At 47.1% G+C, this 56,453-nt stretch carries 61 protein-coding genes and 1 tRNA gene (1 of these 62 running past the window's edge); 41 read left to right on the top strand and 21 right to left on the bottom strand.

The genetic code is table 11. The annotated features are described in order from the left end of the window. The 4 genes in view from ACYUBO_RS09115 to cobT are tightly spaced (at most 37 nt apart) and all read right to left on the bottom strand, a layout consistent with a single transcriptional unit that may run on beyond the window. Positions 1-458 carry the beginning of a TraB/GumN family protein gene (locus ACYUBO_RS09115; RefSeq protein ID WP_460373789.1) on the bottom strand. Its footprint begins 748 nt before the window's first position, so only the first 458 of its 1,206 coding nucleotides appear in the window; it begins with the start codon at positions 456-458; its stop codon lies beyond the left edge, outside the window. Then, positions 451-993 (bottom strand): YkgJ family cysteine cluster protein, encoded by a 543-nt coding sequence (locus tag ACYUBO_RS09110; protein WP_460373787.1) that lies wholly within the window; start codon positions 991-993, stop codon positions 451-453. The genes ACYUBO_RS09115 and ACYUBO_RS09110 overlap by 8 nt, the downstream gene beginning before the upstream one ends. Beyond that, positions 981-1,535: a GMP synthase subunit A gene (locus tag ACYUBO_RS09105; protein WP_460373785.1), complete on the bottom strand. Its 555-nt coding sequence runs from the start codon at positions 1,533-1,535 to the stop codon at positions 981-983. The genes ACYUBO_RS09110 and ACYUBO_RS09105 overlap by 13 nt, the downstream gene beginning before the upstream one ends. Positions 1,536-1,572: 37 nt before the next feature. Further along, complete coding sequence (cobT, locus tag ACYUBO_RS09100; protein ID WP_300331944.1) at positions 1,573-2,583, bottom strand: nicotinate mononucleotide-dependent phosphoribosyltransferase CobT; 1,011 nt, start codon at positions 2,581-2,583, stop codon at positions 1,573-1,575. Between the two features lie 39 nt (positions 2,584-2,622). On the opposite strand from cobT, the gene ACYUBO_RS09095 reads away from it, so the two are divergent. Then, a complete protein-coding gene (locus ACYUBO_RS09095) occupies positions 2,623-3,057 on the top strand; it encodes a phosphatidylglycerophosphatase A (RefSeq protein ID WP_460374777.1) in 435 nt (144 codons plus the stop codon). After that, positions 3,054-3,776 carry an adenosylcobinamide-GDP ribazoletransferase gene (cobS, locus tag ACYUBO_RS09090; protein ID WP_460373783.1) on the top strand — a complete coding sequence of 241 codons (723 nt, stop codon included), beginning with the start codon at positions 3,054-3,056 and terminating at the stop codon, positions 3,774-3,776. The genes ACYUBO_RS09095 and cobS overlap by 4 nt, the downstream gene beginning before the upstream one ends. Positions 3,777-3,792: 16 nt before the next feature. Here cobS and ACYUBO_RS09085 read toward each other — a convergent pair whose 3' ends face one another. Beyond that, a complete protein-coding gene (locus ACYUBO_RS09085) occupies positions 3,793-4,098 on the bottom strand; it encodes a hypothetical protein (protein WP_460373781.1) in 306 nt (101 codons plus the stop codon). A gap of 159 nt (positions 4,099-4,257) precedes the next feature. Between ACYUBO_RS09085 and tuf the strand changes: the two genes are divergently transcribed. The 3 genes from tuf to ACYUBO_RS09070 are packed head-to-tail and all read left to right on the top strand — an operon-like array spanning position 4,258 to position 7,509. Then, complete coding sequence (gene tuf, locus ACYUBO_RS09080) at positions 4,258-5,535, top strand: translation elongation factor EF-1 subunit alpha (protein ID WP_300331935.1); 1,278 nt, start codon at positions 4,258-4,260, stop codon at positions 5,533-5,535. A gap of 27 nt (positions 5,536-5,562) precedes the next feature. After that, a complete protein-coding gene (gene rpsJ / locus ACYUBO_RS09075) occupies positions 5,563-5,871 on the top strand; it encodes a 30S ribosomal protein S10 (protein WP_255333248.1) in 309 nt (102 codons plus the stop codon). Between the two features lie 18 nt (positions 5,872-5,889). Continuing rightward, positions 5,890-7,509, top strand: coding sequence for a flippase activity-associated protein Agl23 (locus tag ACYUBO_RS09070; RefSeq protein WP_460373779.1), 1,620 nt, complete (start codon positions 5,890-5,892; stop codon positions 7,507-7,509). Positions 7,510-7,614: 105 nt separating this feature from the next. Here ACYUBO_RS09070 and ACYUBO_RS09065 read toward each other — a convergent pair whose 3' ends face one another. Next, positions 7,615-8,397, bottom strand: a complete 783-nt coding sequence (locus ACYUBO_RS09065; RefSeq protein WP_460373777.1) for a hypothetical protein — start codon at positions 8,395-8,397, stop codon at positions 7,615-7,617. 344 nt (positions 8,398-8,741) lie between these two features. Beyond that, positions 8,742-9,902 (bottom strand): tubulin/FtsZ family protein, encoded by a 1,161-nt coding sequence (locus ACYUBO_RS09060; protein WP_300331370.1) that lies wholly within the window; start codon positions 9,900-9,902, stop codon positions 8,742-8,744. A 122-nt stretch (positions 9,903-10,024) separates the two neighbouring features. On the opposite strand from ACYUBO_RS09060, the gene ACYUBO_RS09055 reads away from it, so the two are divergent. The 13 genes from ACYUBO_RS09055 to ACYUBO_RS08995 all read left to right on the top strand — a co-directional run bounded on the left by ACYUBO_RS09055 (position 10,025) and on the right by ACYUBO_RS08995 (position 19,771). Continuing rightward, the gene (locus ACYUBO_RS09055) at positions 10,025-11,254 is read left to right on the top strand and encodes an FAD-dependent oxidoreductase (RefSeq protein WP_460373775.1); all 1,230 of its coding nucleotides are present in this window, start codon (positions 10,025-10,027) and stop codon (positions 11,252-11,254) included. Continuing rightward, complete coding sequence (locus ACYUBO_RS09050) at positions 11,251-11,967, top strand: dolichyl-phosphate beta-glucosyltransferase (RefSeq protein WP_300331376.1); 717 nt, start codon at positions 11,251-11,253, stop codon at positions 11,965-11,967. Before ACYUBO_RS09055 ends, ACYUBO_RS09050 begins: the two co-directional genes overlap by 4 nt. Further along, positions 11,951-12,922, top strand: a complete 972-nt coding sequence (locus tag ACYUBO_RS09045; RefSeq protein ID WP_460373771.1) for a lysylphosphatidylglycerol synthase transmembrane domain-containing protein — start codon at positions 11,951-11,953, stop codon at positions 12,920-12,922. Before ACYUBO_RS09050 ends, ACYUBO_RS09045 begins: the two co-directional genes overlap by 17 nt. Continuing rightward, entirely contained in the window at positions 12,909-14,903 is a 1,995-nt protein-coding gene (locus tag ACYUBO_RS09040; protein WP_460373769.1) for a Chlor_Arch_YYY domain putative glycosylation protein, read from the top strand. The genes ACYUBO_RS09045 and ACYUBO_RS09040 overlap by 14 nt, the downstream gene beginning before the upstream one ends. Before the next feature lie 124 nt (positions 14,904-15,027). Then, positions 15,028-15,396, top strand: coding sequence for a 50S ribosomal protein L7Ae (gene rpl7ae, locus ACYUBO_RS09035; protein ID WP_292736721.1), 369 nt, complete (start codon positions 15,028-15,030; stop codon positions 15,394-15,396). A 7-nt stretch (positions 15,397-15,403) separates the two neighbouring features. Further along, the gene (locus tag ACYUBO_RS09030) at positions 15,404-15,613 is read left to right on the top strand and encodes a 30S ribosomal protein S28e (RefSeq protein WP_211530851.1); all 210 of its coding nucleotides are present in this window, start codon (positions 15,404-15,406) and stop codon (positions 15,611-15,613) included. Positions 15,614-15,618: 5 nt separating this feature from the next. Beyond that, positions 15,619-15,810 carry a 50S ribosomal protein L24e gene (locus ACYUBO_RS09025; RefSeq protein WP_300332154.1) on the top strand — a complete coding sequence of 64 codons (192 nt, stop codon included), beginning with the start codon at positions 15,619-15,621 and terminating at the stop codon, positions 15,808-15,810. A 7-nt stretch (positions 15,811-15,817) separates the two neighbouring features. Then, on the top strand, positions 15,818-16,267 hold the full coding sequence (ndk, locus tag ACYUBO_RS09020; RefSeq protein WP_300332156.1) for a nucleoside-diphosphate kinase: 450 nt from the start codon (positions 15,818-15,820) through the stop codon (positions 16,265-16,267). A gap of 72 nt (positions 16,268-16,339) precedes the next feature. Beyond that, the gene (locus ACYUBO_RS09015; protein WP_300332158.1) at positions 16,340-16,990 is read left to right on the top strand and encodes a MarC family protein; all 651 of its coding nucleotides are present in this window, start codon (positions 16,340-16,342) and stop codon (positions 16,988-16,990) included. Continuing rightward, on the top strand, positions 16,991-17,197 hold the full coding sequence (locus tag ACYUBO_RS09010) for a hypothetical protein (protein ID WP_460373764.1): 207 nt from the start codon (positions 16,991-16,993) through the stop codon (positions 17,195-17,197). A 1-nt stretch (position 17,198) separates the two neighbouring features. After that, positions 17,199-17,972 carry a nitrilase-related carbon-nitrogen hydrolase gene (locus ACYUBO_RS09005; protein WP_300334740.1) on the top strand — a complete coding sequence of 258 codons (774 nt, stop codon included), beginning with the start codon at positions 17,199-17,201 and terminating at the stop codon, positions 17,970-17,972. Between the two features lie 39 nt (positions 17,973-18,011). Continuing rightward, positions 18,012-19,217, top strand: a complete 1,206-nt coding sequence (thrC, locus tag ACYUBO_RS09000) for a threonine synthase (RefSeq protein ID WP_460373762.1) — start codon at positions 18,012-18,014, stop codon at positions 19,215-19,217. Next, complete coding sequence (locus tag ACYUBO_RS08995) at positions 19,154-19,771, top strand: DUF5803 family protein (protein WP_460373760.1); 618 nt, start codon at positions 19,154-19,156, stop codon at positions 19,769-19,771. Before thrC ends, ACYUBO_RS08995 begins: the two co-directional genes overlap by 64 nt. Positions 19,772-20,405: 634 nt before the next feature. On the opposite strand, the gene ACYUBO_RS08990 is transcribed toward ACYUBO_RS08995, so the two are convergent. The 5 genes from ACYUBO_RS08990 to ACYUBO_RS08970 form a co-directional block, all read right to left on the bottom strand. After that, positions 20,406-21,287, bottom strand: a complete 882-nt coding sequence (locus ACYUBO_RS08990; protein ID WP_460373758.1) for a thiamine pyrophosphate-dependent enzyme — start codon at positions 21,285-21,287, stop codon at positions 20,406-20,408. After that, the gene (gene porA / locus ACYUBO_RS08985) at positions 21,288-22,442 is read right to left on the bottom strand and encodes a pyruvate synthase subunit PorA (RefSeq protein ID WP_460373756.1); all 1,155 of its coding nucleotides are present in this window, start codon (positions 22,440-22,442) and stop codon (positions 21,288-21,290) included. Continuing rightward, positions 22,442-22,702 (bottom strand): 4Fe-4S binding protein, encoded by a 261-nt coding sequence (locus ACYUBO_RS08980; protein WP_460373754.1) that lies wholly within the window; start codon positions 22,700-22,702, stop codon positions 22,442-22,444. The genes porA and ACYUBO_RS08980 overlap by 1 nt, the downstream gene beginning before the upstream one ends. After that, on the bottom strand, positions 22,702-23,247 hold the full coding sequence (locus ACYUBO_RS08975; protein ID WP_460373752.1) for a pyruvate ferredoxin oxidoreductase subunit gamma: 546 nt from the start codon (positions 23,245-23,247) through the stop codon (positions 22,702-22,704). The genes ACYUBO_RS08980 and ACYUBO_RS08975 overlap by 1 nt, the downstream gene beginning before the upstream one ends. Positions 23,248-23,324: 77 nt before the next feature. Continuing rightward, the gene (locus ACYUBO_RS08970; RefSeq protein ID WP_460373750.1) at positions 23,325-24,206 is read right to left on the bottom strand and encodes a methanogenesis marker 12 protein; all 882 of its coding nucleotides are present in this window, start codon (positions 24,204-24,206) and stop codon (positions 23,325-23,327) included. A gap of 38 nt (positions 24,207-24,244) precedes the next feature. On the opposite strand from ACYUBO_RS08970, the gene ACYUBO_RS08965 reads away from it, so the two are divergent. The 4 genes from ACYUBO_RS08965 (at position 24,245) to ACYUBO_RS08950 (ending at position 26,161) form a co-directional block, all read left to right on the top strand. Next, positions 24,245-25,180, top strand: a complete 936-nt coding sequence (locus ACYUBO_RS08965; RefSeq protein WP_460373748.1) for an NAD-dependent epimerase/dehydratase family protein — start codon at positions 24,245-24,247, stop codon at positions 25,178-25,180. A gap of 64 nt (positions 25,181-25,244) precedes the next feature. Continuing rightward, a complete protein-coding gene (locus ACYUBO_RS08960; RefSeq protein WP_460373746.1) occupies positions 25,245-25,556 on the top strand; it encodes a DUF4258 domain-containing protein in 312 nt (103 codons plus the stop codon). Further along, a complete protein-coding gene (locus ACYUBO_RS08955) occupies positions 25,553-25,798 on the top strand; it encodes a type II toxin-antitoxin system MqsA family antitoxin (protein ID WP_460373744.1) in 246 nt (81 codons plus the stop codon). Before ACYUBO_RS08960 ends, ACYUBO_RS08955 begins: the two co-directional genes overlap by 4 nt. Before the next feature lie 111 nt (positions 25,799-25,909). Next, positions 25,910-26,161 (top strand): type II toxin-antitoxin system HicB family antitoxin, encoded by a 252-nt coding sequence (locus tag ACYUBO_RS08950; RefSeq protein WP_460373742.1) that lies wholly within the window; start codon positions 25,910-25,912, stop codon positions 26,159-26,161. Here ACYUBO_RS08950 and ACYUBO_RS08945 read toward each other — a convergent pair. Continuing rightward, a complete protein-coding gene (locus ACYUBO_RS08945; RefSeq protein WP_460373740.1) occupies positions 26,149-27,030 on the bottom strand; it encodes a DUF368 domain-containing protein in 882 nt (293 codons plus the stop codon). The genes ACYUBO_RS08950 and ACYUBO_RS08945 overlap by 13 nt on opposite strands. 83 nt (positions 27,031-27,113) lie before the next feature. On the opposite strand from ACYUBO_RS08945, the gene ACYUBO_RS08940 reads away from it, so the two are divergent. The 5 genes from ACYUBO_RS08940 (at position 27,114) to ACYUBO_RS08920 (ending at position 31,428) form a co-directional block, all read left to right on the top strand. After that, positions 27,114-28,274 (top strand): cofactor-independent phosphoglycerate mutase, encoded by a 1,161-nt coding sequence (locus ACYUBO_RS08940; protein ID WP_460373738.1) that lies wholly within the window; start codon positions 27,114-27,116, stop codon positions 28,272-28,274. A gap of 134 nt (positions 28,275-28,408) precedes the next feature. Further along, entirely contained in the window at positions 28,409-29,062 is a 654-nt protein-coding gene (locus ACYUBO_RS08935) for a hypothetical protein (protein ID WP_460373737.1), read from the top strand. 15 nt (positions 29,063-29,077) lie between these two features. After that, complete coding sequence (locus ACYUBO_RS08930) at positions 29,078-30,202, top strand: ORC1-type DNA replication protein (protein ID WP_460373735.1); 1,125 nt, start codon at positions 29,078-29,080, stop codon at positions 30,200-30,202. 65 nt (positions 30,203-30,267) lie between these two features. Further along, positions 30,268-31,212, top strand: coding sequence for a methenyltetrahydromethanopterin cyclohydrolase (gene mch, locus ACYUBO_RS08925; protein WP_300331073.1), 945 nt, complete (start codon positions 30,268-30,270; stop codon positions 31,210-31,212). A 142-nt stretch (positions 31,213-31,354) separates the two neighbouring features. Then, a tRNA-Val gene (locus ACYUBO_RS08920) sits at positions 31,355-31,428 on the top strand. A gap of 543 nt (positions 31,429-31,971) precedes the next feature. On the opposite strand, the gene ACYUBO_RS08915 is transcribed toward ACYUBO_RS08920, so the two are convergent. The 7 genes from ACYUBO_RS08915 to ACYUBO_RS08885 form a co-directional block, all read right to left on the bottom strand. Next, positions 31,972-33,069 carry a transposase gene (locus tag ACYUBO_RS08915; RefSeq protein ID WP_460371484.1) on the bottom strand — a complete coding sequence of 366 codons (1,098 nt, stop codon included), beginning with the start codon at positions 33,067-33,069 and terminating at the stop codon, positions 31,972-31,974. A 362-nt stretch (positions 33,070-33,431) separates the two neighbouring features. Beyond that, the gene (locus ACYUBO_RS08910; protein ID WP_460373733.1) at positions 33,432-34,361 is read right to left on the bottom strand and encodes an SDR family oxidoreductase; all 930 of its coding nucleotides are present in this window, start codon (positions 34,359-34,361) and stop codon (positions 33,432-33,434) included. A 92-nt stretch (positions 34,362-34,453) separates the two neighbouring features. Beyond that, complete coding sequence (locus ACYUBO_RS08905; RefSeq protein ID WP_460373730.1) at positions 34,454-34,744, bottom strand: type II toxin-antitoxin system RelE family toxin; 291 nt, start codon at positions 34,742-34,744, stop codon at positions 34,454-34,456. Then, the gene (locus ACYUBO_RS08900) at positions 34,741-34,926 is read right to left on the bottom strand and encodes a hypothetical protein (RefSeq protein WP_460373728.1); all 186 of its coding nucleotides are present in this window, start codon (positions 34,924-34,926) and stop codon (positions 34,741-34,743) included. The genes ACYUBO_RS08905 and ACYUBO_RS08900 overlap by 4 nt, the downstream gene beginning before the upstream one ends. A 305-nt stretch (positions 34,927-35,231) precedes the next feature. Then, entirely contained in the window at positions 35,232-36,329 is a 1,098-nt protein-coding gene (locus ACYUBO_RS08895; RefSeq protein ID WP_460371484.1) for a transposase, read from the bottom strand. 324 nt (positions 36,330-36,653) lie between these two features. Further along, positions 36,654-36,944, bottom strand: coding sequence for an asparagine synthase-related protein (locus ACYUBO_RS08890; RefSeq protein WP_460372418.1), 291 nt, complete (start codon positions 36,942-36,944; stop codon positions 36,654-36,656). A 136-nt stretch (positions 36,945-37,080) separates the two neighbouring features. Further along, positions 37,081-38,508 (bottom strand): IS1634 family transposase, encoded by a 1,428-nt coding sequence (locus ACYUBO_RS08885; protein ID WP_460373726.1) that lies wholly within the window; start codon positions 38,506-38,508, stop codon positions 37,081-37,083. A gap of 279 nt (positions 38,509-38,787) precedes the next feature. On the opposite strand from ACYUBO_RS08885, the gene ACYUBO_RS08880 reads away from it, so the two are divergent. The 12 genes from ACYUBO_RS08880 to ACYUBO_RS08825 all read left to right on the top strand — a co-directional run bounded on the left by ACYUBO_RS08880 (position 38,788) and on the right by ACYUBO_RS08825 (position 52,382). Next, complete coding sequence (locus ACYUBO_RS08880; RefSeq protein WP_460373724.1) at positions 38,788-39,489, top strand: cytidylyltransferase domain-containing protein; 702 nt, start codon at positions 38,788-38,790, stop codon at positions 39,487-39,489. A gap of 1 nt (position 39,490) precedes the next feature. Beyond that, positions 39,491-40,498 carry a Gfo/Idh/MocA family protein gene (locus ACYUBO_RS08875; RefSeq protein WP_460373723.1) on the top strand — a complete coding sequence of 336 codons (1,008 nt, stop codon included), beginning with the start codon at positions 39,491-39,493 and terminating at the stop codon, positions 40,496-40,498. After that, the gene (locus ACYUBO_RS08870) at positions 40,495-41,658 is read left to right on the top strand and encodes a DegT/DnrJ/EryC1/StrS family aminotransferase (RefSeq protein ID WP_460373721.1); all 1,164 of its coding nucleotides are present in this window, start codon (positions 40,495-40,497) and stop codon (positions 41,656-41,658) included. The genes ACYUBO_RS08875 and ACYUBO_RS08870 overlap by 4 nt, the downstream gene beginning before the upstream one ends. Beyond that, positions 41,655-42,710: an NAD-dependent epimerase/dehydratase family protein gene (locus ACYUBO_RS08865; RefSeq protein WP_460373719.1), complete on the top strand. Its 1,056-nt coding sequence runs from the start codon at positions 41,655-41,657 to the stop codon at positions 42,708-42,710. Before ACYUBO_RS08870 ends, ACYUBO_RS08865 begins: the two co-directional genes overlap by 4 nt. Continuing rightward, entirely contained in the window at positions 42,710-43,453 is a 744-nt protein-coding gene (locus ACYUBO_RS08860; RefSeq protein WP_460373717.1) for a GNAT family N-acetyltransferase, read from the top strand. The genes ACYUBO_RS08865 and ACYUBO_RS08860 overlap by 1 nt, the downstream gene beginning before the upstream one ends. Continuing rightward, positions 43,450-44,463, top strand: coding sequence for an N-acetylneuraminate synthase family protein (locus ACYUBO_RS08855; RefSeq protein WP_460373715.1), 1,014 nt, complete (start codon positions 43,450-43,452; stop codon positions 44,461-44,463). Before ACYUBO_RS08860 ends, ACYUBO_RS08855 begins: the two co-directional genes overlap by 4 nt. 111 nt (positions 44,464-44,574) lie before the next feature. Further along, positions 44,575-46,407 carry an asparagine synthase (glutamine-hydrolyzing) gene (gene asnB / locus ACYUBO_RS08850; RefSeq protein WP_460373712.1) on the top strand — a complete coding sequence of 611 codons (1,833 nt, stop codon included), beginning with the start codon at positions 44,575-44,577 and terminating at the stop codon, positions 46,405-46,407. Next, the gene (locus ACYUBO_RS08845) at positions 46,404-47,522 is read left to right on the top strand and encodes an N-acetyl sugar amidotransferase (RefSeq protein WP_460373710.1); all 1,119 of its coding nucleotides are present in this window, start codon (positions 46,404-46,406) and stop codon (positions 47,520-47,522) included. Before asnB ends, ACYUBO_RS08845 begins: the two co-directional genes overlap by 4 nt. Beyond that, positions 47,519-48,736, top strand: coding sequence for a class I SAM-dependent methyltransferase (locus ACYUBO_RS08840; protein WP_460373707.1), 1,218 nt, complete (start codon positions 47,519-47,521; stop codon positions 48,734-48,736). Before ACYUBO_RS08845 ends, ACYUBO_RS08840 begins: the two co-directional genes overlap by 4 nt. Positions 48,737-48,945: 209 nt before the next feature. Next, a complete protein-coding gene (locus ACYUBO_RS08835) occupies positions 48,946-49,857 on the top strand; it encodes a class I SAM-dependent methyltransferase (protein ID WP_460373704.1) in 912 nt (303 codons plus the stop codon). Then, complete coding sequence (locus ACYUBO_RS08830; protein ID WP_460373703.1) at positions 49,850-50,527, top strand: class I SAM-dependent methyltransferase; 678 nt, start codon at positions 49,850-49,852, stop codon at positions 50,525-50,527. Before ACYUBO_RS08835 ends, ACYUBO_RS08830 begins: the two co-directional genes overlap by 8 nt. Before the next feature lie 7 nt (positions 50,528-50,534). Beyond that, positions 50,535-52,382 carry an asparagine synthetase B family protein gene (locus ACYUBO_RS08825; protein WP_460373701.1) on the top strand — a complete coding sequence of 616 codons (1,848 nt, stop codon included), beginning with the start codon at positions 50,535-50,537 and terminating at the stop codon, positions 52,380-52,382. A gap of 11 nt (positions 52,383-52,393) precedes the next feature. On the opposite strand, the gene ACYUBO_RS08820 is transcribed toward ACYUBO_RS08825, so the two are convergent. After that, the gene (locus ACYUBO_RS08820; protein ID WP_460373699.1) at positions 52,394-53,785 is read right to left on the bottom strand and encodes a capsular polysaccharide export protein, LipB/KpsS family; all 1,392 of its coding nucleotides are present in this window, start codon (positions 53,783-53,785) and stop codon (positions 52,394-52,396) included. 280 nt (positions 53,786-54,065) lie between these two features. On the opposite strand from ACYUBO_RS08820, the gene ACYUBO_RS08815 reads away from it, so the two are divergent. After that, complete coding sequence (locus ACYUBO_RS08815) at positions 54,066-54,632, top strand: transposase (protein WP_460373697.1); 567 nt, start codon at positions 54,066-54,068, stop codon at positions 54,630-54,632. 193 nt (positions 54,633-54,825) lie between these two features. Beyond that, on the top strand, positions 54,826-56,436 hold the full coding sequence (locus tag ACYUBO_RS08810; protein WP_460373695.1) for an IS1634 family transposase: 1,611 nt from the start codon (positions 54,826-54,828) through the stop codon (positions 56,434-56,436). Positions 56,437-56,453 lie beyond the last annotated feature (17 nt).

Raw genomic sequence — 56,453 nt, 5'->3', positions numbered from 1 at the left:
GCATCGATATCCAGTTCTTCCCCGGACACTCCAGTGACAGAGATCGCGAGTGCATAGATCATCCTGAACTTCTCGCGGAGGGTCATCCCGCTCCAGAACCGGGAGAGGGTGATCCTGATGTCCCGATCGATGAGGGCGACCCTGATTTGCTTCTCCTCAGCAAGGCGGATCGCCTCTTTCATCTCCGCACCCGGTTCGATGCCGACATTCATCCCAATCTTTCTCTGGACATAGGCGAGCACCCACTGGATGAGCATCTGGGTCATATTCCCCGATGAGAGGATCTCTGAGACTTTTGGTTCCTGAATCTCAGTTTCCTGCTGTTTTAATGCTGCATAGCGTGGGGCATCCAGCTCCACTGCGATGATATCTGGTTCAAACTCAGCGATGGCTGCAGTTACCTCATCGATACTCTTCTGTGAAACATGCGCAGTTCCAACAATCCTCAGCTCACCCATGAATACTCCACATTCCTCTGCTGTCAAAGACAACAGTCTTTCCCATGGGGATTGTATGGGAGGAGAAGATCTTCAGAACGGCGTTCTCCTCCTCCTCTTCTGCCTCCTGCCTCTTCACCAGGCATGTGGCAAGTGCGTCTGCCTCTTCCGGAGTAATCTCCTCCCCGATCCCGGGACATTCGGAGATTGTTATCGTATCGCCGTCAAGTGCAAACGGGTATGTCCGGCAGATCCAGGGGCGTGCAGAATAGATGGAGCACTGTCCATCTTCAGCCAGAAAGATGCACTTTCCGCCCTCATTCCTCAGGCACCACTCAAAGGTGAACCTTCCCCCTTTATCTGATTCGATGAATTCGGGATATGGTACAACAATCCTGTTCCTTTCCAGTCCGGTAGCTTTTATAATCCGGTCAATCTCGGGAGGCGAGACGATCACCCTGCTCGTTTGCTCATCACCCCGGCAGCATGCCCCGCATTGCAGGCACTGAAAGCCGTTTCTGCTGATCTCCCGGCTGATAGCTTCTATTCTGTGCATATCCTGCTGAAATTCTCGTAGATCAGGTGTCCGTTCTCTGTATGGCTCACTTCAGGATGCCATTGCAGGCCAAAGATCCGCTTTTCCGTGCACCCCATCCCCTCGACTTTGCAGATGGATGAGGTGGCAAGGATCTCAAAGCCTTCCGGTGCCCGCTTCACCTCATCAGCATGAGATGCCCAGACACGAATGGTGTCTGGATATCCTTTGAGAATACTGCTATGGTTTTGGATCGTCACATCAAGGCCGCCATATCCTCCGCTCTCTCCAGGTCCGATCTCTCCTCCGAGTGACTGCGCGATCAGCTGGTGTCCGAGGCAGATACCAAGAACCGGCAGATCAAGTTCAAGATAGTCGGAACAGCGGCCAATCCGGTCGATGCTTGGTCCTCCTCCGAGAATGATCCCCCGGCATCCTTCCTCTACTTCGGATGGAGGAGTGGTATTTGGGATCATCTTCACTTCGATATCGAGGTCACGGAGCATCCTGTGGATGAGGTGGTTGAACTGGCCGAAATTATTGATGACAAAGAGGGGTTGCATATCCTGCTTAGTATTGGTGCCTGCCCCTCTTATCTCTTCAGGAATATGCGGATATTGTCCGAAGAATCGCTTCCCTGATCCTGGATGGTGAATGGCCAAGCGCTGCGGCGAGATACATCGCGCCGCCCGCGCCCATCCCTTCCTTTACTTCCCCGATACAGTACCTGGCAAGGCCGGTATGCCCGAGCTCTCCAAACTCCGGATCGACATAGATTGGAGCCACGCCGATCGCGTCCGCTATCTCGGGGAAGTTTGCCGATGGATCGTCACGAACATAGACTGTTGTGACAACACGGGGAATGTGCAGATCCAGCCTTCGTGCAACAGCAGCAACAGAAAGCATCTGGGTGCCCCCGGCAAGAACCACATCACCTGAGAACCCTTTGATCATGCCGCAGGCAACCGGGATCATCGGATCGCCGGTTGCCGAGACGATATCAAGCGGCTCTGTTATCCCCTCGTCTCTCAGTCGTCTGGTGATCAATTCAGCAATCTCTTCCTTCTGCGAATGCGGATTTTGAATCATGCTGCTAGAGACCCTCGCAGGGTATCCTAGGGCGCGGAGGACGCAGAGAGCGGTTGTTGTTCCGCCGGGGACACACTCTCCTATTACGAGCATATCAGAGAGGTGTGAGATGAGGGATCCAAGCTGCTCCCCTTTGAGATACAGTGCCTCTGAATCCGGGACAGCCGCCCCTCTGCGCGGATCTCCTCCGGCTGTTCCATAGAAGTCGAATGTTGGAATTGTCGGGGGATGAACAAGCCCGGCATTAATGAAGAAAGGGGTGAGCCCTGTCAGCTGCATCATCGCGCGGGTGATTGTTGCCGGTGTCGGGCAGCCGGTCGGGGTATCGGGGCGGATCGGCATGCTGGTGATCCTGCCGTTTACGATCAGTTCAGAATCGAGAATCGGGGTGAAGACGGTCTTCTCAGGTGAGGGTCCTGCACCTGAAATACCGGGAACCGTTGACAGCATGGTATTTGCAAGTATCGGGGCAAAGACCGGCCTTTCTGGTGAATAGCTGATATCCTCTGAAAGAAATGCCATATACGTTAAGTATGGCATGCTTCAAAGATAATGATCGTTATGTTTGAGATAGAAGAACGCCTGGGTCGCGCAGGTGTTTTGATGGATGCGATACTGGATGCCGGGATGGAGCTGTATGTCCCCCATGGACTCTCCCCCGAAGATGGGCGCCTGATGCTTGAGAAGAATATCCGGCGCGCGTTTGCAGATCCGAATGTCTCTGCACTGCTGCTCTCTGCGATCCTGCTTGAGGATGAGCTGTATACAAAAAGAAAGGACTCCGAGATTGCCGACGATCCGGTATTTCTCCTGGCTGATGAGATCATCGGAATGGCGATTGCAGAGGTGATTGCAGGTACATATGCCCGGTTTGAGTTCACACGGTATGATCAGAAGAAACCGGGAATCCTCTCGACACTTGGACCATTCCTCGACGACGCCGTTGCCGGACTGATCGCCGGATGCACCTCTAAACTCTATAGTGATAGTCAATGAGTCTCTTCGAGGGGATCCGGGCCCTGCTCCAGTTTACGACGATCCTCCCTATCGGGAGATTGGCTGACTTCGATGCATTTGCCACCCGTTCATATCTCTACCCGGTTGCCGGTTATTTAATCGGCGGGCTGGCGGCGATCCCCCTCCTCTTCATCCCTCATCCCCTTGCAGCAGCTGCTGTTGCCCTTGGGCTCCTGCTTCTTCTCTCGGGCTGTAACCATTTTGATGGCCTCCTCGATCTCGGTGATGGCCTGATGGCTCATGGGAGCAGGGAGGTGCGGATCCGCGCCCTCACCGATCGGCAGGTGGGGGCGGGAGGAGTTGCCCTTGGCCTCTCAATAACTCTCATCTCGTTTGGCGCACTGGCATCACTTGCGATCATACCGATTGCCGTGCTTATTGCGGAGGTTGCTGCAAAAGCGTCGATGGCATCACTAACCTGCACTGGGCGGCCGTTCCGGGAGGGTATCCACAGCTATCTCTTCTGGCGCAGCCGCCCATGGTTTGTAGCAGTTGCATGGCTGCTGACCCTTCCGCTCTTCCTGTTGCCTATCCCTCCCATCGCAGTGGCCTCTGCACTCTTTGGTGCATCGGCTACCACCTTGATCCTGCTCTTTTCCGGAGAGCAGTTGTTTGGCGGGATCAATGGTGATCTTGTCGGAGCAGCAAATGAGATCGTCCGTGCTGTGGTCTTCCTCTCACTGCTGATAGCGCTGTAAGTGATCCCGGGCTGGTTTACCTTACCCAGAACGGATGAAATCCTTCTCCCTTTTCATCATTACATTCTATTGCATTTGCTGATGGATTGGCAACAATGGTGTTGAACATGGTCTGGGCAGTCAGAAGCTCAAATGCATTCCCGGATCCGCGCCCCTGCTTTTTGAACTCCTGTGCATAGGGGTTGGGGACGAGCCGCTTTCCATCTATGATACCTGCACAGTGGATGCAATGAACACACCTTGTATGGATCGATACTTCTTCAGTCGCGCACTTGACTGTGATGCGGTCATTTTTGCCTCGAATGAACGGTAATGTCTTCATCAGGTGAGGATAGGTTTGGATAGTTCATCATTGTATCGCTTCTTTTGAGAATTAACCCAAATAAAGAGAAATATTTTATATAGTTCTCTTTCCAATCTAGTATACTCGCATTGGACTGAATGTACGCATGATTGTCCTTGAATGAGTGGAGGATTGAGAATGGCAGCAGAAAAGCCACACATGAATTTAGCCGTTATCGGCCACATTGACCACGGGAAGTCAACCACTGTCGGTCGCCTTCTCTTTGAGACCGGCAGTGTGCCCCAGCACGTTATTGATGGATATAAGAAAGAGGCAGAGTCAAAGGGCAAGGGTTCCTTTGAGTTTGCCTGGGTTATGGACAACCTCAAAGAGGAGCGTGAGCGTGGTATCACGATCGATATCGCCCACAAGAGGTTCGACACTGCAAAGTTCTACTTTACCGTCGTCGACTGTCCAGGCCACCGTGACTTCGTCAAGAACATGATCACCGGTGCATCACAGGCAGATGCCGCAGTACTTGTTGTTGCAGCGCCTGATGGCCCGATGGAACAGACGAAGGAGCACGTCTTCCTTGCACGGACACTCGGTATCAACCAGATCATCATTGCTATCAATAAGATGGATGCAGTGAAATATGATCAGAAGCGGTTTGATGAAGTGAAGGCACAGCTCTTCGATCTCATCAAGATCGTCGGATTCAAGCCCGATGATACCATTGTCATCCCGATGAGTTCATTCACCGGCGTGAATGTCTCTAAGAAGTCCCCGGAGACCCCATGGTATACCGGCCCAACGCTTCTTGAAGCACTCGACACCCTGAAAGAACCCGAGAAGCCAACCGACAAGCCGCTCCGTCTCCCGATTCAGGATGTCTATACCATCTCCGGTATCGGAACTGTTCCAGTTGGTCGTATCGAGACCGGTATCCTGAAGAAGGGTATGAAGGTCTCGTTCATGCCCGCTAACAAGGAAGGCGAGATTAAATCCATCGAGATGCACCACGAAGAGCACGCACAGGCTCTCCCTGGTGACAACGTCGGTTTCAACGTCCGTGGTATCGCAAAGAACGATATCCGCCGTGGCGATGTCTGTGGTCCGGTCGATGTACCTCCGACAGTTGCAGAGGAATTCACCGCACAGGTTGTTGTTCTTCAGCACCCAAGCGTCCTCTCTGTTGGATACACCCCCGTCTTCCACTGCCACACCGCTCAGGTTGCATGCACCTTCATTGAGCTTCAGAAGAAGCTTGACCCAAGAAGCGGTCAGGTCAAGGAGGAGAACCCGGCTTTCCTCAAAGCTGGCGATGCTGCAATTGTAAAGATCGTCCCCACCCGCCCACTCGTCATTGAGAAGGCAAAGGAGCTTCCGCAGCTCGGCCGGTTCGCTGTCCGTGATATGGGATCCACCATTGCTGCAGGTATTGTTCTCGATATCAAACCAAAGCAGATGAGATAATTCTCATCTTTTTTACGGTGACTCCCTATGCAAAAAGCCAGAATACGCCTTACCGGGACCGATTATAACAAACTTGAGTCGGTCTGCTCCCGGATCCGTGAGATCGCCGAACGAACCGGTGTGAATCTCGCAGGTCCGATATCGCTTCCAACGAAGCGCCTCGTTGTTCCTATCCGGAAGAGCCCTGATGGAGAAGGAACAGCAACCTGGGATCGCTGGCAGATGCGTGTTCACAAACGCCTCATCGATATCGATGCAGACGAGCGTGCACTCCGCCAGCTGATGCGAATTCAGGTACCCAAGGACATCGGAATTGAGATTGTCCTTGAGGGCTGATCATCGTGAGATAGCGGCATGAAAGCCGCATCAGATACCCATTTTTATCATCGGCTCCTTAAACCGGAGTCGCTCTTCATTTGTATTCTCCTGGCAACCCTGATCCTGCGGTTTGCATTTCTGGATCTGAAGTTGTATCACCATGACGAGGCGGTACATGCCTGGTTTGCCTATCAGCTCCTGACAAAAGGGACTTATGTCTATAATCCGGTCTTCCATGGACCATTTCTCTTCTATGCAACAGCCGCCCTCTTCTCGATCTTTGGGGATTTTGATCTCGTCGGCCGACTCCTCCCGGCATTCCTTGGAACCCTGCTTGTTGCCCTTGTCTATCCCCTTTACAGAATGGGATATCTTGACGGTAAGCAGATGCTTGTTGCGGCATTATTCCTGGCACTATCCCCAAACATGGTTTATTTTTCGAGATTCCTCCGAAATGATATCTTCATCGCGTTCTTCTCGCTTCTGCTGGTTGTTGCCGCCCTCGCGTACTTCAACTCCGGGAAGCTCAGGTTTGCACTTGTTGCAGGGCTTGCAGCAGCCCTTGGGATGTCAAGCAAGGAGAATATGCCCATTGTCCTTGTTATCTTTGGAACCTATCTCATCTATTGCCTATGGACACGGCGTCTTGTCTTCCCCCGGACGTGGAGGAGGGATATCCTGCTTGCAACAGCTCTTGCCGGAGGGGTTATTGCCCTCTTTTATTCATCATTTGGAGCGCACCCGGAGATTGTCCTGCAAGCCGGTCAGATGGCAATCTCCCACTGGACAGAGATGCATGGGATCCAGCGGCTTGCCGGACCATGGTTCTTCTACCTGATACTCTTCGTCCTCTATGAGGTGCCGATCATCCTTCTGGCTGGAATGGGATTTTGCGGGTGTGTAGCAGCATATGTGAGATCCCAGAAACACTCTCCACAGGATCGAGTTGACGAGTGTGATCCATCGGGACTATCTAAATCTGCCTCCCTGATCGAACGAATATCATCGTCCCTCAGGCGCCCTGAATCCGGTGTCGCTTATGATCCAAAGACAGAGTTCATCAGGTTCTCTCTCTGGTGGATGATTGCATCTCTTGCCGTCTATGCCTATATCGGTGAGAAAGTTCCCTGGCTCATCCTGCACCAGCTACTTCCAATGGTCTTTGTTGCAACTTACAGGCTTGACCGCCAGAAGATGGTTGTTGTGGCACTGGGTACAGTCCTCCTCCTCGGGATGACGCTTCATGTGGCATTCACTCCCTGTGATATCGCCGAGCCGATTGTACAGGTACAGAACTCTGAAGATCTCCGTCTTGTTATGCAATGGATCGATGAATCTGATCGGATTGCCATTGCCACAGATACCATATGGCCGCTCAACTGGTATTATCGTGATGAGGATCGCTGGTCGAAGATCACGTATTTTGGAGGGAAGTCCAACAAGGGCTCCCTCATGGCAGGAAACTTTGACCTGATCATCACTCATGACCAGGAGAGTTATGATGACATCCCTGGATTTGAGAAGACAACCCTCAAACACAGCTACTGGGTAACCTACCATGAGGTGAAGGGAGATCTCATCCGGTATTACTTCACCCGTCAGACGGAGATGGGCAGTAAAAGATATGATGTGTTCAGACACACAAAAGTTTTATAGAATGTCTTCTTATATAATTATAATCTCTTTTTTACAAGAAGGAAAATAGAATATTGTGCTTCAGCGAGGGTAATTATTTCAAAATGTTGATAAAATATGGGGTGATTATCCCAGCTCATCCCAGGCTCTTCTCTTTTTCATAACCACAAAACCAACGATAATTATAGCGACAGCACCAAGGATGATCCAGAGGTAAGGCTGTCCTGGATTAACGAAAACAGGGAGTGTTGAAACCTGTTCCTGAAGCTCACGCGCTTCAGCAAGCACGGTGTTACCTTCATTCAGTGCATCAGTTGCCTGCCTCTCTGCAAGGGCAAGATTATTTGCGTCATAATTGCCCTTTGCGGTGTCTATCTGGTTTTTAACGCTCTGCCGCTTTGAGGAGATTAATACAACCCGTGAATCCGACCCCATACTCCGGTTTGTTGTTAAATCCGTAATAACGCCGTCTATCTCCGAGAGTACACCTTCGGCACTCGTGATTTTATGCTGGACAATGGCTTTCTCAAGAAGCGTTTCGCCATCTGTAATGGCCGTCCGTGCACTAGTCAGATATGATTGGGCAAGTCCGACATTTGCTCCTGCTGCTTCTGCACTTTGGAGGGCAATCTGTGCAGCATTGTACTTGGCATCAACTGCGGTTGTATCCACGCCATCTGCTTTTACAGCATCGATCTTGCTCTTAAATACCTGGAGATTCCCTTTTGCTGAGACAATCGCGGTTTGCACCTCTGCGGGGTTTATCACAGCACGTGTGACGAGATACTCACCACCGGATCTGACGGTATCACCTGAGTCAAGCTGACGAATACGGAGAATACTTTTATCCATTGTAGTGGGAACATCAGGAACTACTCCTTCAAGATTCACACGTACCTTAAGATCCATTGATGATGGATATTCCAGTTCAAAACCGGTTATTCGTATGGTTCTACCTGTTTCAAGGGGTCGAGGGTTCTCTATTCCATTGAGGACAATTGCTATATTCCATCTTGGTGTATCAAGATCAGTATATAATTGTAAAGTATTATCTGAAGGGAATGTTGAACCAGAACCTGATAAGAATTCTGTTATAGTGGTATCAATAGTCATTCTTGTACCTGGTGTCAAATCTCCTGTCTGTATGCCTGTTGGTGGCAGTATTGTGAGCGCTGCAGATGCAGAGATGCAACAGAGTGCACAGCAGGCGAGTAGTATAGTCAGTAGTAACCGTATCTTCATCTTAATTCTCCTCATTCAAAGAGCGGATCGATCGCATCCTCGAACATGGTTGATTGCCTGTCTTTGGATTTTATAACGTCCTGTTTTGTTTCTTTAGCCACTTCAAGGAGTTCGGTAATTCTGGGGGCATTCCCGATGGTTGCGAGGACGACCACAGCGGCGATAAAGCTCGATTCCAGTGGATAGTCGCCTCCACGGACCTCGACTCCTGCGATGTTCTCTTCTACCCAGGATTTGGATTTTTCAACCCCCTTCCTGTCCATCTCGTCAGGAGGGCCGGCAACCAACACCAGTGCCCGCTCGGCGGTTGTATAATCACAAGGAAGTGTCAACCTGCCGAGCATGGCTCTTCTGACAAGTCCGATGATCTTTGCAGATTTATCCTCGCCGGTGAGGGAATTCTCAGCCTTATCTTTCTTGCCAAATCCTGCAAAGAGACCTTTCTTTTGCTTGCTTTTGGTGATCACGTCGGAGATTGCATACCCGATTGTGGATATTCCTCCTCCCCTTAGTGTGTTGATGATCTCTGAAGAGTCAACGACCATCTCGCCGACACCCAGCTTACCGACCTCGCCAGCGCGGAAGAGAACACCGAATCTCCTGACAAGCTCTTCATTCAGCCTTTCATAGGCACTCTTGACACTCTCTCCTTCATTTTTCCATGCACTGTTGTCGAAGATGAAGGTATTGTCGGCTTCATTTACGAGTGTGGCAAGACTGCGGGCAGCATTGTAAGAATAGAGCCGGCCTTCTTCTGGTGCCGGGATCATGCCAAGTGCATAGACCGGCTCACGATAGATGCGTTTCAAGTGCCTGCAGAGAACCGGGGTACCTCCTGAACCGGTACCTCCCCCAAGCCCTGCAACGACGACAAAGGCATCGATATCATGTGTTCCGCGTGTGTCGATCGCATTAATGATGGTGTCAATTTCATCTGCCGCAATTTTTGCGCCGGTTACATTGTCTGTTCCAACACCATGCCCTTTTACAACTGTCTGGCCAATAAGGAGCCTGTCTTTCATTTCAATGTGTTTAAGGCCCATAAGGTCGGTTCTTGCCGTATTGACGGCAATACCGCGGAAACTGCCCTGTTGCAGTTTCCTGTCCTGGGCAAGGAACATATCGACGATTTTGCCTCCCGCCTGTCCAAATCCAATGAAAAATACCCGCATTTAGATGACACCATCCACACTAATGGTTTTACCTTTAGTATCTCCTCTATTTATGGCTTCTTAGTTTATATGATGGAAAGATTCAAAAACTTTCTTATGCTCCCTGATATCACATAAGATGCATGCATATTTGCGTAATCGGTGGAGGACTCACCGGGCTTTCAGCTGCACTTCGCTTATCAGGACATCATGAGGTGACAATTCTTGAGATGAGTGATGAGGCAGGAGGATGCCTCTCCTCCTATAATCTCCCCGATTATGCAATAGAGTCCCTATATCATCATTGCTTCTCAGGCGATCGCTTCCTCCTCTCTCTTCTGGAAGAACTTGATCTACTCCGGGATCTCGAGTGGCAGAAAGGGAGCACAGGATATATGGTAAATCAACAGATTCATCCTCTGACGACACCGCTCCAGATCATCCGTTATCCTCTCCTCTCTTTCTTTGAGAAGATCCGACTCGCCCTCTTTGTCCTCAGATCCAGATCCGCAGATCGTGAGACGCTGGATACCCTCTCTGCCCGGGAATACTGTATTGAGCGTCTGGGTGAGCGGATCTACTCTTCCTTTTTTGAACCATTATTGCGATCAAAATTCGGGGATCAGAGAGATGAGGTATCTGCTGCCTGGCTTGTCAGCCGGATTGCGATCAGATCAGATCGCGGTCCTGAAGGAGAGCGGCTGGGTTATCTGAAGGGTGGCTATATCCGGCTGATCGATAGCCTTCTCCTGCGCCTGAATGCAGAAGGATGCAGGGTTGAGACCGGCCATAAGGTTGTTTCTGCAATTCCCGACGAAGTGGGATGGATTGTGGATGGCACCCGGTTTGACTGCCTCATCTCGACACTTCCACCGCAGGAGACTGCACGAATATGCTCCATCCCGCTCACTCCTCTTCCCTATCAGGGTTCCGCCTGCCTCACACTTGCTTCCTCTTATGATCCGACCGACGGCATCTACTGGGTGAATATGGGTGATCCTGCACCATATGGAGCGGTCATAACCCATACCAACTTTGTTCCATTTGATCGGTACGGTGAGCATATCGTCTACATTGCCTCGTACTTCTCAGGTAATCCCCCAGAAGACTGCGAAGAGGTCATGTTATCTGACTTCTGCATCAGATTTGAGATTCCTCGTGAGCATATTCACTGGCACCGCCTCAGGATAGAACCATTTGCAGGTCCGGTCTATGTGACCGGTTATCGATCATTGATCCCGGATCCAAACCCGGCACCCGGCCTTTTCATTGCCGGGATGTTTTCTCCTGAGAACTATCCTGAACGGAGCATGGACGGATCAATCCGTGCTGGTGAAGATGTAGCCCGGCGTGTACTGGAGTGGTCGGATTGAAGGAGTGTGAGGTGACAGCGGTCATCCCTGTCTATAATGATCGGTTGGCACTCGAAACTGCCATTCCCGAATCTATCCGCAGGCTTGAGGAGATCACCGGCTCTTTCGAACTGCTGGTGGCAGAGGATGGATCAGATGATGGGAGTGCAGAGCTGGTTCTTGAATGGGAAGGGCGTGATCCCCGTATCCGCCTCCTCCACTCAGATGAGCGGCTTGGGCGGGGAAGGGCGCTCACCCGTGCCTTCCATGCCTCAGGGGGCCGGATATTCTGCTACTATGATGTCGATCTGGCTACCGATATGGCTCACCTGAGGGAACTTGTTGATGCAATACGTTCGGGGTGTGCTATTGCCACCGGCTCACGCCTGATGCCGGAATCCAAAATCGATCGGGATAATAAAAGGGAGATTGCAAGCAGGGGATATAACGCCCTTGTCCGGATGATCCTGGGGAGCCGCCTGTATGATCACCAGTGCGGGTTCAAGGCATTCTCACGTGACAATCTTGAAGCACTCCTTCCAACTGTTGTGGCTCCCCACTGGTTCTGGGACACGGAACTACTCGTGCTCGCACAAAGACATGGATTTCGTGTCTGTGAATTCCCTGTAAGATGGCAGCAGGGAAAGGGGACAACCGTCAAACTCTCTGATGTAACAGGGATGGGATCAGAGATCCTCAGGCTCAGGTGGCGTCTTCATGCTGAGAAAGATTAGTACTGTCATCGTATCTACCCTGATTGCTGTTGCGATCATCGTGTTTCTCCTCTCCCGTGTCTGGGATGATCTCCTGATCACAGTAAGGGAAGCAGATCCACTCTATCTTCTTCCTGCTGTTATTGTCTGTCTGCTTGCATGGTACCTCAGAGGAGAACGGTACCGGTTTATTCTGATGCGTCTCTCTCTTCAGGTAGAAACCATATTTTCAATCGCCTGCATCTTTGTCTCCCAGACGGCAAACCTGATCGTCCCTGCACGACTTGGCGATCTGATCCGTCTTCTTATCCTCAAACATGAGAAGGGGGCTACCTATACTGTCGGATTTTCCTCGGTTCTCACCGAGCGGGTTTTTGATATTCTCACTATTGCCCTCATTGGTGCGATCGCGCTCCCGTTTGTTGTTGGCCAGGAACCCTGGTTCTCGATGCTCATTGGCCTTGTCCTTATTCTCGGTCTCCTTTTTGGTATTGTCCTTATCTTTTCGGGGAAATTCTCATCAGAGAACCGGATACTGGGTAAGATTATCGAGATTCTCTCACAGATCCGATCGGTATCCCAGACCCCGCGGGCACTCTTCTTCCTTTTGTTCTCCTCTCTCATAATCTGGATTATCGACTGCCTCGTATGCATGTTGGTAGCAATGATGTTCGGTGAGCCGGTTCCTTTTATGGTGATTGTGCTTGCGATCGTCATCGGCAACCTGGTGAAGGCAGTGCCGATAACCCCTGGTGGTATCGGAACCTATGAACTGGCACTTGCGATGACGTTTGAGCTTGCAGGTGTCTCAGCAGGAACTGCGGTTCTCATTGCCATTATCGATCATCTCATCAAGAATGTGGTGACTCTTGTCGGGGGTGTTGCCTCGATCTACTACTTCGGCAACTGGACAGTCTCACTCCTGAAACGGGCATATTCAGGAGATATAAAGAAGGAGATCTATGGTCGGCATTGAGGTTCAGATACAAACTGTTCTTCTATGGATTGCGGTTCTGAAGCTCCTCCAGATCTCCCTTTATCCCTCTCTCAGGGGGTCACTTGGAGATCTTGCATATCCTCTCTCCTATCCTCTCTCGCTCCTCTGTTTCTCACTCATATCCTGGTATCTCGGTTTTCTCCATCTCCCGGTAGCCATTGCCGCAATCTTCTTTGTTCTTCTTTGTGCCCTGATGATAATCCGGCGGGAGTACAGATGGTCGGATCTGAAACCACAGCTTCTTTGGGATGGCGCATTTCTTGTTGGTTTTCTCTATCTTCTTGAGATCCGCATCTTCAATCCGGCGATCTCATTTGCCGAGAAGTATATGGATCATGCCTTTCTTGCCTCGGTGATGCGAAACCCGGTTGCTCCGCCTCTTGATCCCTGGTTTGCGGGTGGTGATCTCTCGATCTACTACTATCTCGGCCACTGGTTCTCCGGGGTTCTTGGGATTATTGTGGGTGGCGAGTCATCGGTTGTCTTCAACCTTATGCTCCCGACCATTGCAGGAATGGCTGTTGTATCGGCGGTTGCATGCGGATATCTGCTGCTCCCAAAATACCAATGGCTCCCGGCTCTCATCCTTCTTCTCCCAAACCCAGCCGTTCTCTGGCATCTGATCGCTGGCACGCCACTTGCCTCGATACCATGGGAGAGTACCCGCGTTATCGCCGGAACAATCAATGAATATCCTATATTCTCTTTCTTCTGGGGGGATCCGCATGCGCATATCCTCGGTATCTTCAATCAGATCCTCTTTGTCACCCTCTGCCTGGTGATGTACCTCAGGTATGGCGATCTGGATATGAGGGATCGGCTTATCCTGGCCGCCCTTCTTGCCCTGTCACTTGGGACGATGCCCGGACTGAACTCCTGGGATGTCCTCCTGTATGCCCCCTTCTACTGTGGTGTGTCGATTCTCATCGCTCTCCGATATGCCAATAAGGATCCTCGATCCTGGCTTCCGCTCCTGCTGGTGCCGCCTCTCTCCATTCTTGCCTATGCACCGCTTCTCCTCTCCATCGAGGGCTCAGGGATCCTTGGCATTGGAATTGTACCTGAAGGGAGTGCAATCACTTCGTTCCTTCTCGTCCATGGCTTCTTCATCGCAATCTTTCTCCTCTATGGCTGGCGCGAGCTCCAAAGGTTCCCATGGCTGCTTGCCATTCCCGTGCTGATGTGGTATGCGGGATATGGGGCTGCAGGGATTGCCATTCTTGCTGCTCTCCTTATCGGTCTCCGGCGTGAATGGAAGGGGGAAGATATCCTGGCAATTGCCGGTCTTCTGGTCATCACCTTCTGTGAACTGATCTACCTGAAGGACGGCATGGGTGTTGACTATTTTCGGATGAATACGGTCTTTAAATTCTATATGGGTGCCTGGGTGATGATGGGGCTTGCAGCGGCTGTCATCGCCGGCCGCTGGCTCTCATCTCTCCAGCTACCGCGCGCGATTCCCTTGCCTCTGAAATTGATATGCATCTCCGGGGTGGTGATCTGCCTCCTCCTGATCCCGGCCTATATACCCCTCACCTATGGATATGGGTCGGGCACCCTTGATGGCGCGGCCTGGCTGGAAGATCGCCATCCCGGTGATGCAGCTGCGATCCGGTATCTCGGTTCTCTTGAAGGCAATCTCCTGATCGTTGAAGCTATTGGAGACGATTACACCTATGCCAGTCGTATATCGTCCTTTACAGGTATTCCAACCATCCTCGGGTGGCCCGGCCATGAGATAGTCTGGAGATCAGATGATGGATGGTACAGTAAACGAATAACAGATGTCAGGGCACTCTATGAGGATCCTGGGAAAAGCCCGGCGCTTCTTGAGGAATATGGTATCACCCATATCGTTGTCGGAGCGTTTGAAGAAGAACACTACCTGGTCACCCTCCCAAAAACCGGTCTCATTCTCCAATTTGATGAGGGAGGTACAGCGGTCTATCAGGTGGTCTGATCGGTCATGCAGACGAACCTTTATCCCCCTTCTCTGTGTAATAATATGGTTACGCCAGCATCGGTTCTTATACCGCTGATGAGTGATGAAGGAGGAGCCAGTCTTCTCCTGAATGAGGTGAGCTATGTCAAAGATGTACCAACAGTTTGAAGTCCCCGAAGAGCTTCAGAACAATGCGCTTGAAGCACTTGAACTTGCACGGGACACCGGAAAGATTAAGAAAGGATCCAATGAAGCAACAAAAGCTATTGAACGCGGTATTGCCCAGCTTGTTCTGATCGGCAGTGACGTAGAGCCCGAAGAGATCGTGATGCATCTTCCGCCGCTCTGCGCAGAGAAGCAGATACCGTTTATTTTCATTAACAAACAGGCCGAGATCGGTGCCGCCTGCGGCCTTGATGTCGGATCAGCTGCTGTTGCAATTGTCAAATCCGGCAAAGGCAAGGATATTGTCGAAGAGCTTGTGAAACAGGTTGAAGCACTGAGAGGCTGAGTCTTCTATGGCTGATAATGGAACGCCGGCAGAAGTCATTGAAGTGATTGGTCTTACAGGGATGCACGGAGAAGCATCCCAGGTGAAGTGCCGTATCCTCGATGGCCCAAACAAGGGGCGGATCATCACCCGGAATACATTCGGGCCGATCCGTGAGGGGGATATCCTCATGCTCCTTGAGACGGAACGTGAAGCAAAGAAGCTCTCGAGGCGGTGAAGCCGATGGTTGAGAAGTATACCTGCAGTTTCTGCGGAGAAGAACTCGAGCCTGGAACCGGCAAACTCTTTGTGCGAAAAGACGGGGCAGTCTTTTATTTCTGCTCTTCCAAGTGCCAGAGCAACTACCGGCTCCGCAGGGTCCCACGCCGTGTCGAGTGGACTGCAATGGGTCGCAAGGCCCGTGGCAAGGAGTGATTCTCCAATGGAGCGCTCCTTTGTGATGGTCAAACCCGATGGCGTCCAGCGCGGACTGGTCGGTGAGATCATCTCCCGCTTTGAGAAGAAAGGTCTGAAACTGGTCGCAGCCCGCTTTGAGGCGCTTCCGGATGATCGTGTCCAGGAACAGTACCGGGAACACCTTGAAAAACCTTTCTTCCCTGGTCTGAAGGCCTATATCACAAGCGGTCCCGTCTTCCTGATGGTCTGGGAAGGAAAAAATGTCGTCCCAATCGTCAGGCTTCTGGTTGGTGCAACCAATCCGGCAGAGGCGCTTCCCGGTACTATCCGTGGCGATTTCGCCATTGATATCGGAAGAAATGTCATCCATGCCTCTGATTCGGATGCATCAGCAGAGCGCGAGATCAAAATCCACTTCAATGACACTGATCTGATCGGATATGCTGCTCTTGCAGAACCGATGATCTACGAATAATACCAAAATCACCTCCACACTCTTATTTTCGAGCCACAATTGGCTTAAGGGAAGAGGATCTACATTTTCCTGATGGTCGATCTGCTGACCTTTGTCCTTCTGTCACTCTCATCGATTGTGATTGTGCTCAATCCACTGGCAGCGACGCTTATCTATGTAAGCCTGACTGATTCAATGGATCGGGCAACAAGGCTGAGGGTGGCATTTGAGGCCAACAGGGTTGCACTTTTCGTCATTCTGACTTTTGCAATTGCCGGGGGGGCTATCCTGCAGCTCTTTGGCATCTCACTTGAGGCATTCCGTGTTGCTGGCGGTATTCTCCTCTTTGGAATCGGTATGGAGATGGTCTATGCAAAGACATCACGCACCAAGATGACTGCCACAGAAAAGTATGAGGGCATTGATGCGGATGATGTCGCCATGATGCCTATTGCAATCCCGATGATAGCTGGTCCGGGAACGATCACAACTGTCATTGTCCTGATGAATGAGGCGGTTGATATCGGTATTGAAGCAATGGGTGCAATACTGATTCTCTGTGTGCTTGTGATTCTGGTGAATTATTATATGATGAAGAATGCTGATCTAATCACAAAATATATCGGGCCGCGGGAGTACCGTGTCATTGGAAGGCTGATGGGTATGATGCTGATCGCAATTGCTGTTCAGTTCGTCATTACCGGACTTCGGCAGGCGTTCCCGATTCTTGTTGGAGGTATATAGATGGTACACATTGACAGTTTTGATCTCTTCTTCCTCTTCATGGGTCTCTGCATGATAATCGGTGCAGTCGTTGTCGGCCTGATGACACTGGGATACCAGATCTCATTTGCTCCGATCGTCCTCTTTGTCATCGCCATGCTGATAGCGATGGTTGCGATCGTTGTTATTCTGAAAGGATATGCCAACCAGACTGGCAAGGGTGAATAGAGTGAAGATCTGTTGTGCCCAGCTCGGCTCAGTTCCGGAGGCACCAGATACAAATCTTGCCCGTGCAGACGATGCCATACGGAGTGCAGTTGCATCAGGTGCTGATCTTGTTCTCTTTCCTGAACAGTATGCAACCGGGTGGGATCCTTCCTCAACAAAGTATGCCGAGGAGAAAGGAGGTCCGATTGAGTCTGCCTGGTGTCAGATGGCTGAAGACCACGGAGTCTGGATCGTTGGGTCGCAGAGGACACAGTCACCGGTTGGTATCCAGAATACCGCCTTCATTGCAGCTCCTGATGGCTCTGTGCATGCACGATATGCAAAGACACATCTCTTCAGATATGCGGGTGAAGATCAACATTTTGTGCCCGGAGATCGGCTCTCGGCCTGCTCCTGCGACGGGCTTATGGTCGGCCTTGCCATCTGCTATGACCTGAGGTTCCCTGAACTCTTCAGGCGGTATGCCGATCTCGGGGTTGAGTGTATGCTGGTTCCGGCAGCATGGCCGTGCAGCAGAATTGATATCTTCACACTTTTTCTGCAGGCCCGTGCAGTTGAGAACCAGTATTATGTTGCAGGTGTCTCCCCCACCGGAACAAACCCAATCGATCACTATTGTGGCAGATCGGCAATTGCTGATCCCCTCGGAAAAACCCTCTGCAGCGCAGGGGGGGATGAGGCGTGTATTGTAGCAGATGTGGATGCTGACTATGTTGCATCAGTCCGGAGACGTTTTCCTTTCCAGGATGATGCACGGTATGATCTCAAGGCCTGATACCCTCTCCTTATTATCTTTCGGCTCGAATCTGTAGATATGCATCGTCTCATCTGTATCCATTGCAAAAAGGAATATCCTCCCGATTCTGTGGTGTATACCTGTTCTGCATGTGGGCATCTCCTTGCGGTGGAGTATGATCTGGATGAGATCTCAATCTCCAGATCTGATCTCTCAAACCGCCCCCTTTCAGTCTGGCGGTACCGGGAGCTGCTCCCGGTTGAAATTCCTCCGGTAACACTCCAGGAAGGAGGGACTCCGCTCTACCATCTGAAAAGGATTGGGGAATCGCTTGGTCTTCCGCATCTCTACGCCAAGCATGAAGGGATGAACCCGACGGGCTCATTTAAAGATCGAGGTATGACCCTTGGGGTTTCAATGGCGCTTCAGCTCAATATGAAGATGGTCGCCTGCGCGAGCACCGGCAATACCTCAGCCAGCCTTGCTGCCTATGCTGCCCGGGCCGGGATCCCGGCAGTAGTCCTCCTACCGGCAGGAAAGGTTGCAATTGGAAAGATTGCACAGGCACTGATGCATGGTGCGCGGGTCATCTCGGTTGCCGGCAATTTTGACCGCACCCTCGAGATGGTTCATGAGCTCTGCATCTCGCATGGGATCTATCTCTTAAATTCTGTAAACCCGTACCGGCTTGAAGGGCAGAAGACCATCGGGTATGAGGTGATCGATCAGCTTGGATCTGTTCCTGACCGGCTCGTCCTCCCGGTTGGCAATGCAGGAAATATCTCTGCGGTGCACAAGGGTCTCACAGAGTGGCAGTCACTCGGCTGGATTGACTCCCTCCCGATGATGACTGGTATCCAGGCAGAAGGGTCAGCCCCGGTTGTCCGGGCGATCAAGGGTGATCTCCCTGTGGTGGTGCCGGATGAAAATCCTGAGACAATAGCAACAGCTATCCGTATAGGTGCTCCCGTGAATGCAGAGAAGGCGCTTCGGGCGATCCGGGAGACCGGAGGCCTTGCCGAATCCGTCAGCGATGCAGAGATCCTCTCAATGCAGAGGGATCTTGCACGGTTGGAGGGGATCGGGGTTGAACCTGCATCTGCGGCATCGGTTGCAGGGATAAAGAAACTGGTAGAGATGGGTGTGATCGATCCGGATGAACGAATCGTATGTGTCGTGACAGGCCACCTGCTGAAAGATCCAGAGACGGTGATTCAACAATGCAGTCCACCAACCGAGATAGATGCCACCTTACCTGCCTTGCTCTCTGCCTTGCAGCTCTGATTCTGGCATCGCCTGCTTTTGCGCAGAATGCTACGTTCTCGATTAATGAGAACGCCAGTAGCTACTCTGCTTCAGTGGAAATAACTGATGCAGATAGCTACCAGTTCACAAAACCCGGGTACCTTGGTGAGGCAGTTCCTATCTCCGTCCGTGAGATACGGGTTATGGGTGTTCATGGCGAGGTCTCCTATGATGAGCAGAGGAATTCTGTGATCACCTTTCCAGAGGGAGATTATATCATCGCATATGAAGGGGATCTGGATGGCAACTCATTCTCTGCTCTCTTCAAAACACCCTATAATGTCACCATCTCTCTGCCGGGAGTCTATTTTGTAGACAACCCGCTGCTTGGATATGTCAGCCAGGGGGGAAGTGTGCTTGTCGGGGAGAACCAGACAACCATCCTCTGGGAGAGTACCCGGTATGCTGAGATCAGGTTTTATGACGAACTACGGCTTTTTATACTCTCTGTATTTGGGACGATCTGGGTTGTATTTATGATCATCCTGCTCTTTGGCTACTATTCGATGAGAGCAGCATCCAGGAGGGAGTAGCCACTCTCTCTTTTTTTGTCTGGATCTTCGCTGATCTGTTGCGGGTTTTCAATAGGGTTCGAGTCAACAATTTGCTAATTTGGGGTTTGAATCATGCACGAGGAACTGTTCACTCTGGCTCAGAATATTCAGGAACCATGGAGGTTCAAATGGATTGAAATCCTGCCTATATGAGATTGGTTTTCGAATGTACCTTGATTGAACCCGGTCACCGAGAGAAAGAACCACAGAGATTGCCACCACCCCGTCCCCGTCCGCAAGTGCTTCGCAATGAGGTTGTACTGGCTGACCGCACATGCAGCGCCGGGAGGAGCGGGAATGCTTCGGGGCTGCCTGAGCAGATAAAACCCGATTCTTTCGAATCGCCTTTCAGGTTGCTCTGATGAGCAAGGTTTTATCACCTCTGTCATCCTGCTCCCTCGCTACCCCGCCCCCCGATACCCGCGCCGCACGTGCTTCAAACTACTCACGCAAAAAAGCGAAGAGGCTTTTGTCTTTTCAGTTTCCCCTCAATCTGTCTCTTTATGATGGGAATTGCGGGAATACTTAAAAAATGCTCATGATGCCATCTGGGGCAACAGGCATACAAGATGAAAATGATGGGTGTTCCCATGCATTTTCATATAAAAGATGGTTAGAGATCGATTCCAAACTTCTCTGCATTTCTATCGGCGATCGCCTGGATTTTTGCAATCTCCTCTTCATTTTTCTTTGGCTTGAAGAGGTGGCGGAACCGTTTTTGGACAGAGAGATATTCTTCGACCGGTTTTCGTTTGACCTTCTTAGCCTTCTTCACAACACCATCGATCATCTCGTAGTTGACCCAGAGTCCTGTCTCAACCGCCAGTTTGCCGACTTCAAGGGTCTTACTCCCCTCAAAACCCCATCCAGTGCAGCAGGGAGCATGCACCTGGATGTAGCAGGCGCCCGGTGTGTTGACTGCTGTTTCGACCTTCTTCATGAGATCGGTCGGGTATGCCATTGTTGCTGTTGCAACATAGGGTGCACCATGGGCAGCAAGGATCGCGGGAACATCCTTCTTCTGATGCTTGTTCCCCATGGAACAGGATCCCGCCGGGCTTGTTGTTGTGCTGGCATCAAAGGGTGTTGCACCGGATCGCTGGATGCCGGTGTTCATGTACGCCTCATTGTCATAGCAGATATAGGTGATATCGTGGTTCCGCTCAAAGGCGCCGGAGAGGCAGAGCATCCCGATATCAACCGTTGCTCCGTCCCCTCCGATGATAATGACCTTCTCCTTCCTTCCCTGTCTTTTAAGTGACGCTTCGACTCCGGAGGCAACCGCACTTGCATTCTCAAAGAGCGAATGAATCCATGGAACCTTCCAGGCAGTCTCAGGGTAGGGTGTCGAGAAGACCTCAAGGCAGCCGGTTGGTGAGACGACGATGGTGTTTTCACCTGCCCCTTTCAGGATCATCCTGACTGCACTTGCTGCTCCGCACCCTCCACAGGCACGGTGGCCGCACTCGAACAGCTCTAATGTTTTATCAACCATTTACAACAACTCCTCGCGCAGTCCATAGAACATATCGCCTGATCCCTTCTCGGCAAGATCCACGATTGCTTTGATATCCTTCTTCCGGATGTCCCGTCCTCCGAGGCCGAGGATGTAATCGTAGACATCGATTGATGAGCCATAGAGTGCGTCTTTTACCTCAAGTGCAACTGCACCTTTTGATCCAAGAGAGACATTCTTGTCAAGTACAGCAACGGTTTTGATATGGGAGAGAGCGCTTGCAATCTCCTCGTCAGGGAATGGCCTGTAGCAGCGGATCTTCAGGAGCCCGACTTTTTTGCCGTCAGCCCGCATCTCGTCGATTGCGTCCTTGACGGTTCCGCAGATTGAGCCCATCGCAATGATGGCTGTCTCTGCATCTTCAAGCTTGTACCCCTCGATGAGTCCGGAATAATCTCTTCCGAACTGTTCGCCAAAGAGGGCGCCATATTTCCGGATCGCCTCTTTTGTACGGAGCATCGCCCGCTGGTTTTCGTACCTGAATTCAAGGTAGTAATCCGGCGTTGCGTACATTCCAAACGATATCGGGTCCTTTGCATCGAGTTTCTGGTATGGGTTGAATGCCGGGAGGTAGGCATCGACCTCTTCCTGGGAAGGCATGTCAACCGGCTCGTAGGTGTGGGTAAGGATAAACCCATCGAAACAGACGAAGGCCGGGAGGAGGATGTCGTGGTCCTCACAGACTCTGTATGCCAGGATGTGGAGATCAAGTGCCTCCTGGTTGTCTTCTGCATAGAATTGGATCCAGCCTGAATCACGGAGTGCGATTGAGTCCTGTTGATCATTCCAGATTGAGAGTGGGGCGCTCATTGCGCGGTTTGCAATCGTCATCACGATCGGAAGGCGCATCCCTGCAACATTGAAACAGACCTCAAACATCAGGGCAAGTCCCTGTGAGGTGGTTGCCGAGTAGGTGCGCGATCCCGCAGCAGATGCACCCAGGCAGGCAGAGAGTGCTGAGAACTCACTCTCGACACAGATGTATTCCGACTGCAGGCGGCAGTCTGCAACCATCTGGGCGAGCGCCTCGACGATATGGGTCTGGGGAGTGATTGGGTATGCGGCGATCACTTCCGGACGGCAGAGCCTTGTTGCCTCGGCAACTGCGTGTGATCCCTCAAGTATCTCTTTCATTATTTCTCCTCCTTTTCCATCTTGATCGCATCTCCTGGACACTCTTCTGCACAGAGGCCGCAGCCTTTGCAGTAGTCGAGATCTGGAATATACTCTTTTTCTCCCTTCACTTCGATACAGCCTTCAGGACAGATCAGCGAACAGATCCCGCACCCGGTACACGTATCCTTCTCAAAGATCGGGTAGAAGACCCGCCATGAACCTGTTCGATTGTCACGGCCTTTGCCGGGCCGGGCAGTGCATCCGATATTGAGCGGCATTATGCGCTGCCTCCTTTAATCATCTCATATGCCCTTTGCGAGGCCTTGATATTCGTGTCGGCGAGCTTGCCTTCGAATCGTCCGCGAAGTGCGTCTTCCAGTGCGGAAAACTCAATCTCACCGGTTGCTGCGGCAAAAGCACCCATCAGAGCGGTGTTTGTGATCGGAAGCCCGATCTCTTCGAGTGCGATTTTGGTTGCATCGATTGTAATGATCGAAACACCCTCAGGAGCAGAATAGCCGCCGGTTTTTTCCGTATTGATAATGGCAATTCCTCCCGGTTTCATTCCTGCAAAGACATTGATGTCCGCAATCAGCGTGCTGTCCTGCACGATGATGTAGTCAGGTTCGTACACCTGGCTTCGGAGCCGGATCTTCTCGTCACTAAACCGAACAAACGCCTGCACCGGAGCGCCACGTCGTTCGACACCAAAAGCAGGAAAAGCCTGGGCAAAGACTCCGCCCTGAAATGCGGCAACTGCGATGAGTTCTGCCGCGGTGACGGAGCCCTGTCCTCCTCTTCCATGGATGCGTAATTCTCTCAAGAAAAACCCCATATAATCTTACACGATTAATCATATATAATTACGGCATGGGGGATTCAAAATCGGTGAATGACTTTTCAGATCATATCAAAAATGACCGGGATTCCAAGAATCTCTCTATTTCCTCCGGCAATATCCCGTGCAATCATTGAGAGGCCGCGTGCTGCTGCCCATTCGTCATAGATGGCAATTTCACGTCCAATGAGGGATTGCACCTCGTCTGCAATGACGGGGGCGCAGGATCCTGCAAGTGCCACCCGGGCATCTTTTGCAAGGAGGAGCATGGATGCAATCTCCATTGCAGCAAAGAGTGCGACAGTCTTCATCTGAAGATCTTCCGGCATGGTAGAGCTGACCCCCGCCTGCATGAAAGCCTCGTTTGCGGTCTGCTGGTGGCTATCGATCCGCCGTATTGCATCGACATCAAGTGCGCCGTGCCTGGTTCCCGGTGCAAAGATGCAGGCATCGAATGCCCCGATAATTCTCCCCTCTCTCACAAGGAGGGTGACGGTATTGGAACTGGTATCGGAAACGACGAAGGTATCCCCCAGATCATGTGAAACAAGGTAGGCGATCCCGATCTTCTCAGGACTCGTCTGATGTGAATATATTTTGAATCTTGGATCGGTATCTGATCCACGGTGAATCCCAGGTATTGCAACTGCCGGGATGCCGGATCCCGCGACCTCGTCAAAGACCTTCGTGCCTCCGCCGACATGCTCGCCTGCTCCCTCCCGGGTTACAATACCGCGGTTTGTGAGTCTTTGAACCGGGGTGATCGCGGTGAAATTATCCCCCATCGAGTAGCAGAGCGCGATCCCCTCTATCTCGTCAAGGGGGGAGAGCCGTGTGAGATCATGGATCCTAAAGGATCTCGCCTCACTCCGGCTCATTTTAAACTCGGCGGTCTCAGATGCAAACCGGATTGCTGTTGTTCCGTGATCGATGCCGATGAACATACCGGTACTTAATTGTCTACCTAACCTATTAGTGTATAATGTTCAGTGTCGTGACCGGTGGTGCCGGATTTATCGGATCTCATCTTGTTGATGCGCTGGTTGAGCGGGGAGATCGTGTATGTGTGATCGATTCGCTCTCAGCAGGGAGCCGTGAGCATATCAAAGGGCATATCGATTCGGGAAAGGTTGAGTTGATCGAAGCCGATCTCCTCTCGGATGTCTGGCAGGGTTCGTGCAGGGGAGCAGACCGGATCTTTCACCTTGCCGCCGATCCCGATGTACGGGGGAGTGCAGCACATCCGTTCTCAGTATATGAGAATAATGTCACTGCCACTATCCGCGTCCTTGAGGCGATGCGGGAGCACCAGATACCTGAGATCGTCTTCACCTCCACATCAACTGTCTATGGCGAGGCATCGGTGATCCCAACACCTGAGGAATATTCGCCGATGGTGCCGATCTCGGTCTATGGTGCAAGCAAGCTCGCGTCTGAAGCGATGATCTCGTCGTACTGTCACACCTACCAGATGAAAGGATCGGTCTTCCGGTTTGCTAATATCATTGGTCCCCGGAGCAACCACGGGGTGATCTTTGACTTTATCAGGAAACTCAAGAGTAACCCGGAGCAGCTTGAGATCCTGGGTGACGGAACCCAGACCAAATCTTATCTCTCGGTTGCTGCCTGCGTTGAGGGGATGATCTATGCCTCAGAGCATGGCCCCAATCTGTATAATATCTATAATATCGGATCTGATGACTGGATCGATGTCGTCTCGATTGCAGAGATCGTTGTATCCGAGATGGGGCTTACTGATGTCGAATTCGCCTTCACCGGAGGGGATCGAGGCTGGGTCGGAGATGTCCCGAAGATGCTCCTCTCTGTTGAGAGGATTCAGGGGCTTGGATGGAAGCCGGGTATTGGATCTGAGAGGAGTGTCCGTGAGGCGGTGCGGGCGGGGTTATCAGAATTGTGATCGTATCGGTGACTTTGATTTGTTGTGATCGTATGGGGACAGACACAAAGGAAGGGATGGAGAGGTGAACATAAGAGAAGAGATCAACAGATTTGCAGAATGTGATGCCGTCATTATTTCACATCATGCACGAGTCAGGATGTTTGAGAGGAATATTTCAACTGATGATCTTCAATCAATTATTCGGGGTGGGGAGATCATTGAGTCATATCCCGATGACGATCCATGTCCTGCTGTACTCATGCTTGGTTTTATACGTGAAGACGCATATCATCTAGTACTTGGGATTTGTGAAGATCATCTCCGGGTTATTACAACATACAATCCGGATGAAGGGTTCTGGATAGATGCACGAACAAGGAGGAGAGAAGGTTGATTCCAGAGAGATGCACGTTTTGTAAAGGAACTCTGCATGAGGGAAAGACTGAGTTTATTGCCAGAGTAGCGGATGAGATCATCGTTATCAGGGATGTCCCGGCATGTATCTGTGATCGCTGTGGTGAAGCGTACTATACCATTGAGATCTCGAAAAAGATTGATCTGGTGATGAAGGATGTGCATAATGGCCGGCTCTGTTGCAGACCTCTTGCAGCAGGTGAAGTTGAACTGACTGGTTAGTAATCTGATCCACGAAGCGATCAATCCCTATCTGGATTAATGCACGATCTCTTGGTATGGTGGACGAGAGATATATGATATCAGAATACGCTGGAGGCTGAAGAAGATACAATGTCCGAATACATGCTCTCAATTACTATCAGGAAACTTGATGAAGGGGGATACCTGGCAACAAGTGACACTATTCAGGGTCTTATTGCTCAGGGTAGAACAATCAGTGAAACTATGGAGATCGCCCAGGATGTCGCCCGTAAACTGATAGAATCATATCTTGAACATGGCGATCCCCTGCCGGAGCATCTTGTTTCTTCAACAAAATTAATTAAAAATGTCAAGATTCCTGCCTCCCCTCATTTTTTGTGAACAATAGTATCCCTCTTTTTCCGCCTCATCTGCTCAACTGCGGCGATCAGGATGACGCCAGTCGTACACGCGATGAGAACCTCCGGGGTGAATCCCCCCGCCTCCCCAATCCGCTCAAATAATGTCCGGGTTGATCCGAGCATAAGACCGGTCAGGAAGGCGAGCAGAACAGCAGTGTAGTGGTCAAGGAGGTACCGGAGCGCCCGGGAGAAGAGAAGGATGCCGATTGCCCCTCCTGCAATGAACGCGATGATCTCAGGGATGGAGACGTCTTTGAGTGCCTGAAGCATATACTCGTACTGCCCGAGGATGAGGGTGAGGTATGCGCCCGATATTCCAGGGAGGATCATCGCACAGAGGGCGATCATACCGGTTAGAAAGATCATCGGGAGAGAGTGGCCAAATGATCCTGCGGGGATGCTTCCGATCATGTATCCGACTAAAAGGCCTGCACCAATGAAGATGATGGCACTTTTTCTGGCAGACTCGATCTGGATGGCGATCACAACGGCAGATGCTAGGATGATCCCAAGAAAGAGTCCGAATGCCTCGCCAGGCCAGGTCTCAAGGATATGCAGGATCGCCCATGACATCAGGAGGGCGGCGGTGCCGATCCCGGCAAGCAGGATGATCAAGAAAAGGGGATCGGCTGCCTGTACATCATCTTTGAACCCCTGAATGTCTCCCCTTAGAAGCCGGATCGCGGTATGCGGGCGCACAGCGGCTATTGCATGGACGAGCCGCCCGTAAATGCCGGTGATAAACGCCATGGTGCCTCCGGAGACACCGGGTACGATGTCGGATCCGCCCATGATGAGGCCGCGGAGAAAGATTCCGGCAGCTTCACGGAATGAGATGTCAGGTTTCACAGAGTAGATCATGTGCGCTCAAGAGACTATTAATGATACTCCCGGCAGATCTAGTAATGATGCATCTGGAGGAAGTAGAGGGAATGAAGAGGAAATGCCTCCTTATCCTTGGGGATGGGATGGCAGATGAGCCGATTGAAGCACTCGGCGGGCTGAGCCCGCTTGAGTATGCTTCTACCCCGAACATGGATGCCATTGCCCGGAATGGCCGGATGGGCCTGCTGGAAACGGTACCTCCGGGTTTTGAACCAGGATCAGATGTTGCAAATCTCTCTGTCCTCGGCTATGATCCGGCCCTCTACTATACCGGGCGCGGTCCGCTGGAGGCGGCCTCGATGGGTGTTGCGCTTGCAGCAGGCGATATCGCATACCGTTGCAACCTGGTGACGATCCGGGACGGGGTGATGGAGGATTTCTCTGCCGGTCATATCTCTAGTTCCGAGGGAAAAGAGCTCTTTGCCTCGCTTCAGAAGGAACTTGATGGCGTAACTCTCTATCCGGGGATCAGCTACAGAAACCTGCTCGTCTTTCATCATGGGAGCGGGGCATCCTCCACCCCTCCGCATGATATCGTCGGGCAGCCGATCGATTCCTATCTGCCGACAGGAGCAGACGCGGATATCCTGCGTCATTGTATGGAGGTCTCGGCAGAGGTCTTTGCCGGCCACCCGGTGAATCTGAAACGAATTGAGAAAGGACAATCTCCTGCAACCTCCATCTGGCCGTGGAGCGGGGGGCAGACTCCGAAAATTCCGTCATTTGAAGAACAGTACGGGAGATCCGGCGGGATGATCTCAGCAGTCGATCTCCTCTTTGGAATTGCGACAATTGCCCGCATGGAGGTGATCAAGGTTCCCGGAGCAACCGGATATCTCGATACCGACTATGAGGCCAAGATCCGGTATGCACTGGACGCGCTGAAGCGGCTTGACTTCGTGTACGTGCATGTCGAGGCACCTGATGAAGCCGGGCATCTTGGGAGCCTTGAAGAGAAGGTGAAGGCGATCGAGCGGCTGGATGAAGTAATTGGTATCGCGCTTGCAGAATTTGATGGCATCATTGCCGTGCTCCCCGATCATCCGACTCCGCTTCGCGTAAAGACGCACACCTCTGATCCGGTTCCCTTTGCGGTCCTTGGAAAAGGGCAGGATGAGTGCGGGAGCTATTCGGAGCGGGAAGCTGAAAAGGGCTCATACGGGTTGATCAGGGGGCCGGAACTCCTGCCTCTTCTCTTTTCAGAATAGGTGGCATCAGATCCCTGCGTCATCATCCGGGATGTCAGCGGGGGTAACTCTCATCATCTGCCACTTTTCTATGTGCGTTTGGATGGGATGGTTCTTCCGCAAACCATATTCCTCCGTGAGGGGATAGTGATTGTATGGGTACACACAGGCAGATGACGATCGGCATCACGATCAACCTGGATAATTACGAGAATATCAGGTTTGATGTGGCCGGTGAGGTGGAGTCGGACGAGGATGCCACAGAACTCATCGCATTTCTGGATGGTGTGCTCTCCGGTATCGGGCGTGATGATGAGGTGACGAGAGAGCGTGTCGATCATTATCGGAGCCGGGTCTTTGGCTCTCGTCTCCGGGATGAGCCTCCATCAGAGGAGCTTGTGGTAGGTATAGCCTCCTGTCCGGTTCCCGGGGATGAATCATATAGTGAGGAGGAGCCGGATCGCGATCTCTCCGGGGTGGATACCCCTGACCCGCAACCCAGTTCACCTGATTATCCGCCTCTGGAAGAGCCGGACTCCGGGGAGAATCCGGAGATTGGGACGGCTTTGCCTCCTGAAGATAATGCCTCTCCTGTTGAACCGGAGTCCGTCCCGGAGGCTGCCTCTCCTGTTGATCCTGTCCCGGCACCAGCAGCAGAGAGTGCTGCTCCTCCTGCAAGCACAGCATCTCAGGCCGCCCAGCCATTTGTCTGTGAAGCCTGCGGCGCGGAGGTGAACAAGGTCCAGCATGATGTAAGCCATCTCTTTATGAACAAGACCCTCTGTAAGGCGTGCATGAACCGGTCGTGACCGGGAGTTGGTGTAGTGACGAAGAAGCTGCTGATGTGGGATGAGACCCTTTTCCGGGATCTGACAGTCTTTGAGATCGATTTTGTTCCTGACGAGTTCCGGTTCCGGGAAGAGCAGCTTTCTGCTCTCTCATTTCAGATCCAACCAGCACTTCGCGGGGGCCGGCCGCTCAACTCCCTCTGCCGCGGCCCTCCCGGAACCGGGAAGACGACATCGATCCGGAAACTCTTCGAGGAGATTGAGGAGAATACAAAAAAGATTGCCTGTGTCCATGTAAATTGCAAGATTGACAATACCCGGTATGCGATCCTTGCCAAGGTCTACAAGCGGCTTGCCGGCCACCAGCCGCAGCCGACCGGAACCAGCTTCAAGCAGGTCTATGATGCAGTCTGCCGCCTCCTCCAGAAAGAGGATCTGACGCTGATTATCTGCCTGGATGATGCAAACTACCTGCTCTATGAAAATGAGATAAATAATGTCCTCTATCCTCTGCTCCGTGCGCATGAGGAGTATGAGTCAGTCCGGGTGGGAGTGATCGTGGTCTTCTCGGATATGGATGTCGATTTCAAGAAAGTCTTTGAGATCCGCGTTGCCTCCGTCCTCAGGCCGACCGAGGTCTTCTTCTCTCCCTACTCTGCCTCGGAAGTAGAAGAGATTCTCAGGATGCGGGTGGGTCAGGGGTTTTATCCTGGTGTCCTGTCAGAGGAGATGCTCCAGCTTGTTGTTGACCAGACGATGCGGGGCGGAGATCTCCGTGTTGGGATCGATCTTCTGAAACGGGCCGGGCTCCTTGCAGAGCGGGATGCGCGCCGTTCTGTCTGCCGTGATGATATATGCCGTGCCTATGAGGTCTCAGAACGGTTCCATCTCGTCTCCCTCATCCGGTCGCTCCGGGATGATGAAAAAGCCGTTCTCGGCGTGATCGCTTCAATGTCAGAGGGCGGGTTGGAGATGTCCGCCGGGGAGGTACATACCCGGGTGAAAGAGGAGATGGGAATTGGCTATACCCGGTATTATGAGATCGTTCAGAAACTCGATACGATCAGGCTGATCAATCTGGATTATAGAGCCGGTCGCGGCCGGACCCGGGAGATTGGCCTTCGGTTTGCACCTGGCATGGTGCTTGCAGAGCTTGGGTAGTTTTCAGATAATTTGGCAACTCTTATCTATTCTCCCTCACTCATAATTGATGCCAGAGGGATTGTATGGTTAGTGTAAATGAACTTGGATTGGATCTTTTTGAAGAGCTTGTAGAAATTTCAGATCTCCTGAATGTCGCGTACCACGAACTTGATAATGGTTCACGGATCGTCGACTGCGGTGTTTCGGTTCCGGGCGGGTATGGTGCCGGTGAATATTTCACCCGTATCTGCATGGGCGGACTCGGCGAGGTCTCCTATCGCATGGGTGAGATCGGTTCCTTCCCCCAGCCCTTCATCGATATCAACACGGATTTCCCCGCGATCTCCTGTCTTGGCGCACAGAAGGCTGGCTGGACGATCAAATCTGGGAACTACTTCGCAATGGGGAGCGGCCCCGCCCGTGCTCTCTCACTGAAGCCGAAGCACACCTATGAAGTGATTGAATACGAGGATGAATTTGATGTCGCAGTCATCTGCCTTGAGTCGGACATCCTGCCAAATGGCGAAGTGATGGAGAAGATTGCAGAGGGCTGCAATGTCGAAGTTGAGAATGTTGCAGCTGTTGTTGCTCCGACCTCCTCGATGGTTGGCTCGATTCAGGTCGCCGGCCGCTGTGTCGAGACCGCGGTGTACAAGCTGAATGAACTTGGCTTTGACACAAAGAAGATCATCTCCGGTTTTGGAACCGCTCCGATCCCGCCTGTACGCGGCCCGAAGCTTGCGATGGGTGTTACAAACGATGCCACCATCTACCACGGACGGATCTGCCTGACGATGAATGCGCCCGAGATCAAAGACTATCTCGAAAAGATCCCAAGCAACACATCAAAGGGATATGGCAAGCCATTCAACGAGATCTTCAAGGAAGCAAACTACGACTTCTACCAGATCGACACCTCGCTCTTCTCACCCGCAGAAGTAGTGATTAACGAGCTTTCCGAGGGTGTAGTCTACCACGTGGGCAAGGTAAACCCTGAAGTAACCTTGAAATCGTTTGGATTACTCTGAAGTGGATTATCTGGTAATGAGGGGGGTTTTCCTCCCCTTTCTACCTGTTTATCATCATGTATTGTTCAGATGGACGTTCTCAACGAGTGCATCTGATCGGCAGGCTTTAATTCGGGAAAAGGCAATATATTCAGGAATCACAGGGCTTGTGGTCTAGCTGGTTATGACGTCGCCCTTACACGGCGAAGATCTCCGGTTCGAATCCGGACAGGCCCATCTTTTTTGAGCTTCGTTTTGTAATTCGGGGTTCGTATGAGTTCCAATTAGTACGGTCGCATACTGAGCATTCGTTTTAAGCGCATTTATCGCATTATCGAAGAATCGGGAGGCATTAATGCCTTCCTTCTTGATGAAATCATAATGATCGGGATCGATCGTTAGAGTGATCTGTTTTCTTTTCCGCTCTGGGAGAGGGTATTTTTCCGATTTAGCCTTAGAATTCATTTCCTTTTCTTATGTACGTACACATACGTATGTATACATATACGTATGCGAGGATCTGTTGAGATATAAGGAGCCCATCAAAACAACACCCCTCCTGATTTGATGGGATGAAATTCTGGGTCATTTGTTCCGTCAGATCTCCATAATGGGCCCTGAATATATCACTCAACTGCTCAATATCCCTGCCCTTGTCTTGAACAGCGATACGGTTCCACTGCCAGATTACCCAAAAACCCATTGAAAAGACAAAGCTATCGCTCTCTTTATTCCCCTCTCACCAAGGGGTTTGCCTCTTCTGACTGCAGGAATCAGTCCTCAGAATAACGTACTCAGGTGTGTCGGGTTCTTCACCCCGGCACGCAACCCCGTCAGGAGGAGCATTTGATAAACAACAAAGTTGAGGATTATATAGAGTTCCCGGCTTTCATGCTGAATCCTCCTGAGGTGAAAGGTAACTGATGCCTTCATCCGGGCATGTACCCGTTCACACTCACCACGGCTTCGCATGATTGCTGAGAATTCAGGGTCGAGAAGATTCTTGTTTCGGAAATGCATCCCGACCTGTTCCACTCTTCCGTTCTGGAAGAGGAATCTCAACTGTTGAGCCAGGGGAGCGTGGATATCTCCCCCTGCTCTCCAGAGCTTGTTGACCCAGTGTCTGATTCTCTCAACATTTCCTTCATTCTGGAGAACTGCTCCCTCCCGGATATCGATACAGGGTCGGGCATTCAGATGATACCAAACCTGAGCATGTGCTTCAAATGAGTCATATCCTGCATCAAGCAGCACATTGATGAGCCGTGGATTCAATGTCTTCACCCGTTTAAGAAGAGGTAGAAGATGAGATGGATCAGCATCGGTTCCATACGAATAGACCATTGCAAGAGGGTATGGTCCCAGATGGAAGATATGCGCTTTATCCATCTTCACCGAGTAGTGCGGATGAAACGGAGCATATTTGTCGTACCGGGAAGCTTCAATCGGAGTTGAATCAATGATACCTACCATCTCATTCTGTGCCCAGAGAAGGATTGCCTCGCCGACAAGGTGCATGAGCCGTTTCATCCCCTTGACTCCGAGACGGTATTTCACGAAGTAGTGGAGTGTTGCTGAATTGGGTATGATGTACCCATCTTCGCCCAACTCTGCCCCAAGATGAAAACAATCCTCGTCTGTCAGGAGAAGAATTGTCCGGGCATAGGATTGTTTCCTGAAACACTTGATGATAAGGAGTTTCAGCAGGAGATGAACCGGATAACGGAATCTGGTGCTTCCTGTGGGGTAGTATTCTCGTTCAATGGTCTGTGCAATTGTGTGCAGATGCGATGAACTCAGGAATTCTGAGATAGAGGTTCCCTGTTCAATCTCTTTAATTCGACCTGCTTTTTCCGAGAACTCAATGCTGGAGTCCATGAGCCAGTCGTACGCTGAGTATATAAACCTGACTGAAAACCCCTCTTAGGGGCGCAAAAAAGGTGAGAAGACCAGGAAAAATGAGGGAAATAACGTATAAATTGATGGGATTTTTCAGAGGAGCGCAGAATGACGGAAAAATGGGGAGGTTTTATAAGTCAGATCGGTGGTTTGATGGGCTCATAAGGAGATTACTCTGCACTCAATGGAGATGATTTGAGGGTATGTTGCCTGGATGATACATGAATTGGATTTATCGGTTTTAAGAGTTTTATGGTGTAAAACAGGAGGAAATCGGCAATTTTTCCGAATCTGATCCAGAGAGATTTTGGGATTTGGGAAAGAATATGTTTTTGGGATGATTACCTATGTTCCTTAAACCACGCCACTGTCTCTCGCAATCCCTCTTCAAGCGTATACTCCGGGTTGTAGCCAAACGCCGCCTTCGCCCGTGAGATGTCGGCGAGTGAGTCCCTGATATCCCCCTCCCGCGATGGCTCGTAGATGATTGGTTGATTGCTGCCCGTGATCTCCATCAGGGTTTCTGCCAGTTCATTAAGGCTGATCCTTCTTTCGCAGGCGATGTTGTAGACGCCGGTTGCATCACTCTCCATTGCTTTTCTGTTTGCCTGGACAACGTCCGCAATGTACGTGAAGTCGCGTGTCTGCTCTCCATCGCCGTAGATGGTCGGGCTTTCGTTCTTCAGGAGTCGTGTAATGAACTTCGGGATAACCGCGGCATATTCAGAGGCGGGATCCTGCCGCGTACCAAAAACATTGAAGTACCTGAGGAAGACCGTCTGGATGCCGTAGAGTTCGGTGAAGACTTTTCCATAATACTCGTCAGTCAGTTTTGTGACGGCATAGGGGGAGAGTGGGTTTGGCGGCATGGTCTCAACTTTTGGGAGAATGGGGGTGTCGCCGTAGACAGATGAAGATGAGGCGGCGACGACTTTCCGGACGCCGTTCTCTTTTGCTGCAACGAGGAGCTGGAGGGTTCCGGTGATGTTGGCTTCGTTTGTGGTGATTGGATCTTTTACCGAACGGGGGACTGATGGGATCGCTGCCTGGTGGAAGATGCCGTCAATGTCTTGTGTAATCTCATGCATCAGGTCTGGATCGGTGATACTTCCGTTGATGATGGTGACGTTTTGGTGGTTTGTAAGATGGTTGATATTCTCCTGCCTGCCGGTGGCGAGGTTATCGATGATGGTGATCTCATGTCTGTCTGCGAGATGATCGGCGAGGTTTGATCCGATGAAGCCGGCACCGCCGGTGATGAGGTAGCGCATGGATATTCTGTTGATCGGGGTGGATGATGAGGGTTGCTTTTTGGATGGGTTTTATTTCTTCAGGGTGCTCTGCCTGGCTGTTTGCTCATACTTCAAATGTGCCCATATCTTCGGTGTGCCCTCTCGATAGACATGATATGAGTGATATAGACGATTTTCTTATCCGGATCGATTGTATAGATCACGGTGAATGAACGTGCGATATGGAGGCGGTACGATTCCCGTTTCTTATGTGTATGGAGTTTTTCTTTATCTCCATCCTGACCGGGATATGGATTATCCTGTAAGATTTTGAGCTTGTCTTTGATAATTCGTTGATCTTTGATATCGAGCGAATTAAGGAATTCAAACCCTCGTTTGTCCACCATGAGGTGGAATGTCACAGATCTAACTCCACGAAATCGTTACGAGCCATGACTTCTTCGATATCATCTGTGAGGCGCTGTTTTTTTATTCTATCCACCAGCCTCGCGAGTGTCTCATCTAGCGTCTCGTCGGTGAGTCTTAGATCTAAAATCTCGTTATAGGTCTTTTTTGAAACGGGAATATTTTCCGTAGCCGACATTAAATCTAATATATGCTGATCATAAATATAATTTTTTTCACACGAGTGTCGAGAAAAAGGGAGCCCATCAAAACAACACCCCTCCTGATTTGATGGGATGAAATTCTGGGTCATTTATTCCGTCAGATCTCCATAATGAGCCCTGAATATATCATTCAACTGCTCAATATCCCTGCCCTTGTCTTGAACAGCGATACGGTTCCACTGCCAGATTACCCAAAAACCCATTGAAAAGACAAAGCTATCGCTCTCTTTATTCCCCTCTCACCAAGGGGTTTGCCTCTTCTGACTGCAGGAATCAGTCCTCAGAATAACGTACTCAGGTGTGTCGGGTTCTTCACCCCGGCACGCAACCCCGTCAGGAGGAGCATTTGATAAACAACAAAGTTGAGGATTATATAGAGTTCCCGGCTTTCATGCTGAATCCTCCTGAGGTGAAAGGTAACTGATGCCTTCATCCGGGCATGTACCCGTTCACACTCACCACGGCTTCGCATGATTGCTGAGAATTCAGGGTCGAGAAGATTCTTGTTTCGGAAATGCATCCCGACCTGTTCCACTCTTCCGTTCTGGAAGAGGAATCTCAACTGTTGAGCCAGGGGAGCGTGGATATCTCCCCCTGCTCTCCAGAGCTTGTTGACCCAGTGTCTGATTCTCTCAACATTTCCTTCATTCTGGAGAACTGCTCCCTCCCGGATATCGATACAGGGTCGGGCATTCAGATGATACCAAACCTGAGCATGTGCTTCAAATGAGTCATATCCTGCATCAAGCAGCACATTGATGAGCCGTGGATTCAATGTCTTCACCCGTTTAAGAAGAGGTAGAAGATGAGATGGATCAGCATCGGTTCCATACGAATAGACCATTGCAAGAGGGTATGGTCCCAGATGGAAGATATGCGCTTTATCCATCTTCACCGAGTAGTGCGGATGAAACGGAGCATATTTGTCGTACCGGGAAGCTTCAATCGGAGTTGAATCAATGATACCTACCATCTCATTCTGTGCCCAGAGAAGGATTGCCTCGCCGACAAGGTGCATGAGCCGTTTCATCCCCTTGACTCCGAGACGGTATTTCACGAAGTAGTGGAGTGTTGCTGAATTGGGTATGATGTACCCATCTTCGCCCAACTCTGCCCCAAGATGAAAACAATCCTCGTCTGTCAGGAGAAGAATTGTCCGGGCATAGGATTGTTTCCTGAAACACTTGATGATAAGGAGTTTCAGCAGGAGATGAACCGGATAACGGAATCTGGTGCTTCCTGTGGGGTAGTATTCTCGTTCAATGGTCTGTGCAATTGTGTGCAGATGCGATGAACTCAGGAATTCTGAGATAGAGGTTCCCTGTTCAATCTCTTTAATTCGACCTGCTTTTTCCGAGAACTCAATGCTGGAGTCCATGAGCCAGTCGTACGCTGAGTATATAAACCTGACTGAAAACCCCTCTTAGGGGCGCAAAAAAGGTGAGAAGACCAGGAAAAATGAGGGAAATAACGTATAAATTGATGGGATTTTTCAGAGGAGCGCAGAATGACGGAAAAATGGGGAGGTTTTATAAGTCAGATCGGTGGTTTGATGGGCTCAAAAGTCACTCTCGTCAATTTCTGTCACTCATGTTCTCGATATAAGGGTTGTATTCTCCCTTTGGTTATGGAATTTTGTCATTTCTGCCCACCCCCAAGGGGATACCCCACTATATCCTTCAGGTCTCTGGTACTTGCAATCTTAAGGGTCGCCGCGCATGTCAATACACTGCCTGAGCCAGAGTTCGGTGCAGATGATCCGCCAGAGCTCGCCTGAATAGGATGAACGTCCCTCGACGAAGTCACGGTAGCTTGCAAGTACCTCATCTGCATTCCAGTAGGGGCGTGATATGAATGAGGGGGAGGTGAGGAGCTTTAGGATTTCGGGTTGCATTGCCTCTCTCATCCAGACCTCCTCCGGTGTTGAGAAGCCGCGCTTGTCCATCCGGCACCTGATCGCCTCAGGCAGGAGTCCTTTTGTTGCCTTTCTCAGAATATATTATTTTGTAACCTAAGTTTGCCACTTTGGCTTCGGCCACCAAATGGGAGCATCCACTATCGTGATCTTATTTTTCCAGAATTTCATCGAGAAACTGTATTTGACAGTTGACGATTTTCCCATCAATATTTCATGTAACTGCCCAATTATGCCGTAAAACCATCGTGTTAATGGCATCAAAATTGGAGTGAATGAACCTTTTTGTCTTCCTCATCCACGAATCAACCGTAACTGTCAAATTCAATAGCGCCGTTTTGATGAATTTTGTTGATGTATGCTTCAGTTCCGGGATCTCAAATCGGATCAGGGAGACAAACAACTGTGCAATAAACCCAATGATTAGAGCGCCATAAATGCTATTATCAGTCCATACGCGCAATGGTTTGATCTCGATCTCGTTCTTGAGTGAGTTGAATATCTTCTCGATCGAGTCCTTTTTTCGATAGGTCTGGAGAGCTTCAGTAAGTGTCAAATTCTTACTCGATTTCAGGCAGAAGAATCCCTCTCTCCCAGTGATGAACTTCTCTTCAAGAAGCCTGACAGCATCATCTTCAGAGAGTTCAATCAACTTTGTCTGGATGGAGTAGTCCACATCCACAAGAAGATTGTTTATCCGGAATCGTTTCGGAAGAGCCTTATTCTTGTCAATACTCTCCTGAATGGCCTCTGCTTCTTTTATCTCCCGAACGACTTTTCTGGCTCTGGATTCCAGTTGCTCTTTCTGCAGCTTTTCTGAGAAGTAGAGATAGTTCGTACTGTTTGGCTTCTCGATTTTAATCCCGCGGATTCCTGATTCCTCATCAACCATCTGAGGATTATATGTCTCGAATTCAGCGATTATCTTGTCGTCGCTTTTGTTGAGCTTCTTTCCGGTGATGTACTGGAGATTATCTGCCCGGATCATCTGGGTATTGGTGACACTGTTCGCTCCTTTGTCAAATATTACCAGAGATCCCTCTTTGAGCCGGTTGCTTGACTGGCGATACGTCTTCTTGAAATGGGTCTGATCATTGAGATTGCCGGGTTCAATTGTCATCCCAATTGGGATATTGATTGGGTCGGCAAGTTCAGTGATACCAACGGTGATCTGTTTTTTATCTGGCCGATGATCCCGGCTGTATCCATACTTTCCAAGCCGGGCTTCAGTGCCATGAAGGACTATGCTGGTCCAGTCCATGTTGATGTTGGTATGCTCAAAATCGTATCTCAAAAACAGGACATCCTGGATGTCGGAGATGATTTCATCCCGGTTGGTACCAAGGGTTTCAAGGACACGGTAGAGTGTTCTTTCACTGAATGAAGGGAGGGTGAATTCGGCACGAACTTCAGGCCGGTTGATCCAGTCGTGGGATCGTTTGATGCTGAAGTTATCTGTCAGTTTGTAGCTGATGAGTGCTCGAAGCAGATTATTGATATCGATACCTCTTGTCTTGTGTTTCCCGAAAATATCGCGAAAATCCAGGACTTCATACAGCTGATTAACGAGGAAAATAGTGCCGATAGGAAAGGATATATTGTCATTCGGTTCAATCTGATTAGTTCTTAGTTTTGTTTGCATTTTTGTCGATACAAACATCACTAAGAACTGACTTATTTCTTGTTAATGGCAAAGTTGGGTCGTAAGGGTTTTACAGAAGATTTGTTACGTTACCAGATGACATGCGGAAAGTGGGGTGTATGATCTCATTTAGTGTCTGAAGCCAAAGTGGCAAACTTAGGTTTTAACAATATGAAGCTTGAGTACTAATATGAAGATAGAAACTTGGGTATTAAGAATTAGTGGCTAAAGAAATGATTGGTGAATTGTTTATTAGTATTAAATATTGTTTGTGATTACATGGTAATAGGTGCGGTTATTCAAGCCCGAATGAACTCCCTAAGACTTCCCGGAAAGGTCCTGCAAGTAATTCACGGCAAGCCATTATTGCAGTATGTCCTTGAGCGAGTAAAATGTTCAAAAAAGGTTGATGAAATCGCCATTGCAACATCCAACGAACCTAGTGACTATCCCATTTATGAATTCTGTCAAAATCAGAATGTGGAATGTTTTCGAGGTTCGTTATATGATGTTGCTGGCAGGTTTAATCAGATTCTCCATATGAAGAAATGGGATGCATTTGTGCGCGTTAATGGTGATAGTCCACTTCTTGACCAACAGCTGATTGATACAGGGGTCCAGATATATAATAGCGGTGATTACGATCTTGTTACAAATGTGTTTCCTCGTTCATATCCAAGAGGTCAATCCGTTGAGGTTATTCGTGCAGGTAGGTTCCAAGAACTCAATCCAAAGATGAAATGTGATCTGGAAAAGGAACATGTGACTCGTTATTATTATGATCATCCATCCGATGTTACAATTTATAATTTTTCATCATTAATTGACTATAGTCACATTCAGCTTTCGGTCGATACAAGAGAAGATCTGAATCAATTCTCACAGATAATCTCAAAAATGCCCGGAAAGCATTGGGATTATCATCTGGAGGATATTATCCGTATATATAATCAGATACAACAAATATCGGGGGCACTATAAGATGAAAACAATACGTGTTGGGGTAATTGGATTGGGTGTGGGAGAGCAACATGCACGTACCTATCAAGCACATCCTGAATGTATGGTTGTTGCACTGTGTGATCTCTCTGAAGAAAAACTATCTTACATTCAACCATTTTTTCCTGAGGCAATACTAACAAAAAATGCCGAAGATATTATTGAAAATGCCGATATTGATATTATATCTATCGCATCATATGATGACACTCATTTTAGCCAGGTAATACAATCACTTGAGTCTGGAAAGCATGTTTTTGTTGAGAAGCCATTGTGTCAGACACTTGAAGAGGCAACGCACATTAAAAAAATCTGGGTTTCACGTAAAAAAAACCAGAAAATTGACTGCAATCTTATACTACGAGAAGCGCCACTTTATAAATGGCTAAGAGACTCCCTCAAAAAGGGTGAATTTGGGGATATTTATGCCATTGATGGTGAATATCTCTATGGTAGATTGCATAAAATTACTCAGGAATGGCGTAGCAAGGTCGAAAATTACTCAGTCATGGAAGGTGGTGGGATTCATATGATTGACCTTATGCTCTGGCTGACCGGAGACCGACCCGTTTCGGTCATTTCTGCAGGAAACAGGATCTGCTCTAATAATACTCCTTTTAAGTATAATGATTTTGTCACTTCAATAATGGAGTTTGAAAATGGTATGATTGGTCGAATAACCGCAAATTTTGGTTGTGTTCACCGTCATCAGCATATAATTCGTATCTATGGAACAAAGGCCACTTTTGTTTACGATGATATCGGTCCAAGAATCTATACTTCACGGAATCCAGATGAATCACCAGTCTGGATACAAGAAAACCCACTACCTGCCTCAAAAGGCGAACGTATCCCATCTTTTATTTCTGCTATCTTAAACAAGAAGGATATTAGCGATGAAGTACAGACAATAATTGATGGTATAAGTATCTGTACAGCATCAGATCGTTCGATACAAACACAGAAACGGGAGTTGATCCACTATATATGACCACAAAACGCATGATTCCATTTGCCCGACCTTCAATTACTGATAGAGAGAGAAATGCAGTTCAAGAGGTGCTTATGGGTGATATTTTAACCCATGGCCCTCAGAATAAGGCATTCGAAGACGAATTTGCTAATTTTTTAGGGGGCACTGATGTTTATTGTGTTGCCGTAAGCTCCTGCATGGCTGCTCTACATCTTGCATACTGGCAGATGGGAATAGGGGCGGGTGATGAGGTGATCGTTCCAGCGCAGACTCATGTTGCAACAGCTCATGCTGTTGAGTTTGTCGGGGCCCGATCTGTTTTTGTTGATTGTGATCGAGATACTGGAAATATTGATGTTAATAAAATAGAAAGTCTTATTACATCCAGAACAAAGGCAATTGGTCTTGTTCATTTTCTGGGCATACCATGTAATATGGATGTTATCCTCGAAATATCAGAAAATCATGGATTGAAAGTCATAGAGGACTGTGCGCTTGCAGTGGGTGCACGATATAAGAACACTCATGTTGGATTATTGGGAGACGTTGGTTGCTTTTCCTTCTATCCAGTAAAACACATCACCACGGGTGATGGGGGTATGTTTGTTACCCGTGATAAAAAACTTGCTGAAAAAGTGACAAAGGCTCGTGCATTTGGGGTTGATCGCAGTTTTGGAGAGAGAAGCGTCCCTGGAATGTACGATGTACCAACACTTGGAATCAATTATCGAATGAGTGATATCAATGCATCTATTGGCAGGATACAGCTTAGTCGCGTTGAAGAGATGCTAAAAATAAGACAGGATAATTTTTCCCACCTGAAGAAGGGGCTACAGGGAATTTCTGACATCTCGATTATAGACTCTATTGATAGTAGATCATCAAACAGCCATTACTGTCTGAGTATTGTACTTGATGGGAATCTCTTTTCGAAACGAAGAGATCTGATTGAAAGACTTAATTCTGATGGGGTTGGCACAAGTGTGTATTATCCACAACCAGTGCCACGTATGGCATATTATAAAGCAAAATATGGTTATAATTCTGCATCTTTCCCTGAAGCAGAGCGTATTAGCGATCAATCAATAGCACTCCCTGTTGGACCACATATTACACAAGTTGATACTGATTATATTATTGAACATTTAGAAAGTATAGTTGAGGAGTTACGTACATGAATGAAGAGTTATTGGATATTGAAGGTCGCAAAGTAGTATTAATTGGTGGGGCAGGCTTTATTGGCCATAATCTCGCGCTTGAACTTAAAAGACAGGGGGCACAGGTTGAAGTCATTGACAGCCTTCAGGTGAATAACCTTCTCTCTTTTACTGCCTCCGAATCTGATCTTCCTGATGCGGATCTCTACCTCAGGATGATTAATGAGCGGTTGGAACTGCTAAAAAATGCTAAAATTCCAGTACACATACAGGATGCACGGGACTATCACGCACTGAGCAGGATTCTCTCTCAAATTAAACCTCAGGTAATTGTACAGCTTGCAGCTGTATCACATGCAGGAAAGTCAAATAAGGATCCATACAGCACGTTTGATCATAGCCTGAGGACTCTAGAAAATGCTCTGGATAATGCCAGGAGTGATCCTGTTGAACAATTTATTTTCTTCTCTTCAAGCATGGTGTATGGGAATTTCCTAACTGCTGAGGTTGATGAGGAACACCCCCTCAATGCAATTGGAATTTATGGGGCGCTTAAGGTTGCAGGTGAAAAGATGGTCACTGCCTATAACCAGGTATTTGATATTCCCTATACAATCATTCGTCCCTCAGCACTCTATGGACCCCGATGTGTCAGTAGGCGTGTCGGGCAGATTTTTATTGAGAGTGCTATGAAGGGGAATGGTCTTCGGGTTGATGGTGATGGTTCAGAAAAGCTGGACTTTACCTATATTGATGATCTCGTTGATGGTGTTATTCTGGCGATCCGGCATCCTGCTGCACGGAACCAGACTTTCAACATGACGTATGGGCAATCAAGATCCCTCAATGAGCTTGCAAAAATAATTCAGAAATCTTTCCCAGATATTCCAATTAATTATGTTGAGAGGGATAAATTAATGCCTTTCAGAGGGACCCTGAGCATTGAGAAGGCACGGAAGCTAATTGGGTATAATCCAAAGAATCCTGTTGAAGTTGGATTTCCAAAATATATCGAGTGGTATAAGTCGCTTGACCCCAGCGGGAAATTCTGGATGGATATTAAGGTTCAATAATGAATATAGAACCAGATTCATGGCTTTCTTCTGTAATGGGTTACCCTGTCTTCAGGGTAACTGAAACAGATATTCTTTCAGATATTTCATCAGACAAGCTCTTAGCTGAAATTAATAATGATAGGGCCTTCTTTTTTGCCAAAGTTCCTGTTTCAAGGCTTGATGTAGTTCACAAACTCTGTAAGATTGGTTTTGGGATTATTGATGTAAATGTTATCTTTGAACGTAAGCCCTACAAGGAGTATGTTGAATCCAACTCAAAGATAACGATAAGAAAGTACCAAAAAAAAGATCAAGATGCTGTTCTTCGTATTGCTGGATCATGCTTTAAATATTCACGTTTTCATCTTGATCCATTGATCCCGAATAAACTGGCTGATCATATTAAGAGAGAATGGATTCTGAATTACATCAATGGCTCAAGAGGCAATGATCTCTTTGTTGCTGAGTTTGAAGGTAAGCCAATCGGATTCAATGCGGTTTTGGATGGGGTACAAGGATCTGAAAGAATACGTATCATTGATTTAATTGGTGTTGATACGGCTTTTCAACGTCTTGGAGTTGGAAGAAAACTTATAGATTGTTTTATTCATGATTCGCATGAAAACTACAGTATATTACGTGTGGGTTCACAAATTGTAAATATTCCAGCAATACGACTATATAATTGCCTTAATTTTTTCGTTTCTGAGGCATCATATGTCCTTCATGCACATTGTAGGAATGGTGAAATGATTCAATGATTATTCAAAATTTTGATACGAATTACAAAGTACTGATTGTAGCTGAAATTGGTAATAATCATGAGGGTAATTTTACTATTGCTTCTACGTTAGTCAAAGAAGCTGCAAAAGCAGGGGCTTCCGCAGTTAAATTTCAGTCGTTCCAAACCGAATCATTTATTAATATGTCTGATAATGAGCGATTTGAGAGGTTTAAACGGTTTGAGTTAACAATTCCTCAGTTCCGCGCTTTATCGGACCTTGCCCATTCTTTTGGTCTCCTCTTTATCTCAACACCCCTTGATTTGAATAGTGCACGTGAACTTGCGGATTTCGTAGATGCCTACAAAATCGCATCAGGGGATGTAAATTTTTATCCCCTTATTAAGGAGATTGTAAAAACTGGAAAGCCAATTATCATATCTACAGGTGCTAGCGATTATTCTCAGGTTTCAAATACTGTCTCCTTCATCGGAAAAGAATTGGAAAAAAATAATATCACACCAAATCTCGGCATTCTTCATTGCACAAGCTGCTATCCAACACCAATTGATCAGGTAAACCTCCTCTCAATACCTTTCTTAAAAGAAAAGTTTTCACATACGATTGGATATTCTGATCACACTCTTGGCATTCATGCTTCACTCATCGCGGTAAGTCTTGGTGCACGGATCATCGAAAAGCATTTCACTCTAAGTCATAGCTTTTCATCCTTCCGAGATCACCAGCTTTCAGCTGAGCCTGAAGAGATGAAGGAATTAACTCATCTGATTCCACATGTAGTATCTATGATAGGGATTAAGGAAAAATGCGTTCAACCCTGTGAGTCTGAAATAGATGTGGCAATTCGGAGATCGATTGTTGCAATAAGAGATTTGCCCTCCGGGCATATCATTGGGTATGAGGATTTAGGTTGGATACGCCCGGCCACTGGGGGACTTTCACCTGGGGAGGAGCATCTGATTGTCAATAGAATACTTAAAAGGTCACTTGCTCATAATGAACAGATACGACTTCAGGATCTCCATTAAGTGATGCAATTATGTACGTTACAATGGTTTTCAAATTAAATTATAATTGGTTGATTACTTCTCTCCGATCTGTATAAGTGATTTGAATGATAGACATACTGGTACCTGAACATGTGTGGAATTGCCGGATATTTTGGGAATAAGACTATAGATAATGAGCGAATAAACCGTTGTCTTGAGTTAATGCATCACAGGGGCCCCGATCATGCTGATTATTGTCATTGGGAGAATGCCGAGGGTAATAATACCTATATGCTTCATACCCGTCTGAGTATCATTGATCTTGATCCAAGGTCAAATCAGCCATTTAATGTAAATACAAAATGGATCAGTCTTAATGGTGAGCTTTACAACTATCTTGAACTACGAGATGACCTTATACAGCAGGGATATACATTCTCGACTGAATCAGATACCGAGGTTTTGCTTCGAGCAATTGATCATTATGGATGGGATGTTCTCGATCGTTGTGAAGGGATGTGGGCATTTGCAGTGTATGATGAAGACGATGGTTCCCTCACTTTATGCCGTGATAGGTTTGGAGAGAAGCCACTTTATCTTTATCATGATAGTACGGGTGTCTACTGGGGTTCGGAGATCAAGTTCATTGTAGAGCTCCTTGGTGATAAACTCAAAATCAATTACGATCACCTATTCAGGTATCTGATAAATGGATATAAGGCATTATATAAAGGCGAGAATACGTTTTACGAGGGATTAAGAGAATTTTCACCGGCATCACTATTGCATATTACACAGGATGGATCTGAAAATCAGGAATGGTATTGGAAGCTTGTGTACAATCCTCAGGAATCGATGACCTATCGTGAAGCCGTTGATGGAGTACGAGAAAAACTTATCAAAGCAGTTGAAATTCGACTCCGGGCAGATGTCCCCTTGGCTTTTTGTATGAGCGGTGGTGTTGATTCCAATTCTCTAATCAGTATTGCAAAAAAATGTTTTCATTATGACGTGCATGGCTTTACAATTCTAAATACCGATGCCCGTTATGAAGAGCAGGATATGATTGATTATGCAGTTTCTGAATTAAAAATCCGGCATACCTCGATTCCTGTAAATACGAAAGATTTTCTGAAGAAACTCCGCTTACTTGTTCGGGCACATGATGTTCCTATATACACAATAACATACTATGCTCACTGGTTGCTCATGGAGAGCATTGATATGCACGGCTATCGCGTCTCTTTCAGCGGTACTGCTGCAGATGAATTATTTACCGGTTATTATGATCATCATCTTATGTACTTCGACTCCGTTAAGGAGAATAAGAACCTACTGACATCAGCACAAGGCGATTGGGCGAATTATGTTAAGCCACATGTCAGAAATCCATTTTTAAGCAACCCTGATTTATTCATTGATAATCCACTATTCCGTGGGCATATTTTTTTAGATGTTGAGGAATTCAGAAATTTTTTGGTATCTGATTGGTTTGAGCCTTTTATGGAAAGTGATTATTGTGCCAACCTGCTCAGAAACCGTATGTTGAATGAACTTCTTCATGAAAGTATCCCGGTTATACTCCATGAGGATGATTTAAATGCTATGTTTTTTTCGATTGAAAATCGCTCTCCTTTTTTAGATCGCGATCTTGTTGAGTTTTGTTATACTATACCATCTCATCTCCTAATACGTGATGGTGCGGCAAAAGCGGTTTTACGTGATGCGATGCGTGGCATAGTTCCTGAAAAAATCCTGGAGAACAGAAGGAAAGTAGGATTTAATGCTCCCATTTTTTCTTTTCTTGATGTAAAGAATCCTGATATAAGAAGTGAACTATTAGCGGATAGTCCAATCTTTCAATATGTCAGGCATGATAAAATAGCGGAGATTATTGAGAAGGCCGATCTCTCAAATAGTGAAAGCAAATTTTTATTTTATTTTATCAACTGTAAGATATTTCTGGAGGAATTTGAGCGATGAATTACTGCACACGGTGTATTCTGCCGGATACGCGGCCTAATCTAACATTGGATGCAGAGGGTGTCTGTAATGCATGTCGGAGTCATGAATCGCGACCAGATATAGATTGGTCACAAAGAGAGCAGGTTTTTCGTGAGTTGGTTGAGAATGCCAAAGAAAGAAGTAATGGTTATGATTGCCTGATTCCCGTTAGTGGAGGGAAAGATAGTACCTGGCAGGTTATTAAATGCCTGGAATATGGTCTCAATCCGCTTGCAGTGACGTGGAAATGTCCTGCACGGACGGAATTGGGACAAAGAAATCTGGATAATCTCATCTCTCTGGGTGTTGATCATATTGATTATCAAATCAATCCAAATGTTGAAAAGATATTTCTCTATAAATCACTTGTAAAGTATGGTTCAACTGCCATACCCATGCATATGGCACTATTTAACATTCCACTAACAATTGCAGTTCGTTTTAAAATACCTCTAGTTATCTGGGGAGAAAACTCTGCAATCGAATATGGAGGAAGTGATGATGAAACAAATGGATTCAGGCTTGATCAAAACTGGATAAAAAAATTCGGTGTAATACATGGAACTGTGGCACGGGACTGGGTATCCCCAGATCTAACTGAGAAGGATCTGACACCCTATTTTGGACCAGGTGATAGAGAGATAGAAGAATCTGGTGTATCTGCAATATTCTTAGGTTATTATTTCCCCTGGGATCCTTTGACTACTCTTAAGGTTGCAAAGGAACATGGGTTTAACATTCGGAGAGAAGGTCCAAAAACCGGTTATTATAATTATGCTGATATCGATGACGATTTCATCTCTATTCATCACTGGTTAAAATGGTATAAATTTGGTTTTACACGATTATTTGATAATCTTTCTCTCGAAATCAGGAATGGACGGATTACCCGTGAACAGGCTATCCAGATTGTTAAGGAGTATGGTGAGCAGACACCATATGGTGATATTGAAAAATTCTGTGAATTTATTGACATATCAGTTGATCACTTTCTCTCTATATGTGAAACGTTTCGTCATCCTTCTATCTGGGCGAAAAGGGATGGTACATGGATGATTGAAAACTTCCTCGTACCTGACTGGAGATGGATATGAAGATAATTCCCATAATTCCCCCGAGATCATTTGAGGTTGGTTTTCCAGAAAATCGGGGTGTAATAACAGACTGTGCTCACATTGAACTTGATTTTGATGAACAGGTGACTTTTGTCACGCAATCATGTACTGAATATGATGTAGTGAGGAAAAAATGGGGGTATTATGCCACACCTTCACTAAATAGTCGTCTTATCAGGTACAAACTGAACGCAGTTCTCTGTAAAAATCGTGTTGATCAATATTTTATTTTGCTTGTTGAAGAAGGAAAGGAAGATCAATTCTTTGAGTATTTGCACCTCGAGAAAATGGATATTGTAAGCTGGTTACACGATCAGAAGCTTATGGACTCGAATGTAGATAAGCACGGTCAAAACCCAAAGAATTGTCCTATCTGTCAAAATGATGATTTTCGTAAGGTTTTTTATTACACAAAGCCCCCTGAAGGCGAAATTCGATTCGATTTCAGTTCAAGTCTGAGGTACTATAGAGAGATTCTGCAATGTTCGTTCTGTGGACACTTTCTATCCATTCATGATATGGATGATTCTTCGCTTTACTCGGGAGATTATGTAAACTCAAATTATCAAGATGATGATGGAATTCGTTTATCGTTTGAAAGGATTATAAAACTCAAACCTGAAAAATCTGATAATGTGGGAAGAGTTGAAAACCTCCTTAATTTTATCAAAAAGTATTATTCTGGCAATAAAATCAATTCGCAAAAGCTCAGTGTTTTGGATGTGGGGAGTGGATTGTGTGTTTTCCTTGCAAAAATGAAAGAAGAAGGATGGAGCTGCACTGCAATTGATCCTGACGCTCGGGCAATAAAACATGCGGAAGATAATGTTGGAGTAAGAGGGATTTGTGGGGATTTTCTTGCATTAGATCCTTGTGATCAATACGAATTGATATCATTTAACAAAGTATTGGAACATGTACGGGATCCTATACAAATGCTACAAAAAGCAAGCGCTCTCTTAAAAGATGATGGTTTGATATATATTGAAGTGCCTGATGGTGAATGCGCTTCCCTGGATGGAAAGGAACGTGAGGAGTTTTTTATTGATCACCCACATATCTTTAGTTTTACGTCTCTCTCACTACTAGTGCACAAAGCAGGATTAACTCCATTAAGAATCGAACGTCTCCAAGAGCCAAGTACAAAGTATACTTTAAGGGCTTTTGTGATCAAAAAGAATAATTCAGAATAGAAAGATTATTAAAATAGTGGATTATGATAAAATCGCTTGTGTAATTTCAACCCTTTAAGGTAAAAAAAGCAAATACTCAACTATTTGTCGTATCGAATAACTTGGTGGAAGTAATCCCGCTTTGGCTATGCGAATCTCAAGCAATCGCGCGAATGAATGATAAATAAGATTCATTGCAATCTAATGCTAATATCTATGAATGGTGAACTATGGGAAAAAAAAATATTGAAGATAATGTCAAACGCTGTTATTCTACATGGGGGACGACCTATTATGATGATTATTATGGAGAAAAAGCCCCATATCCTCCGCTACATCGTGACATTATTCAAAAAATTTTAGTGGATCACCAAGTTGGCGACTTATTGGATGCGGGATGTGGTCCCGCATCGTTCCTTCGTGATCTAGAAACATTAAATATTGATTTATATGGTTTTGATCTAACTCCTGAAATGGTTGAAGAGGCAAAAAAAGTTTTTATTCAGAATAATTGGGATCCAAATCATATCTGGCAGGGAAGTGTAATGGATTCTGATTCATTCAAGCAACCTCATGGGGGAAAAAAACAGTTCGACGCTATAGTTTGTATAGGTGTGTTTCCCCACATACCAGAATCAGAAGATTTATTGGCGATTAATAATCTACGAGAAGCAGTTAAACCCGGAGGGGTTGTTATCCTTGAGGCAAGAAATCAACTTTTTTCGCTTTTTACGCTGAATCGATATACCTTTGATTTCTTTACAAATGATCTCATTCGTATAGATTCATTAAAAAAGAAACCCGGTGTACTGACATCACAACTGGAAGAAGCGATGGATAGACTCTCAAAGCAATTCAGGTTGGATCTCCCCCCAATTAGAATGGGTAAAAAGGATGAGCCCGGATATGATGAAGTCCTCTCAAGAACTCATAATCCTCTTGTTCTCCGAGAGCAATTTGAAACGGCCGGTTTTCGTGATATACGGATCTTATTTTATCATTATCATTGTATGCCTCCTATGTTATCTGATACAATGAAAAACTTTTTTATAAATGAAAGTGTTGCAATGGAGAATCCTTATGACTGGAGGGGTTTCTTTATGGCATCAGCTTTTATAATAATGGGTAGACGAAATGATTAATCGGGATGGATATATCAAATACAGTATATGGGAGCATAGTCAGATTGTAGAAGAGCTCTATACAAAACGCTGTAGAAATGAGATTGAAGAGATGACTTGTGCCAGGCAGGCAGCAAAATTGCTATCCTGTTATTTACAAGAAGGGGATTCCATTCTAGATGTTGGTTGTGGGACTGGTTATTTCTATCATTCGTTGAGAAATCGAGGTCTCCGTGTCGAATATCATGGAATTGATGCCTCTGAAAAACTTATTAGTATCGGAAGATCAATTCTCCCAGATTGGGGGCTTCCAGAAGAAAGACTTCGTGTGATTCGTATTGAGGATCTTGATGCTTCTGTTGATCATATCGTATGTATGAATGTTTTATCAAATATTGATAATTATCACAAGCCATTGGAACGTCTCCTTAATTGTACACGAAAGTCCATAATTCTCCGAGAATCATTGGATGACCATGCATCTTATTCATATGTTGTCGATAAATATCTGGATGAGGGTATTAATTTGAAAGTATATGTCAATACATATCCGATTATTGAAGTTATTGACTTTATAGAATCCTATGGGTTTCATGTTCAACAGATCCAGGATGAACGAACTGGAGGAAAACCGGAGATGGTGATCGATTATCCTCATTACTGGAAATTCCTCTTAGCAGAAAAACAGTGAGGTTATTATGTCGAGAATTGCAGGCCTTTACATTTCAAAATTATATGACGAATCTGAAAGTATAATAAAAATGATGCTCAATGCATCCTCTTTTCATGATTGGATTATATCATATAGATTATCGAATCCTGTTGCTATTGGTTGGACCGGGTGGAGTTCTCCAGGTCTGAATTCATATGATGATATTATAATCGCATTAGATGGTTTCATTTATAACTGGGAAGAACTCGGAGGGAACAGCGCCACGGATAATGATATGATCAAATCCTTATATCTGAGCTATGGATTTGAAGGGACTTTACAGAAAATTAATGGCGATTTTACTATCACTCTCTATGATGCCCCTAATCGTAATCTTTGGATCGGTCGAGACAGGTTTGGGATCAAGCCATTATACTATTCAATGAGAGATGGAAAATTCGCTTTTGCATCACGATTAAGGGCATTGCTTACATTACCATGGATTTCAAGAGATATCAATAAAAATTTTGTTGCTCTTTATGCTGTATCACATTATCGGACCTTTGATAATGACTCTGGCAGTTCCCCCTATGTAGACATTTCGCAACTCCCTGCAGCACATTTTCTTCAGCTTGATAGTCATGGGATAATTAGCTGTAAAAAATATTGGAATTTAAAGGACCTTCCTGATTTCGATGAACCAGAAGAAATCCTTGCTCAAAAATATAAAGATCTATTGATCGATTCTGTTTCAATGCGATTTAAAATAGCACAAATGCCTGCATTTAGCTTATCTGGAGGTATGGATTCATCATCGGTTTTGGCTTCCGCAGTTCACTATTCCCAAAGAAAACAAGTTGCCTTTTCTACAACTTATGAAGATAAATCCTTCGATGAATCGGATGACATCCAATCGATTATAGAAACTTCAGTGGAGAAGTGGAATGCTATTAAAATCGACACGCCCGATGTATTCTCTTTAGTATCAACATTAATTGATATTCATGATGAACCTGTGGCAACTGCAACATGGCTTTCTCATTATTTGATGTGCCTGGAAGTTAAAAAAAGAGGTTATAGAAGCATTTTTGGTGGTTTGGGTGGTGACGAGTTAAATGCAGGTGAATATGAGCATTTTATGTATTTTTTTGCAGACCTTCGCGCGGAAGGTTTGTATGATCGTTTAAAGAAAGAAGTAGAGATGTGGATTCAGTATCACGATCACCCAATTTTTCATAAAAGCATCAATATTATGGAGGATGAATTCAACCGGTTGATCGATTTCAGTCATCAAGGTCATTGTCTTCCGGATAGAAGACGGATTGAAAAATATAATCAAGCACTGAACGAAGAATATTATGATTTATCAACATTTGAACCAGTAATGGATCATCCGTTTACCAGCTATCTAAAAAACCGTACATATCAGGATCTCACTCGTGAAACCATTCCATGTTGTCTACGTTCAGAAGACCGAAATAGTGTATCATGCAATTTAAACCACTTTTTACCGTTTTTTGACCACCGTCTTGTTGAATTTATGTTTCGTATTCCAGTAACAATGAAGTACCGCGATGGTGTTACAAAATTCTTGATGAGGCAGGCAATGAAAGGAATACTTGCTGAAGAAACTCGAAACAGGGTTAAAAAAACAGGATGGAATGCACCTGGCCATATTTGGTTTGTTGGAGAGGGGGCTGAGAAACTCCGTAAGATAGTCCGCTCGGAAGAATTTTGTAATCGTGGTATTTATTATGTACCAGAGGTTTTGAGGTTGATTGACGAACACGAGCGGATCGTACTGAATAATGAAAAACGTGACAACCACATGATGTTTTTATGGCAACTTTTAAATTTACATTTATGGTTGGAGAAAAATGCTTATGAGGTTTAGCCTCACAAGTTTTATCTTTTCTGAGGATTATGTGGAAGTCTAATTACAGTTTTACAGGCCTCAAAAGGAAAACCATCTGAATTGATCACATATGAATTTGCGTCCACCCATTTGAAATATTTGAGTAATTCATCATCATCTGAAACTTTAAAACCCTCATCAATTAATTGTAATGCAGATTTAATATCATTAATTGATTTAACATGAAATGCACCCTTTAAACTCCGATAACTAGCCAAGCCAAAAACCAAAACAGGTTTCCCACGAATTATCGCCTCCATTCCTGCTGTTCCCTTTATTGTCGACACAACAATAGCTCTATCAATAAGATCGAAAGGAGTGAGGTCAAGAGGGGCCATTATGGCATTTGGTAATGAACTGATAGCTTCGTACAATCGTGTGTCACGCACTTGGGGAATGAACATATATCTAAAAGTTGAGGGGTGTTCTTTTACAACAAGTTTCCAATCTGATGGTATTGAAGCTGCAAGTGACCTTATTGCTAACCACTGCTGGGCAAATTGTAATCCTTCTGGAAGTGTTGTTCTTTCGTATTGGAAATGTAGGAAAAAAACAAGAAATTTTTTAGGAAATTTGAAATTATTTGTATGTTCCATATATAATTTAAGTATCTGCCATTTTCTAATGCTTCTGTATATTCTATAGAAAACTCTCTTTAAATTTGGTGCATTCAAAACTTCATATATTTCTTTTTTTATGCAAAAAAATCTTCCATTATAGCTTTCCATTCGCTCTTTTTCATATTCTGGCATCCCCTCTAGATAGGAAGACTTACTTCTCAATATATATTGATTAATCTTATTTAATGACTCCTCGTTTTGTTGAGGACAAGAATTTAATAGCGAAACGGGTACCTGTTCATCAATACCTTTAACAAGCCATTCTTTATATGGTAAAGGGCTTATATCTAAATTATACGTCTCCACTCCAATGAATTCTGCAGCTTTTCCAAAAATCCACGTCATATCATCTAGTGGCGAGGAAAAAATACGATCGGGCTTGGTCTCATATAATATTGATAAACTATTCCAAATTACATTTTCTAATATAATCATGTTATTAAAAACGCTATCTATCCCTCCATTCGAAAAAAGCCGTTCCAATATAAAATAAGTTCGCGAATCGGCTAATAGTTCGGATAAGATTCCATCATAATGAACATGATAGGGGGTATATTCTGAGTATGATCTTTCATAACATAATTGGTCATATTCCCACTTTGGTATTCCAAAATTTTCCGGTTTCCAATCAAGATACTTATCACAACCATAACAAATTATTCCTGTAATATGAATATCATTGAAGGTTGAAATTAAAGATTTATATTCATCATACTTGAAAGAGTCGTTTGTATGTATTAAAAACAATCTCATTTTGGACATCTCATGTCTAAAATGTTAGTTGGATAAACATAAGAGGTTTTCGTGCTCACCAAAACTCTTGTCAATGTCGGTTTACTTTTCCCCATTTCCGTCGGCGTAAAAATCCCCAATGTGCAACCAGAGAGTATTGTCAATGTCGATTTACTTTTCCCCAGTTTCGTCGGCGTAAAAATCCCCAAATGCGTCGGGATACAATTCCCCAGTTGTGTCGGAATAAAAATCCCCAATGTGCAACCAGAGAGTATCTGGGATTCACATGCTCAAGGACGAGGAGTATTTTATGTTACTGGATCTAGCTCGTGAACAGGAACTGGCAACAGGGAAAGTCAATATCAGCTCATTGGCCCGAGAAACCGGATATGACAGAAAAACCATAGCCCGGCACTTGTCTATGGATCAACCCTCAAAACATCCTCAGACCCGAAATAAGCCAAGCAAGCTGGATCCCTTCAAACCATACATCCAGGAGAGGCTGAACAATTATCCTCGTCTGAGCCGTGTTCGACTTCTGGAAGAGATCCAGGATCTCGGCTATGATGGCGGACCAACAATACTTGGCGATTATATCCGCCATATTCGCCCCAACATCACAATTACGGCTGAAATAAGATATGAAACCAAACCGGGAGAAATGATGCAGTGTGACTGGCTTGAATACCCCTATGAAACGGCAGATGGATCCAAAAAGAAGGTCTATGGCCTCTCAATGGTTCTTGGCTATTCACGGATGAGGTATGTAGAATTCTTCCCTCATCAGGGTCTTCCTGCTCTTCTCAAAGGACATCTGGGAGCCTTTGAGTATTTTGGCGGAGTTACTGAGATGATCCTCTATGACCTGACTTTGTGAGTTTCTAACTTCAACGCTACCAACCCCTTCAACATCCCATCACCCATTCAACCTACATTCCCGGCAACACCTAACTAACCCAAAAATCTAACTCCATATTTTTCTTAGATTCTCAATATATTCTCTCACGTTGGAGCGAAAGTTTTATCATCGTTATGTGTTATATATTATACATAACGAGTGGAGAGCTACATTGGCGGCAATTGTCTACCAAACAGATAAACGATCGGGGATCACCTATGCCTATGAATCCGTATCGTACTGGAACAAGGAGAAGAAACAATCACGTGCCAGACGTACCCTGATCGGTCGGGTCGATAAAGCAACGGGGGAGATCATTCCCACTGACGGTAGGAACAGAAAAGCAAAGGACGATGCTATGTCAGATAAAGCTGTATCAAAGGCAGCTGCGAAGGTACATCGTTCCTTTTATGGCGCCACCTATCTGCTGGACGCCATCGGCGAGAACCTGGGGATCACCCTAGATCTGAAACAGTGTTTTCCCAACACCTACAAACAGATCTTATCTATCACATACTACCTGATCCTTGAAGATACAAAACCGCTCTACCGTTTTGAGAAGTGGGGGCTCCTCCATAAGCATCCCTACGGCGCCACCATCACCTCACAACGTAGCAGTGAGCTGTTTGCCAGCATCACTGAGGAGAATAAACAACAGTTCTTCACCCTTCAGGGAAAGAGAAGGCTGGAAAATGAGTTCTGGGCCTATGATACAACAACGATCTCCAGTTACTCAGAAACCCTCAGGCAAGTACAGTATGGCCACAACAAGGAGCATGATCGACTGCCTCAGTTGAATCTGGCTCTGGTCTTTGGCCAGGAGTCCAACCTGCCATTCTATTACAGAAAACTTGCAGGCAATATTCTTGATAGCAAAACGATCCGCCGTTTTCTTGAAGAACTGGATATCCTTGGGTATTCACGGGTGAAACTGGTGATGGACCGGGGTTTTTCTACAAAGGAGAATATCAACCACCTGTTTCAGAGCCATGTGAAGTTTCTTATGTCCACCAAGATGTCTCTCGTCTATATCCGGGAGCAGCTGGATGCGATCTACGATGCATTCCGAAGTTTCGAATATTACAGTGATGACCATGAACTCTATTATCGAACGATTCGAACCACCTGGAATTATACACAAAACCGACCATATAAGGGCGATACTCTTGAGGAACCTCGTCGCCTGTACATTCACTATTACTACAACATCGACCAGGCAGCCGAGGATGAGAAGGCATTTGATCGCCTGCTGATCACACTGAAACAGGAACTGGAATCAGGAAATCGGGAATCTGAACATCAGAAGCTGTACGAGAAATATTTCACGATCAAGACAACACCCGTGCGAGGTACAAAAGCACAGGTACGGGAAGAGGTCATTGCCAAAATCAGACGGTATTATGGATTCTTTGCGCTGATCACCAATGAGACGATGGATGCAGTGACCGCTCTTGAACTCTATCGGAACAAAGATGTTGTTGAGAAGGCATTTGGAAATGCAAAAGAGCGTTTGAACATGCGACGTACTCTGGTTTCGTCAGAGCAGAGTCTTGACGGGAAGCTGTTTGTCATGTTTGTGGCGTTGATCTATATTTCCTATATCAAGAAACAGATGCAGGTGAAGGGTCTTCTCAAGGACTACACGTTGCCGGGTTTGTTGGACAAGCTGGATGTGATTGAGTGTTTTGAACAGCCGGGGAGATCACTGCGGGTGGGCGAGATACTTGAAAAACAAGAGGAGCTGTATCATGCACTGGGTGTGAAGCCGCCAGCCTCGTTATGAGTGGGCGGGAATGTAGG

The sequence above is a fragment of the Methanocalculus sp. MC3 genome (assembly GCF_054767395.1).
This window is presented reverse-complemented; position numbering and strand designations above follow the sequence as displayed.

Coding starts and splice junctions, on each gene's coding strand:
- ACYUBO_RS09110 (WP_460373787.1), bottom strand. CDS start 993: ATGCACAGAATAGAAGCTATCAGCCGGGAGATCAGCAGAAACGGCTTT.
- ACYUBO_RS09105 (WP_460373785.1), bottom strand. CDS start 1,535: ATGCAACCCCTCTTTGTCATCAATAATTTCGGCCAGTTCAACCACCTC.
- cobT (WP_300331944.1), bottom strand. CDS start 2,583: ATGGCATTTCTTTCAGAGGATATCAGCTATTCACCAGAAAGGCCGGTC.
- ACYUBO_RS09095 (WP_460374777.1), top strand. CDS start 2,623: ATGTTTGAGATAGAAGAACGCCTGGGTCGCGCAGGTGTTTTGATGGAT.
- cobS (WP_460373783.1), top strand. CDS start 3,054: ATGAGTCTCTTCGAGGGGATCCGGGCCCTGCTCCAGTTTACGACGATC.
- ACYUBO_RS09085 (WP_460373781.1), bottom strand. CDS start 4,098: ATGAAGACATTACCGTTCATTCGAGGCAAAAATGACCGCATCACAGTC.
- tuf (WP_300331935.1), top strand. CDS start 4,258: ATGGCAGCAGAAAAGCCACACATGAATTTAGCCGTTATCGGCCACATT.
- rpsJ (WP_255333248.1), top strand. CDS start 5,563: ATGCAAAAAGCCAGAATACGCCTTACCGGGACCGATTATAACAAACTT.
- ACYUBO_RS09070 (WP_460373779.1), top strand. CDS start 5,890: ATGAAAGCCGCATCAGATACCCATTTTTATCATCGGCTCCTTAAACCG.
- ACYUBO_RS09065 (WP_460373777.1), bottom strand. CDS start 8,397: ATGGATCTTAAGGTACGTGTGAATCTTGAAGGAGTAGTTCCTGATGTT.
- ACYUBO_RS09060 (WP_300331370.1), bottom strand. CDS start 9,902: ATGCGGGTATTTTTCATTGGATTTGGACAGGCGGGAGGCAAAATCGTC.
- ACYUBO_RS09055 (WP_460373775.1), top strand. CDS start 10,025: ATGCATATTTGCGTAATCGGTGGAGGACTCACCGGGCTTTCAGCTGCA.
- ACYUBO_RS09045 (WP_460373771.1), top strand. CDS start 11,951: ATGCTGAGAAAGATTAGTACTGTCATCGTATCTACCCTGATTGCTGTT.
- ACYUBO_RS09040 (WP_460373769.1), top strand. CDS start 12,909: ATGGTCGGCATTGAGGTTCAGATACAAACTGTTCTTCTATGGATTGCG.
- rpl7ae (WP_292736721.1), top strand. CDS start 15,028: ATGTCAAAGATGTACCAACAGTTTGAAGTCCCCGAAGAGCTTCAGAAC.
- ACYUBO_RS09030 (WP_211530851.1), top strand. CDS start 15,404: ATGGCTGATAATGGAACGCCGGCAGAAGTCATTGAAGTGATTGGTCTT.
- ACYUBO_RS09025 (WP_300332154.1), top strand. CDS start 15,619: ATGGTTGAGAAGTATACCTGCAGTTTCTGCGGAGAAGAACTCGAGCCT.
- ndk (WP_300332156.1), top strand. CDS start 15,818: ATGGAGCGCTCCTTTGTGATGGTCAAACCCGATGGCGTCCAGCGCGGA.
- ACYUBO_RS09015 (WP_300332158.1), top strand. CDS start 16,340: ATGGTCGATCTGCTGACCTTTGTCCTTCTGTCACTCTCATCGATTGTG.
- ACYUBO_RS09010 (WP_460373764.1), top strand. CDS start 16,991: ATGGTACACATTGACAGTTTTGATCTCTTCTTCCTCTTCATGGGTCTC.
- thrC (WP_460373762.1), top strand. CDS start 18,012: ATGCATCGTCTCATCTGTATCCATTGCAAAAAGGAATATCCTCCCGAT.
- ACYUBO_RS08995 (WP_460373760.1), top strand. CDS start 19,154: ATGCAGTCCACCAACCGAGATAGATGCCACCTTACCTGCCTTGCTCTC.
- ACYUBO_RS08990 (WP_460373758.1), bottom strand. CDS start 21,287: ATGGTTGATAAAACATTAGAGCTGTTCGAGTGCGGCCACCGTGCCTGT.
- porA (WP_460373756.1), bottom strand. CDS start 22,442: ATGAAAGAGATACTTGAGGGATCACACGCAGTTGCCGAGGCAACAAGG.
- ACYUBO_RS08980 (WP_460373754.1), bottom strand. CDS start 22,702: ATGCCGCTCAATATCGGATGCACTGCCCGGCCCGGCAAAGGCCGTGAC.
- ACYUBO_RS08970 (WP_460373750.1), bottom strand. CDS start 24,206: ATGTTCATCGGCATCGATCACGGAACAACAGCAATCCGGTTTGCATCT.
- ACYUBO_RS08965 (WP_460373748.1), top strand. CDS start 24,245: ATGTTCAGTGTCGTGACCGGTGGTGCCGGATTTATCGGATCTCATCTT.
- ACYUBO_RS08950 (WP_460373742.1), top strand. CDS start 25,910: ATGTCCGAATACATGCTCTCAATTACTATCAGGAAACTTGATGAAGGG.
- ACYUBO_RS08940 (WP_460373738.1), top strand. CDS start 27,114: ATGAAGAGGAAATGCCTCCTTATCCTTGGGGATGGGATGGCAGATGAG.
- ACYUBO_RS08935 (WP_460373737.1), top strand. CDS start 28,409: ATGGGTACACACAGGCAGATGACGATCGGCATCACGATCAACCTGGAT.
- mch (WP_300331073.1), top strand. CDS start 30,268: ATGGTTAGTGTAAATGAACTTGGATTGGATCTTTTTGAAGAGCTTGTA.
- ACYUBO_RS08915 (WP_460371484.1), bottom strand. CDS start 33,069: ATGGACTCCAGCATTGAGTTCTCGGAAAAAGCAGGTCGAATTAAAGAG.
- ACYUBO_RS08910 (WP_460373733.1), bottom strand. CDS start 34,361: ATGCGCTACCTCATCACCGGCGGTGCCGGCTTCATCGGATCAAACCTC.
- ACYUBO_RS08900 (WP_460373728.1), bottom strand. CDS start 34,926: ATGTCGGCTACGGAAAATATTCCCGTTTCAAAAAAGACCTATAACGAG.
- ACYUBO_RS08895 (WP_460371484.1), bottom strand. CDS start 36,329: ATGGACTCCAGCATTGAGTTCTCGGAAAAAGCAGGTCGAATTAAAGAG.
- ACYUBO_RS08885 (WP_460373726.1), bottom strand. CDS start 38,508: ATGCAAACAAAACTAAGAACTAATCAGATTGAACCGAATGACAATATA.
- ACYUBO_RS08880 (WP_460373724.1), top strand. CDS start 38,788: ATGGTAATAGGTGCGGTTATTCAAGCCCGAATGAACTCCCTAAGACTT.
- ACYUBO_RS08875 (WP_460373723.1), top strand. CDS start 39,491: ATGAAAACAATACGTGTTGGGGTAATTGGATTGGGTGTGGGAGAGCAA.
- ACYUBO_RS08870 (WP_460373721.1), top strand. CDS start 40,495: ATGACCACAAAACGCATGATTCCATTTGCCCGACCTTCAATTACTGAT.
- ACYUBO_RS08865 (WP_460373719.1), top strand. CDS start 41,655: ATGAATGAAGAGTTATTGGATATTGAAGGTCGCAAAGTAGTATTAATT.
- ACYUBO_RS08860 (WP_460373717.1), top strand. CDS start 42,710: ATGAATATAGAACCAGATTCATGGCTTTCTTCTGTAATGGGTTACCCT.
- ACYUBO_RS08855 (WP_460373715.1), top strand. CDS start 43,450: ATGATTATTCAAAATTTTGATACGAATTACAAAGTACTGATTGTAGCT.
- asnB (WP_460373712.1), top strand. CDS start 44,575: ATGTGTGGAATTGCCGGATATTTTGGGAATAAGACTATAGATAATGAG.
- ACYUBO_RS08845 (WP_460373710.1), top strand. CDS start 46,404: ATGAATTACTGCACACGGTGTATTCTGCCGGATACGCGGCCTAATCTA.
- ACYUBO_RS08840 (WP_460373707.1), top strand. CDS start 47,519: ATGAAGATAATTCCCATAATTCCCCCGAGATCATTTGAGGTTGGTTTT.
- ACYUBO_RS08835 (WP_460373704.1), top strand. CDS start 48,946: ATGGGAAAAAAAAATATTGAAGATAATGTCAAACGCTGTTATTCTACA.
- ACYUBO_RS08830 (WP_460373703.1), top strand. CDS start 49,850: ATGATTAATCGGGATGGATATATCAAATACAGTATATGGGAGCATAGT.
- ACYUBO_RS08825 (WP_460373701.1), top strand. CDS start 50,535: ATGTCGAGAATTGCAGGCCTTTACATTTCAAAATTATATGACGAATCT.
- ACYUBO_RS08820 (WP_460373699.1), bottom strand. CDS start 53,785: ATGTCCAAAATGAGATTGTTTTTAATACATACAAACGACTCTTTCAAG.
- ACYUBO_RS08815 (WP_460373697.1), top strand. CDS start 54,066: ATGTTACTGGATCTAGCTCGTGAACAGGAACTGGCAACAGGGAAAGTC.